Source organism: Arthrobacter sp. fls2-241-R2A-200 (genome assembly GCF_030209745.1).
GTDB lineage: Bacteria > Actinomycetota > Actinomycetes > Actinomycetales > Micrococcaceae > Arthrobacter.
On sequence record NZ_JARVRJ010000007.1, the window covers coordinates 56,413 to 111,581 of the forward strand.

Below are 55,169 nucleotides of genomic sequence, written 5' to 3' on the forward strand. Positions count from 1 at the left end.
GCTGTGGGGACCTTAGCTGCCGCGCTGTCCCTTGGCGGAGCACAAGCGGCAAACGCTGCCGACAACCCGCAGGGCAAACCCTTCACTTCACCAAATACGTACGATGTGACGGCGTGGAGCGTCAAGGGCCGTCCCGATGTGACCGCCCAGTCCGACATCGGCGCAGTCATCAACGACATCATTGCTGACATCAAAAGGCGCCAGGCCACTCCGGACGCCCGTCCCGGGGCGGCAATCATTATCCCTCCGGGCGACTACGATCTGGTGACCCAGGTGGTGGTAGACGTTAGTTATCTAACCATTGCGGGATTCGGGCATGGATTCTTTTCACGAAGCATCCTCGACAATTCGAACCCTACGGGATGGCAGAACCTTCAGCCCGGTGGCAGCCACATCCGGGTCCTTACTTCTCCGGGCGCCCCGCAAGCATTCCTCGTGAAGCGGGGAGGTGACCCGCGACTGTCCGGGATTGTGTTCCGGGACTTCTGCCTGGACGGCGTCGCGTTCACCCCCGACAAGAACAGCTATCGCAATAGCAAGACTGGAATCGAGGTTGCGTCCGACAACGATTCGTTCCACATCACGGGGATGGGCTTTGTGTACCTCGAACATGCCCTGATCGTGCGCGGCGCCGACGCGCTCCGCGTCAACGACAATATGATCGCCGAATGTGGAAATTGCGTTGAGCTCACGGGGGCGGGGCAGGCGACAATTGTCAGCGGAAACCACATGGGAGCAGGGCCCGACGGAGTCACGCTGCTGGCCGAAAATCACGAGGGTCTTCTCGTCACGGGAAATAACCTCTTCCCCCGCGGCCGCAGCCTCATCGAATTAACGGGATGCAACCGATGCTCCGTTGCATCGAACAGGCTCCAGGGCTTCTATCCCGGGATGCTCCGGATGCTCAACGGCTGCAAAGAGAACCTCATCACGGCCAACCATCTTCGCCGGACCGCGGAAGGCTACCCACCCTTCATCGGGCGGGGGAACGGATTGGATGATCTTTACGGCGTTATGCACGTGGTGGGAGACAACAACCTGGTCTCGGATAACCTGTTTGCCTACGATGTCCCGCCCGCCAAAATCCTTCCGATTGGTGCCCAGCCCACGCAGATACTCGTCGCCGGCGGGGACGGCAATGTGGTTGCACTGAACCATGTTGTCAGCGATGTGGCATCACAGCATGTTGTCCTTGACGGATCGACCACGCACTCCAAAGTGCTGGACAGCGGCGATGCTTCGCAGGTCACGTCGTACAGCAAGGACGCGGCAATCCGCCCGACTCCCTGACGCCACACTCCTTCCAGTTGCCTTAACCCGCGCACTCAGAACTCGCACCACTAAGGGCAGCGGAAAGCCCGGTCTGCCAGGGGCATGCCGGGCTTTCCGCGTGCTGCGGGTCAGTAATCGGGGAGGGGTGCGGCCTCCGCTGATGGATTGCGGGTGGGCTGGCCGGCAGTGGTGCTAAGCCCGCAAGCCGAGTTCCGAGGTGGGGATCTTTGCCGATTCGCGGGCCGTTAAGGCGGCGACCGCGGCGATGACGCAGACGATGCCCGAGAAGACCGAGACCGCAACCCAGCCCCCAGGTTTGGTGCCGCCGACGGCAGAGACGATAGTGGGCGCGAAGCCCGCGGCCAGGAAGCCCAGTTGAGTCCCGATGGCCAAGCCCGAGAAGCGGACTTTGGTGCTGAACATCTCCCCGTAGAAGGACGGCCAGACGGCGTTTGCAGCAGCGTAGCCGAAGGAGAAGTATGCAACGGCCGCGAGGAACATCAGCGGCGTGGATCCGGAGTCGAAGGACAGGAAGAAGAAGGGCGTCAGGATGGCGCTGGAAAGAGCGCCGTAAATAAACACCGGCTTCCTGCCGATTTTGTCGGCGAGCATACCGAACAGCGGCTGCGTTCCCAGTGCGACGACGTTGGCCACCACCACCAGCCACAGGGTAATAGTGCTGTTCACGTGGGAAACGTCCTGGGCATATTTAATGGCGAGCGTTCCAAAGACCGTACTGATGGCGGCGATGAAAGCACAGCAGACAACACGGAGGACATCCCGCCAGTGGTGCTTGAGCAGGTCGGCGATAGGCAGCTTGGAGATCTGGTTGTTCTTCCGTGCCTCGGCGAATGCCGGCGGCTCGTGCAGTGTCCGGCGAATGAAGTACGCGACCACCACTACTGCGGCACTGAGCCAGAATGGGATCCGCCAGCCGATTCCGTACTTGATGTCGTCAGGAAGTGCGACCACGGGGATGAACACCAAGGCTGCCAGGATCTGGCCCCCTTGAGTTCCGGTCAGTGTCCAGGAGGTGAAGAAGGAACGACGGTTGTCCGGGGCGTGCTCCAGGGTCATCGACGACGCGCCGGCTTGCTCTCCGGCCGCCGAGAAACCTTGGCAAAGGCGGGCCAGCACCAGCAGGATCGGGGCGCCCCAGCCGATGTTCTTGAAGTCCGGCAGGCAACCAATCACGAACGTTGAGGCGCCCATCAGGACCAGGGTGAACATGAGGACCTTTTGGCGCCCGATCCGATCCCCGAAGTGGCCCAGGAAAGCGGCGCCGATAGGCCGGGCAAGGTAGGCGAAGCCAAAGGTGGCGAAGGACATGACCGCGGCATTGGCGTCGGCGGACGGGAAAAACACGTGCGGGAAAATCAGTGCCGCGGCTGAGCCGAAGATGAAGAAGTCGTAATACTCGACGGCGCTGCCCAGGAAGCTGGCGAGGGCTGCTTTCTTGGGCGTTCCGGTGGTTTCTGTAATGCCTGGCGTCGCTGACGGCATTGTTTGGCGCATGGGAGGTTCCTTCTGTGACGACGATGTCGCTGATCTGTCTTCTGCGGAGTCTCACGCCGAGTGCGGCCTGTCGATCCCGGGCAAGTAACCGCATGGTGGAAGTTACTTGTGCAATACAGCAATAGTGACTGTGAGAGCGGTCACCTGTCAAGAGATGTCCCCACTATCTAGAAATAGCTCTCACTATGTGGGAGCATCGATACATGAGTGTGAAAGACGACACAAAAACAGACATGGTTGGAAAGGCGCTGAGCCTGCTCGTACTGCTGGGGGACGAGCCCCGGGGCGCCAGCGCCGCCGACTTGGCCAGGAGTGCGGGCCTTCCCTTCAGCACCACGTACCGCTTGCTGGGCTCCCTGACGCGCGACGGCTTTGTCGATTATGAACCCGATGGCCGCCGCTATCACTTGGGTTTGCGCGTGTTCCAACTGGGGCAGCGGGTGTCGAATCATCACGGCTTTGCCGCAACTGCATTGCCGGTCCTGCAGCGGGTCACGGAGCGCACCCAAGAGGCCACCATCCTCTCCGTGCGCGACGGGAACCATCACCTGACGGTCAACAAGGTGGACGGACCGAAGACGTTCCGGGTAACGAGCGATCCGGGGCACTTGGGCGCGCTGCATACGACGTCGGTGGGTAAGGCAATCGTGGCTTTCGAGGAAGAAATAGAACGGAAACGCTTGCTGGAGGAACTGCCCCTTGAGCCGTTAACGGAGCGCTCCATCACTGACAGGGATGCTTTCCGAGCGGAGATCGACCAGGTTCGGCGCCAAGGCTACGCGGTGATGGACGAGGAAAACGAGATCGGTATGCGGGCTGTCGCCGTCCCGGTGCTCAATGGCCAAGGCCATGCTTTCGCCTCGCTTGCCACCGCCGTCCCCGTCTTCCGCATGACCATGGAGGAGCTCCTTGCCTTCGTGCCCACCTTGCAGGAGGCTGCGGCTGAACTTTCGGCACGCCTGCCCCAGCGCTAACCCCTTGCGAGGCCCGCTCTGCTGGGTAATTGAACCCGGGAGCGTGTAGAGCGGGCCCCGCAACGCTACGTTTGTTCGCGATAAGAACATGCGTGCGGAATATGAACATTTGTAGTAATCTAAACAACACCGAAGGCGGGAGCGCCACTATCGCCTCCCATCGGCGGTGGTTAAGTTAAAGGAGCTTGAGGATGAGCAACCGAGCCGAGTCCGTGCTGGTGGGCCTGATTGGTGAAGGCGTCATGCCCTCGCTGACCCCTCCCATGCATGAACGCGAAGCCGACGTTCAGGGCCTTCGCTTGCTGTACCGCCCCATCGACCTGCTGGAACTCGCTTTGCCTGCTACCGCCGTCGGCGATCTCCTCACCGCAGCCCAGCGCATGGGCTACAACGGGTTGAACATCACCCACCCCTGCAAGCAGTTGGTGCTGGAGCACCTTGATGAAATTTCCGACGACGCCCGCCGCTTGGGTGCCGTCAATACGGTCCTGATTCAGGACGGCCGGCTCATCGGCCACAACACGGACTTCTCCGGCTTCGGCGCGGCGCTCGCCAATGGGCTCCCGCAAGCAAAGCTCCACCGCGTGGTCCAGCTCGGCGCGGGTGGCGCCGGATCCGCCGTCGCCTATGCGTTGCTCAAGGCCGGTGTCGCCACTTTGGATCTCGTCGACGTGGATCCGGCCCGCGCCGCAGAACGCGCTGAGGAACTAGGCGGCCTCTTTCCTGCCAGCACGGTCACGCCGCACATCCCCGGCGAATTGCCGGAGCTCATGCCGCTGGCTGATGGCCTGGTGCACTGTACCCCGATCGGCATGGCCGCACACCCGGGCCTGCCCCTGGACATGGCTCTCCTGGAGCCACGGCACTGGGTGGCGGACATCGTTTACCGCCCCATCGAAACTCAGTTGGTCCGCGAGGCTCGCGCCATGGGCTGCGACGTCCTCGACGGCGGCCGCATGGCAGTCGGGCAGGCGGCGGACGCCTTCCGACTCATCACAGGGCGCGAAGCCAACCCTGAACGGATGCGGGCGCACTTCTTGGAACTCATCGCTTTCGAGGATGCAGCGTCTGCTGCCGACCCAACCCTCGCAAAGGCAGGCCGCTGATGCGCACCGGAATCGCCACGGTCTGCCTGTCCGGCACGCTGAAAGAGAAAATGCAGGCCTGCGCCATCGCAGGGTTTGACGGCATTGAGATCTTCGAGCAGGACCTCGTCACCACGGCGCTCAGCCCGGAGGACGTCCGGAAGATGGCCGCGGACCTCGGCTTGGGCCTGGACCTTTACCAGCCGTTCCGCGATTTCGACGGCGTCACCCCGGACCTGTTGAAGGCCAACCTCAAGCGCGCGGAGGCCAAGTTCAACCTGATGGAACGCCTGGGGATGGACACCATCCTGGTCTGTTCGAACGTCGCCACAGCAACCATCGACGACGACGGGCTGCGGGCCGAACAGTTGGACGAACTTGCCCGGCTTGCCGGCGACCATGGGGTCAAGGTGGCCTATGAAGCCTTGGCGTGGGGCAAGTACGTCAACGATTACGAGCACGCCTACCGCCTTGTGGAGATGGTGGACCACCCCAACCTTGGGACCTGCCTGGACTCCTTCCACATCCTGTCCCGCGACTGGGATACTGCCCCGATCGAGGACATGAACGCGGAGAAGATTTTCTTCGTGCAGGTGGCCGACGCCCCCCAACTCACCATGGACGTGCTGTCCTGGAGCCGCCACTACCGGGTTTTCCCGGGAGAGGGCCAGTTCGAGCTCGCCAAGTTCATGGGTCACGTCGTCCGGGCAGGCTACACCGGGCCTGTTTCGCTTGAAGTCTTCAATGACGTTTTCCGGCAGTCCGATACCGAGCGGACCGCCGTCGACGCCATGCGTTCGCTCATTTGGCTGGAGGAACAGAGCGCCAAGTGGTTGTCCGGCAGCCCGGCGGAGACCGGGGCAGGAACCCAAGGGAACAACCGCCGTCGTTATCCCATGGAACTTGCCACGTTGCCCAAGGTGAACGAGCCGGCCGGCTTCAACTTTGCAGAGGTCAAGGCGGACGACACTGCGCAGCTTGAGAAGCTCCTGGGGCAGCTCGGCTTCGAATTCAACGGCCGCCACCGCACCAAGGACGTCCAGCTCTGGACCATGGGGCAGGCCCGCGTCATCATCAACGAGCAAGCCGCATCCCACGCCGAGCCTGCCATCGCCGCGTTGGGGTTCGACGTCGATTCACCGGTGATTGCCTCCGCTCGCGCCCAGCAACTCAAGGCACCTGTGGTGGCCCGCAGGGTCCAAGCCGACGAGGAAGTCTTCCAAGGAATCGCAGCCCCGGACTCCACCGAGATCTTCTTGTGCCAGGGCAGCCCGGACGGAACCGCTGCATGGACGCAGGAGTTTGGTGAAGGGGTAGGACATCCGGAGGCGGGCCGCGCAGCGGTGATCGACCACGTCAATCTGGCCCAGCCGTGGCAGCACTTCGACGAAGCCGTCCTCTTCTACACCAGCGCCCTCGCCTTGGAACCGCAGCCCTTTGCCGAGGTGCCCAGCCCCGGCGGGCTGGTGCGCTCGCAGGTGATGCAAACCGGCAACAAAGCCGTCAGGCTGGTGCTGAACCTCGCGCCGGCGCAGCAGGCCGAAAAAGCACGCAAAACGTATCAGGAACACATCGCTTTCGCAGTAGACGACCTCGTGGCAACAGCCCGGTCCGCACGCGATCGGGGGCTCGAGTTCCTGCAGATTCCCGCCAACTATTACGAGGACCTTGACGCAAGGTTCGATCTCGAACCTGGCTTCCTGGCCACCCTCAAGGAGCTCAACCTCCTGTATGACCGGGACGCCGACGGCGAATTCCTCCACTTCTACACGGCCACAGTTGGCAGCGTGTTCTTTGAAATGGCGGAGCGTCGAGGCAGCTATGACGGCTACGGGGCGCCCAACGCTCCGGTGCGTCACGCCGTGCAGTACGACTCGCTCCACCGGGTGTAAGCCCACCGCCCCTGACCGTCATAAGAAGCCATAGAAAGGAGCCAGCCGTGCCGCAAGACCACACAGCACAAGTTACTGCCACAGAAGCGCTCGAATCCGAGGAACTCGTGCCACCCGCAGAGCCACACGCGGCCCACGAGACCAAGGATGTGGAAACACAGGCGGATCTCAGTGCAGAGATCAAGGCCATCGGAGCCCGCTACGCCGAGGCACTCAAGAATGGCAAAGCACCGGAAACCATGCCGCGGCTGGACTACGCGCCGTACCGGAGCAGCATCCTCCGCCACCCCACCAAGAGCCTGCACCACGCGGACCCGGAAACCATTGAGCTCTACTCGCCGGCGTTCGGCCACCAGGACGTGCACGCCCTGGAATCCGACCTGACCATCCAGCACAACGGCGAACCGCAGGGCGAGCGAATCATCGTTTCGGGCCGGGTGCTCGACGGCGACGGCCGCCCGGTTGCCGGCCAGCTCGTGGAGATCTGGCAGGCCAACGCGTCCGGTCGCTACATCCACAAACGCGATCAGCACCCCGCACCGCTTGACCCGAACTTCACCGGCGTCGGACGCTGCATTACCGGCAGCGACGGCTCTTACAGCTTCACCACCATCAAGCCTGGCGCGTACCCGTGGAAGAACCACCTGAACGCGTGGCGTCCGGCCCACATCCATTTCTCCATGTTCGGCTCGGAATTCACGCAGCGCATCGTCACCCAGATGTACTTCCCCGGCGACCAGCTCTTCCCGTTGGACCCCATCTACCAGTCGATCGTAGACCAAGACGCCCGGGATCGCCTGGTGGCCCAGTACGATCACGAGCTGACCAGCCCCGAGTGGGCCCTCGGGTACAAGTGGGACATCATCCTGACCGGTTCCAAGCGGACCTGGACGGAAAACGAAGCATACGGCGACGCCGGGGACGAGGAGTAAGCGCATGAGCAAGCTGGCACCCACACCGGGTCAGACCGTTGGCCCCTTCTACGGCTACGCCCTTCCTTTTAACAAGGACAACGAACTCCTCGCTCCCGGCAGCCCCGGCAGCATCCGCCTCCAAGGCACTGTGTATGACGGCGCCGGCAACACCATCCCGGACGCCATCCTCGAAATCTGGCAGCCCGACTCCAACGGCAACATCGTCCAGCGCGCCGGCTCTTTGGTCCGCGACGGTTACACCTTCACGGGGTGGGGCCGGGCCGCCGTCGGAAATTCCGGCATGTACACCTTCACTACGGTCAATCCCGGCCCGGTGAAGCCCGGTGCTGCCGCGTTCATTTCCGTGGCTGTGTTCGCCCGCGGTCTCATGAACCGCCTCTTCACCCGGGTGTACCTGCCGGAAAATGAAGAAGCACTGGCCAATGATCCGCTGCTGAGCTCCTTGGACTCCGAGCGCCGCAAAACGCTCATCGCCCGCCGCGATCCCGACGGCGGCCTTACCTGGGACATCCGTTTGCAGGGCGGGGACGAGACCGTGTTCCTGGATTTCCAGCAGGACGGTTCGCTGGACTTGGTGACGGACCAATCATGACCGACGGCGACTTCGGCCTCCTGAGCCCCGTTTCGGCGTCGCCCACTGTGGCGGCGTTGACGGGCGACCGTGCAGTGGTGGCGGCAATCCTCGACGTCGAAGCCGCCTGGGCTGCCGTGCTCGAGGAAGCGGGCCTTGTGGCTGCCGGATCCGCCGCTGTGGTGGCCCAAGCCGCATCTCCCGAACACTACGACGTCGCCTCCGTTGCCGAACGTGCCCAAGGCGGCGGCAACCCGGTCATCCCACTGCTCGCGGACCTCCGCGCCCGTGTCAAGTCCCTGGACTCCGCGGGTATCGGCGCGGCGTCCGCCGTTCACTCCTCCCTCACCAGCCAAGACGTCCTCGACTCCGCGCTCATGCTGCTCGCCAGCCGCACCTTGTCGGCGTTGCTGGCTGAGGTAACGGGCACGACGACGGCGCTCGCCGGCTTGGCGGCCGAGCACACGGACACGCTGTGCGTGGGCAGAAGCCTGACGCAGCATGCACTTCCGTACACGTTCGGGCTCAGGGCTGCACAATGGTTTCACGGTGTGGCGGCTTCCTCCCAACGCTTGGCATCGCTGGAGTTGCCCGTGCAGTTCGGCGGGGCAGGCGGAACCCTGGCCTCCGGCGCACGGCTGACGGCGGGCTCTCCAGAGACTCCCTTCACGCTGGCGGATTCATTGGCAGGGAAGCTTGGGCTGGCACCCGCCCCGGCTCCCTGCCACACCAACCGACTCGCCGTCACTGCCCTCGGCGATGGGCTTGCCGCGCTCGTGGATTCCTTCGGCAAGATCGCTGCGGACGTGCTCTTCTTGAGCCGCCCGGAAGTCGGCGAGCTCGGCGAACCGTTGGCGGCCGGGCGTGGTGTTTCCTCGGCCATGCCGCAAAAGCAGAACCCCGTGCTGTCCGTGCTGATCCGCAGCGCAGCGTTGCAGGCTCCGGGCCTCGCATCGCAGCTGCACCTGGCCGCTGCAACTTTCAACGATGAGCGGCCCGATGGTGCTTGGCACACTGAATGGCCGGCGCTGCGTCAATTGCTGGCGCTGGTTTTGGGGGCCGCAGGACATCTCCGCGAACTGACCGAAGGCTTGCGGGTATTTCCTGAGGCCATGCGCAGGAACCTGGACATTTCGGGTCCGCTGCTCCTCAGCGAAGGGGTGATGGCCGCCGTCGCGCCCCTCCTCGGTGAGGACGGTAAGCAAAAGCTGCAGGGCGTCGTCGACGAAACGCTTGCAATGCCCGCGGGGGAGCAGGCAGCCACCTACCGGAAACTGCTGCGCGAAGCTGTCCCCGCGGAGAAGCTGTCCGATTCCGATCTTGAAGCATTGCTGGACCCGGCGAACTATCTGGGTGAGGCTGCGGAGATCAGCCAGCGGATCCTCGCCGCGTACCCCGACTTTGCCGGGTCCTCAACGAAGGGAGCCACCCGTGGCTAAGCCAAGTGTCAAGGCCGTGCTGCTTTCCCCGCAGCGCGAACTGGGAAACAAGCCACTCCTGGTGGTGGGCCCATCGCTGGGTACCTCCACCATTCTGTGGTCTGCCACCGCGGCCCTCCTTGGCGACGAGTACGACGTCATCGGCTGGGATCTCCCCGGCCACGGCATCTCGCCCGCCGCTACGGAAGGTTTCGACGTCGCGGAGTTGGCGGACGCCGTCGTCGATCTTGTTGACTCTGTGGTCCCGCCAGGGAAGACGGCGGCGCGGTTCCATTACGCGGGGGTCTCGTTGGGCGGCGCCACCGGCCTGCAACTCGGCATCAAGCACGCGGACCGGCTCCGCAGCCTGTCAGTCCAGTGCAGCGGGCCCAAGCTCGGCACTCCTGAAGGGTGGCTGGAACGGGCAGAAACCGTCCGCAAACTGGGCACAGCGGTGATGATCCAAGGTTCGGCGCAGCGCTGGTTCGGCGCCGGTTTCATGGATCGCCAGCCGGAGATCAGCAGCCGCCTCCTGCACGCGCTCCGGGACGCCGATCGCTTCAGCTACTCGTTCTGCTGCGAAGCCCTCGCCGCGTTCGATGTCCGCGAGCAACTCGGCAGCATCACCGTCCCCACGCAGGTAATTGCCGGCGTCGAGGATGAGGTGGCTCCGCCGTCGTTGGCCGAAGAGACTGTGGCGGCCATCCGGGCCGGGGGCGGTACGGCCGTTACCGAAACGCTCGACGGCGTCGGTCACCTGGCGCCGGCAGAAGCGCCTGCCATCGTGGCTGGACTGATGCGCAACTTCATGAAGGAGGACGGACTGTGAGTACTGTTTCTGACGGCGCCGAACGGAATGGTGCCGTCCAGCCTGAAGCCACCGCGCAGGACATTTACGACGCCGGCATGGCAGTCCGCCGCGAAGTCCTCGGCAGCGCGCACGTTGACCGGGCGAACGCCGGCAAGGATTCCTTTACCGAGGACTATCAGGACATGATCACGAGGATCGCCTGGGGTGGCATCTGGACGCGTCCAGGCCTCAGCCGTCAGATGCGTTCCGCCATCACCCTCACGGCGCTCGTGGCCCACGGCCACTGGGAGGAGCTCGCCATGCACGTCCGGGCGGCCCTCAACAACGGCCTGAGCAGGGACGACATCAAGGAAATCCTGCTGCAGTCCGCCATCTATTGCGGCGTTCCGTCCGCCAACTCGGCGTTCAAGACCGCCCAAAAAGTATTCGCAGACATCGACGCCTCCGAACCCAACTGACCCCTAGTTGGGGAGATTGAGAGAGAAACACATGAACCAGGCATTTGTGTACGACGCCGTGCGCACGCCCTTTGGAAAGTTCGGCTCCGGCCTTGCTGGTGTCCGTCCTGACGACCTTGCTGCCCACGTGGTCCGCGAATCCGTAAAGCGCGCACCGGGCCTGGATGTCGAGCGCATCGATGAGGTGATGTTCGGCAACGCCAACGGCGCCGGCGAGGAAAACCGTAACGTCGCCCGGATGGCGTCCTTGCTGGCCGGCTTGCCGACGTCGATCCCCGGCACCACGGTCAACCGGCTCTGTGGTTCGTCATTGGACGCAGCGATGATCGCGTCCCGCCAGATCAACGTCGGCGACGCCGATGTTGTGTTGGTGGGCGGGACCGAGTCGATGTCCCGCGCGCCGTGGGTGCTGCCGAAGACGTCCAAGCCCTACCCGTCCGGAGACATGACGTTGGCATCCACCACGTTGGGGTGGCGGTTGGTGAACCCTGCCATGAACAAGGACTGGACCATCTCCTTGGGCGAGGCTACCGAACGCCTGCGCGAAAAGTACGGGATCACCCGTGAGCGACAGGATCAGTTCGCTGCGGATTCACACAACCTGGCCGACGCTGCGTGGAACGAAGGGTTCTACGATTCGTTGGTCACACCGGTTCCGGGCACCGACCTGGTCCGGGACGAGGGCATCCGTGCCGGTTCGTCGGCTGAGAAGCTTGCCGGTTTGAAGACCGTCTTCCGCCCCGAGTCTGACGGGCCCGACGGCGGAACGGTCACCGCCGGGAATGCCTCGCCTTTGTCCGACGGCGCATCTGCGGCATGGATCGGTTCGGAGGCAGCTTCCTCGATCCTTGGCTTGGAACCCGTGGCCCGCATCGCTGGCCGGGGTGCGCATGGCAACGACCCCCAGTTCTTCGGTTTCGCCCCGGTGGAGGCCGCGAACAAGGCCCTGGCAAAGGCGGGCATCGGCTGGGAGCAAGTAGGCGCCGTCGAACTTAACGAGGCATTTGCCGCGCAGTCGTTGGCTTGCGTGGATGCATGGGGGATCGATCCGTCGATCGTGAACCAGCACGGTGGCGCGTTGGCGATGGGCCACCCGCTCGGGGCCTCTGGTACGCGCATCCTCGGTACACTGGCCCGTTCCTTGCAGCTCTCTGGTCAACGGTGGGGCGTCGCGGCGATCTGCATCGGGGTGGGGCAGGGGCTGGCCGTGGTGCTGGAAAACGTTAGTGCTTCAGTGAGAGGGGCGTAGGGAATTGCTGAATTTTATCGACACTGTTGGCGAGGCTGTAGCTGGCATCCAGGACGGTTCCACCGTGATGATTGGCGGGTTCGGTAACGCCGGGCAGCCGTTCGAGCTGATCGATGCGCTGATGGATTGTGGCGCGAAGGACCTCACCCTGGTCAACAACAACGCCGGGCAGGGCGATCAGGGCTTGGCGTTGCTGATCAAGGAAGGCCGGGTCCGGAAGATGATCTGTTCCTTCCCGCGGCAGTCGGATTCCTGGCATTTCGATGCCAAGTTCCGGGCTGGGGAAATTGAGCTGGAGCTGGTTCCGCAAGGGAACCTGGCCGAGCGCATCCGCGCCGCCGGTGCCGGAATCGGCGGGTTCTTCACACCCACCGGCTACGGCACCACGCTGGCTGAAGGCAAGGAAACACGGCTGCTGGATGGGAAGTGGCAGGTGTTCGAAACCCCTATTCACGCCGACGTCGCCCTCATTAAGGCATTGAAAGCGGACGGCAAGGGCAACCTCGTGTACCGCAAAACCGCGCGGAACTTCGGACCCATCATGGCCGCCGCCGCGAAGCACACCATCGTCCAGGTCTCGGAGATCGTACCCACGGGTGCCTTGGATCCGGAGAACGTGGTGACGCCCGGGATTTACGTCAACAGCGTGGTCCGGGTGGATCCTGCTGGTTCGAACTCGGCGGCCATCGACACAGAACAGGTGGCCTGATCATGAGCACCCAGACAAGTATCCAAACCTCCGAGAAGCCGTTGGGCCGCGATGAGCTTGCCCAGCTCGTGGCCCGGGACATCGTGCGGGGTTCGTTCGTGAACCTGGGCATCGGTCAACCGACACTGGTGTCGAACTACCTCACCGAGGAACAGAACATCACGCTCCACACCGAGAACGGGATGCTCGGCATGGGCCCTGCTGCGGTGGGGGACGACGTCGATGGTGACTTAATCAATGCCGGCAAGATCCCTGTCACTGAGCTACCGGGCGCGTCCTACTTCCACCACGCCGACTCCTTTGCGATCATGCGGGGCGGGCACCTGGACATCTGTGTCCTCGGCGCGTTCCAAGTATCCGCGAGCGGTGACCTCGCCAACTGGCACACCGGCGCGCCCGACGCGATTCCCGCCGTCGGAGGTGCCATGGACCTGGCAACAGGAGCCAAGGACGTGTTCGTGATGATGACGCTCCTGACCCGCGAAGGCGCGTCCAAGCTCGTGGAGCAGTGCACCTACCCGCTGACCGGCGTCGGCTGCGTCACCCGCGTGTACACGGACAAGGCTGTGTTCCTCATCGGCGCGGACGGCGTCACCGTCCGGGAGACGTTCGGTTGCACGTTCGAGGAGATCCAAATACTCGTCCCCTTGTCCCTGAAGCCTGCAGAGTAGGCCCTGCAACTTGGCCCCCGTGCGTTGTGGGGCCCGCTTTGCAGGGAAATTCGGGTGTGGAGCCTGCAGAGTAGGCCCCGCAAGTTCCGGTGGTGTGCAGAGTAGGCCCCGCAAGTCCCGTGCGTCAACGCACTTAGGATTGGTAACCATGAGCGATTCGGCAGTAACCCCACAGGCCAGCGACCAGTACGTCCAGTCGCTGGCCCGGGGGCTCGCCGTGATCCGGGCCTTCGATGCGAACAACCCGGTCATGACCCTCAGTGAAGTCGCGGCCCGAACCGAGCTGACGCGCGCCACCGCTCGGAGGTTCCTGCACACGCTGGTTGAACTCGGCTATGTCCGCACGGACGGCAAAACCTTTGCGTTGACGGCCAAGGTGCTCCAGTTGGGGTACTCGTACCTGTCGGCTTTGTCCCTGCCGCAGTTGGTCCAGCCGCACCTGGAACAGCTCAGCCATAAGTTGGGGGAGTCGACGTCGGCTGCTGTCCTGGACGGGCCGGACATCTTCTACGTTGCCCGCGTTGCCACACGCCGCATCATGAACGTGGGCATCACGGTGGGCACCCGTTTCCCCGCTTATGCCACTTCTATGGGTCGCGTCCTGCTCGCCGGATTGCCGCAGGCCAAGTTCGAGTCGTATCTTTCGACGGCGGAACTTACCCCGATCACGCCCCGGACCGTTGCCAGCGCACCCGACCTGAGGGCCGCCGTCGAACATGTCCGCGCACAAGGCTGGTGCTTGCTGGACCAGGAGCTGGAAATCGGACTCATGTCCATCGCAGCGCCGGTGTGGAACCACAATAACGGCGACAACGTTGCCGCCATCAATGTCTCTTTGCAGGCGCAGGCCGTCGCGGCGCAGCCTGACCCGGCAAAGTATCTCGAGTCGGTGCGGCTCGACGTCGTGGCCACCGCCAAAGCGATCTCCGAGGACGTCTCCGCGAAGCACTGAAGCTACTTCCGGATCGCCGCCAGCCGCGTTTCCAGGATCCGGCGGATCAGTGAGTCCGGCACCGGGTTGTCCACGGAAAACCGCAACGTCCCCGGGGACCAGGAATAGCCTCCGAGTTCCTCGGACATGGTGGGCAGGATCTGCCCACTGTAGGGGTATAACGCCAGATGCTTCTTGGTCTCGATCACACTGACGAAGCCCTTGCCGTCAATCAGCAATGCGGGCATTCCGTAGCTGGTGCCTTCGACGGCGTCGGGCGCGAGTTCACGAGCCAGGTCAACAATCCGTTCCAGCGGTCCGCGGTTCGCTGCGCTGACGCTCGACAGGTATTCGGTGACGGTTCCCATAGGGACATCCTCCGCCACAGCTCCGACGAGGACCAGCCTTACTTGCGTTCGGGGATCACCGCGATGCCCTGGATTTCGATCAGGGCCTCTTTCTGCCACAGGCGCGTGACGCCGATGCCGGCCATTGCGGGGTATTGGGAGCCAGCCATTTCGCGCCAGATGTGCCCGATTTCGCGGCCGTTGGCCATGTAATCGTCCACGTCTGTCAGGTAAATGGTCACGTTCACGAGGTCTTCGGGCCGTCCGCCGGCTTCACGCAAGGTAGTGAGCACGTTGGTGAACGCCTGGGTGAACTGCTCCACGATGCCACCGGGGACGATATTCATGTTCTTATCCAAGGCCGTCTGCCCGCCGAGAAAGACCGTGTTTCCGGCCAGGATGCCATGCGCGAAGCCAGAGGGCTTGGGCAGCGATTCCGGGTTGATCGTCTGGTGGCTCATGGTGTTCCTCCTGGATGTGGCAACTGCAAAACTTTGAAAAAGCCTCTGTGCAGATCATTTCCGCCGTGCTACCTTGAGCATATGTGACGATCGTAAAAAAGTCGACACATCATAAAAAAGCCTGAAGGAGCACCTGCATCATGAAACTTGCCACTCTGCGTACCGCCAGTGGAGGTACGACGGCGGCACTCGCCACGAGCGACGGCTCGTACCTGGCGCTCCCGGCTGCCGACGTGGGCGCACTCCTCGCCCGGCCCGACTGGCGGCGCATTGTGCAGGAAACCGGAGTGCAGGAAAACGCCGCGCAGGACGCACAGCCCGTGACTTTGATTGCGGAGGCCGACGCTGACTACGCGCCCCTGCTGCCGCGGGCTGGCAAGGTGATTTGCTGTGGACTGAACTATGGCGACCACATCCAAGAGATGGGCCGGGAGCTCCCCGAGTTCCCCACGCTGTTTGCCAAGTACGCCGACACCCTGCTCGGGGCCAACGACGCCATCGAGGTCCGCGGTAGCGTCCGCGTCGACTGGGAAGCCGAGCTCGCCGTCGTCGTCGGCTCTGAACTGTTCCACGCGGATGAGGACCAAGCACGTGCTGCGATAGCCGGGTACACGGTTGCCAACGATGTCTCCATGCGCGACTGGCAGAACCGGACGCTGCAGTGGTTCCAAGGTAAAGCATGGGACCGGACAACTCCCGTGGGCCCGGTGATGGTGACGGCCGACGACGGCGGCGACAGCTTCGACGTCCGCGGCTACGTCAACGGCGAGCTCGTCCAGCAGGGGAACACCAGCACCCTGGTGTTCAGTCCGGCCCGGCTCCTGTCCTACATCTCGCAGTTCACCGTCCTGCGTCCCGGCGACCTCGTCCTCACGGGAACGCCCGGGGGAGTGGGCATGGGAATGACCCCGCCGCGTTTCCTTAACGACGGCGACGTGCTCGCTACTGAAATCGACGGGATCGGCCGCCTGGAAAACCGGGTCCGGATCCACTCCACCGTCACTGCCTAACCCAGCCACAACAAAGGAGAACCTCCATGAGCCAGACCACCACGGATTACCGCCTCGAAGGCGACAACTCCATCTACGCGCAGGCAGACGGATCGGTGGTTCCCGTCGTCACCCGCGCCGGCGAGGAAGACACCAACACTGCCCAATCCGGCGACTGCATCCGTGTCTCCGGTGTCAGCATCCAGCACACGCCGGCAACCAAGATCTGGTTTGGCCAGGTCTCTAACACCCCCGGCTACCGGTCGCTGCCGCACCACCACGGCGAAGCCGAAACCGGCGGCTACGTGCTCCGTGGCCACGGCCGGATCTACTTCGGTGAAAACTACTCCGAGTTCCTCGACATGAAGACCGGCGACTGGGTATTCGTCCCGCCGTTCATGCCGCACGTCGAAGCCAACATGTCCGTCACCGAGGACCTCGTGTGGCTCACTGCGCGCACGCCCGAGAACCTCGTGGTCAACCTCGACGACGTCCCGGACGAGACCCTCGCCGACTACCGTCGGGCCTGAGCCATGATCACTGGAACCCTGACGTCGGAAACATTCCTCAAGGCGGTTGAACTTACCGCGACCGAGCCCCAGGTCTTCGATGAAGCATATGAGGCAACCACCCAGTACGTGCCGTGGCCAAAAGCCTACGGTGGGGACATGGTGGCCCAGGCTGCGGCCGCCATGATGCGGTCCGTGGAATCCGACCGGCAGCTCCACTCCATGCACAGCTATTTCATGCGCCCCGTGGATGTCGGTTCCAGTGTCCGTTACGAAGTGGAACGTCTCCGGGACGGCCGTGGCTATTCCACCCGCACGGTCCGCGGCTTCCAAAACGGAAAACCCGTATATGCCGCGATGGGGTCGTTCCAGGTTCCCGAAGACGGTCCGGACTTCCAGCCCGAGGCTCCTGCCGCCGTCGAGCCTGAATCATTGTCCACCGCAGCGGAAGCGCTGGCTGGGGTGGACGGCGATGCCGGAGAGTACTGGTCCTCGGGCCGAAGTTTCGACATGAGGCATATACCCGGACCGGTATACATCGAGCTGGAGGGCGGTTCGGTGCCGCAGCAGACCATCTGGGTCAAGGCCTTCGATGAGCTTCCCGACGACGCCGACCTCCACCGCGCGGCCCTCGCGTATGTCTGCGACTACACGATTCTGGAGCCTTTGCTTCGGGTGAACGGCCTGCACTGGTCAAGCCCGGGGCTCGCGACCGCGAGCCTCGACCACTCCATGTGGTTCCACCGGGACGGCCGCGCCGATGAGTGGGTGCTGTACGCGCAGGAAGCAATTTCCGGCCAAAGCAACAGGGGCCTTGCGATGGGGCGTTTCTTTGACCGGCAAGGAAGGCTCCTCGCCACGGTTGCCCAAGAGGGCATGATCCGGGCCGGAGCCTGAGCCTCCCGACCCCCAACCACCAGCTTCAACGATGCACCCCTGAAAGGACGGCCATGAGCATGATGCCATCGGCCCATGTGGACACGTTTACCCGCGACCACTTGCCACCCGCCGATACCTGGCCGGCGCTTGAATTCACCCTCCCTGAACTCCAGTATCCGGAACGGCTCAATGCTGCGGCCGTGCTGATCGACGACGCTGTCGAACAGTACGGCGCAGACCGGCCGGCCCTATGGACGCCGGACGGTGCGGTCTGGACCTATGGTCAGCTCCAGACGCGTTCCAACCAGGTGGCCCAGGTTCTCACAGAGGATCTGGGTGTTGTTCCGGGTAACCGGGTCCTTCTCCGCGGCCCCAACAATCCGTGGATCGTGGCTGCTTGGCTTGGCGTGTTGAAGGCAGGCGCCGTGGTGGTCACCACCATGCCCATGCTGCGCTCCGCCGAGGTGTCCACGCTGATCCAGCTCACCAAACCCCTGGTTGCGATCTCGGATCACCGTTTCCGGGACGAGCTCGCGGTAGCTGCCGGGGATGATGTCACCGTCCTGACGTACGGAGCCGGCAAAGGATTCGACGACGACGGCGACCTCGTCTCGCGCTGTGGCCACAAGAGCGGCAAGTTCACGGCAGTGGACACCTCCGCCGACGACGTTGCCCTGCTGGGTCCGACGTCGGGCACCACCGGAGTGCCCAAGGTAACCATGCATTTCCACCGGGACATCCTGGCCAACGCCGATACGTTTGCCCGCTACATCCTGCAGCCCACCGCTGACGATGTCTTTGCCGGCTCACCTCCGCTTGCCTTCACGTTCGGGCTGGGCGGCTTGGTGGTGTTCCCGCTGAGGTTTGGGGCGTCGTCTTTGTTGACCGAGAAGGCCGGACCGGTTGAATTGGCCGAGCACGCCTCCAAGGCCGGGGCAACCATCCTTTTCACGGCACCCACGGCATACCGCGCGATCCTCAAGGAGAAGCGCGGGGACCTTCTGCGGGGACTTCGCATCGCCGTCTCTGCGGGAGAACACCTCTCCAAGGAAACGTGGGAAGCCGTGCACGAGGCCACCGGCCTGCGGTTGGTCAACGGGATCGGTGCCACGGAGATGTTGCACGTCTTCATCTCCGCTGCCGGGGACGATATTCGACCGGGAACCACAGGACGGGTGGTTCCGGGCTTCCGGGCCACCATATTGGATAACGACGGCAACGAACTCGGCCCCGGCGCCATGGGCCGGTTGGCCGTTATCGGCCCCACCGGCTGCCGCTACCTGGATGACCCCCGTCAGGCGAACTACGTTGTCCGCGGTTGGAACGTCACGGGCGATACGTTCTCCATGGACGCAGACGGGTACTTCACGTACCAGGCGCGCTCGGACAACATGATCGTCTCTTCCGGGTACAACATCGGCGCGCCCGAGGTCGAGGCCGCTATCGACCAGCACCCCGACGTGATGGAAAACGCGGTCATTGGAATCCCTGATGAGGAACGCGGCAGCATCGTGTGCGCCTTCGTCGTCCTGCGCGAAGGCGTCACTGGCGATGCCGCAAAGCGCAAGGAAATCCAGGACTTCGTGAAGCAGACCATCGCCCCGTACAAGTACCCCCGCGACGTCCGCTTCGTGGCCGAGCTGCCGCGGAACCCCAGCGGCAAACTCCAGCACTTCAAGCTCCGCGACAGACTGCTCACAGAAGACGCAGCAGGGAACGCGAGCGGGACCGAACAACTTACCCACGCCGGCCAGAGCCAGGCCTGAGAAGGAGCAGCACCATGAAAATTGCAATCGTTGGAGGTGGGCCGGGCGGCCTGTACTTCGCAGCTTTGATGAAGCAACTGGATGCCTCGCACGACATCACCTTGTGGGAACGGAACGCTGCCAGCGACACTTTTGGCTTCGGCGTCGTATTTTCCGATGAGACGCTGGGAGGCATCGGTAACGCCGATCCCGTGGTGGCTGAGTACATGAGCCGTCGCTTTGCCCGCTGGTCCGACATCGACATCCACTTCCGGGACGAGACGATCACCGTTGGCGGCCAAGGTTTTGCGGCGATGAGCCGGAAGGAACTGCTGGAGTTGCTGCAGCACCGGTGCATCGAACTGGGTGTCGACGTGCGATTCAGCACTCTGGCACCAGCGATCGAAGAGCTCGAAGCGAACTATGATCTGGTGCTCGCCGCCGACGGGATCAACTCGCAGATCCGTGCCAAGTATGCGGACGCTTTCCGCCCCACCTTGGACCCGCGTAGCAACAAGTTCATGTGGCTCGGTACAAATCAGGTCTTCGAGGCATTCAAGTTCTTCGTGAAGGAAACCCAGTGGGGCGTCATGCAGATCCACGGTTACCCCTATTCGGACGAGGGCTCCACGTTCATCGTGGAAATGCACCAGGACGTGTGGCATGCTGCGGGCTTCGACGAGACGGCCAACGAAATGTTCCCTCCGGGAGTCTCGGACGAGAAATCGATCGCCAAGATCCGCGAGATCTTCGCTGAAGAACTGGACGGCTACGAAGTCCTGACCAACAACTCCAAGTGGATCAACTTCACCACGGTTCGCAACGAGAGCTGGCGCAAGGGCAACGTTGTGCTGTTGGGCGACGCTGCCCACACCGCACACTTCTCCATCGGCTCGGGCACCAAGCTCGCCATGGAGGACTCGTTGGCTTTGGCTGCCTGCCTGCACGAGCACCCCACAGTGCAGGCCGCGCTGGAAGCGTACGAAGCCGAGCGAAGGCCCGTGGTTGCTTCCACCCAGCGCGCTGCTCAGGCCTCGCTTGAGTGGTTCGAGCGCATCGGCCAGTACAAGGACCAGGATCCCACGCAGTTCGCGTTCAACCTGCTTACCCGCAGCCGCCGCATCACGCAGGAAAACCTGCGCCTCCGCGACCCCGAGTTCGCGGAGGCTGTGGATCGCGATTTCGCAGAGTCCCAAGGCCTGTCCGACGTCGCGCCGGCCATGTTCCAGCCGTTCCGCATCGGCGAACTGGAGCTGAAGAACCGTATTGTGGTCTCTCCGATGGACATGTACTCCGCTGTTGACGGAATTCCGGGCGACTTCCACAAGGTCCACCTGGGTTCCAAGGCCTTGGGCGGCGCGGGCTTGGTCATGACCGAGATGGTCTGTGTTTCCGAAGCCGGGCGCATCACCCCGGGTTGCAGCGGGCTGTACACGGATGCCCAGCGCGATAGCTGGAAGGAGATCGTGGACTTCGTCCACAGCCGTTCCACCGCAAAGATCGGGGCGCAGCTGGGCCACTCCGGCCGCAAGGGCTCCACCAAGCTCATGTGGGAAGGCATCGACCAGCCCCTCGAGTCCGGCAACTGGACCGCCGTCGGACCCTCTGCCCTGCCGTACGGCCCCGAAAACCAGACACCGGTGGAGCTGGACCGTGCAGGTATGGACGCCATCAGGGCCGAGTTCGTCGCCTCAACCGTTCGCGCCGCGCAGGCGGGATTCGACCTCCTCGAAATTCACGCCGCCCACGGCTACTTGCTGTCCTCATTCCTTTCGCCGGTGTCCAACAAGCGGACCGATGAATACGGTGGCAGCCTGAAGAACCGGCTGCGGTTCCCGCTGGAAGTGTTCGACGCCGTTCGGTCGGCTTGGCCCGCGAGCAAGCCTCTGACGGTGCGCATCTCCGCGACGGACTGGATCGAGGGCGGCAACACCTCCGGTGATTCGGTCGCCATCGCGAAGGCTTTTGTAGAACACGGCGCTGCCGGGCTGGATGTTTCCACCGGCCAAGTCGCCAAGGAAGAGAAACCGGCTTACGGACGCAGCTACCAGACGCCGTTCGCCGACCGCATCCGGCAGGAAGTTGCCGCCCCCGCGGGCGTGGCCGTGATCGCCGTCGGTGCCATCTCCAGTTACGACGACGTGAACTCCATCCTCCTCGCCGGCCGTGCTGACTTGATCGCCTTGGGCCGTACGCACCTCTACGATCCTCAGTGGACCTTGCACGCTGCTGCTGAGCAGGAGTACCACGGCCCCGGGGCCCAGTGGATTCCGCAGTTCCGCGCCGGCCGGCGGAAGCCGCCCAGCTCCCGCACCGATGCCGTGCGGCCTCGTTTGTCACTGCTCAAGGAAGCCGACGTCGAAGAGGCCACGGCACATCTTCGCTGGACGCCCGAGCGGGCGACGACGTCGGTCCTGGTCAAGTAGCGCGGGTGAAGTAGCGCGGGCACGGCGGAGGCTCCGCACAGCCCTGGCAGGACCAATTTGCCGGGGCTGTGCGTGTCAACCGCCAGACCCCGGAAGTGCTTGCAGTTTGCCGCGCGCGTGCGTTACCGTCGGCGCAGCGAATGCATGCTGCAAACGGTTCAGGCTGAGCGTGTTTCGCCCGTCATTTTTCGTTTCACCCGTCAAAGTTCACTGCACCATCAAGGAGCCCGATGTCGCTGGTTCGCGTTCACAACTTCTCTGTTTCGCTCGACGGATTCGGCACTGGAGAGGGGCAGGAGTTAGAGACCCCGTTCGGGCATGCCGGGCAGCGCTTGGTTCAGTGGGCCTTTCCGACGCGCACCTTTACGCAAATGGGTCTCAATGGTGGGGTTGGCGGCACCAACGGGGTCGATGAGACCTTTGCCAGCCGCTGGGCTGCCGGAATCGGCGTCGAAATCATGGGCCGCAACAAGTTCGGGCCCCAGCGCGGCCCGTGGACCGACGAGGAATGGCAGGGGTGGTGGGGCGAGAACCCGCCGTTCCACACGCCGGTGATCGTCCTAACGCATCACCCGCGTCCGGCGCTGACCATGGAAGGCGGAACCACCTTCCATTTCGTTGATGCCAAGCCCGCCGAAGCACTTGAACAAGCACGCGCCCTGGCTGGTGGCCTCGATGTGCGGATCGGCGGCGGCGTCGCCACGGTGCGCGAGTTCCTGCAGGCCGACCTCATCGATCAGATGCACATCGCCGTGGTTCCCATCCTCTTGGGCCGGGGTGAGCGGTTGTGGGACAACCTCGAAGGACTTGAGAAACGCTTCGACATCGAAGCCGCGCCGTCACCGAGCGGCGTGGTGCACCTGACGTTCGCGCGCCGCCAGAACGGTTCTTAACGCGCCGTTAGCGCAGGCCCTTGACGATGTTCTTGGGTCGCTGCATCTCGCCGTGCTTGGCGCCGAGAATGATCACCCAGGCCGCGAAGGCAGGAATGGCCCACTGCAACGCTTTCAGCTGCGTTTGGGCTGACTTGAGCTCGTCCGACGCGCCCGCCCGAGGCTCGGTGGCACCCTCCGCTCCTTGGTCAGCGAGGGCGTCCACTTTCTTTCCCACGATCCCTGCGTAGAGGGTGACGGCAGCACCAGCCAAGGTCACCGCCGTCTTGTAAACCGTGTTGGCCGCCACGTTGTCCTGCTTGGCGATCCTGCCCTTGTTTTCCCATGCGATGGCGAGATCTGCCACCAGGTGCCCGGCAAAAGCGGCCGTTTGGATTGGCGCCCATTTGCCCCAGCCCTTGCTGGACAGGCGGGTCCGCTCGGCAGGGTCCTTGGCTTCCGCCGCTGCACCGTTCAAACCAATGGCGCCCATCAAGGAGCCACCGAACCACGCTGCCGCAGTGAGGTCGTGAACGGAGCGAGCTACGAGATTTCCTGCCATGATGTGCTTCCTATCGTCGATACGGTGAGGACTTTTCGGCCTTATCGGCCTCAAAGCAGTGTCTATCTATAGTAAGCATGCTTATCAACGTACGGCTAGGCTTCGCCCGGGCGACGGCGGTCCGCAGCCCTATGATGAACTGGACTGGCGCCTGAACTGGAGGCGCGGAAAAGAGGACCTTTCAATGTTCCCCGTCCCGGCACCCCCGGTTCGCCACCAGCAGTTGCTCGTCACCATTTTCGGTCTTTATGGCAGGAATGCGGGCGATGCGTTGCCGGTCTCGGCGTTGATCGCGATGCTGGGCTCACTGGGTTATGACGCGCCAGGAGTGAGGTCCTCGGTGTCCCGGTTGAAGTCCAAGGGCGTCTTGAAGAGCGTGCGCGAGGACGGGATCGCCAAGTACAAGATCGCGGAGTCCGTGAGCGATGTATTCCGTGAAGGGGACCGGAGGATTTTCGCACCAGAGCCACCAGCCCCTGTGGACACATGGGTCCTGGCCGTTTTTTCGGTGCCGGAATCGATGCGTAACCGTAGGCATCAGTTGCGTTCAGCTTTGGCCGGACTCGGATTCGGCTCCGTCGCCAACGGTGTATGGATCGCGCCGGCGCACAAGCTGGAGCAGGCCCGGGAACGGCTGATGGCCAACGGGCTCATCGAGTTCGTGGACCTGTTCCGCAGTGATTACGTCTTTGACGGGCCCATGCGGCCCAAAATTTCAGAGTGGTGGGATCTTAAGGAACTCGATGAGCAGTTCACCGAGTTCCTCGCGCTGTACGAGGGCGCGGAGCAACAGTGGGTTGAACGGGTAGGCGAGGATCCGGAGGCTGCCTTGGCGGCCTCCACAGAGGAGCTGCGAAGGGACGCGTTCCGCTACTACATCCCTATGTTGACCATGTGGCGCCGGTTCCCGTATCGCGACCCAAACCTGCCCACCGACTACCTTCCGCCGGACTGGCACGGCCCGGCAGTCCGCAGGATCTTCCTGGGAGTGCATCGCCTGGCAGCTCCCTTGGCCGCCGCCCACGCCCATAACGTCATCACCGAAGCTCTTGATCCGGTGGTTGCCTGAAAAACCGGCTGCTGTGTGGAGCGTCGGTAACACCGAATACTTCGCCCTGGGGAGCTTGGACTATCGCCGTACGTCCGAGCGGCCCCTCCGTGAGGGGTTCCAGCAGCTTGGAACCACGTTCCGTAGCCATGCGGACCGTGGCCTCAACGTCGTCGCTGGCGAACCAAGTAAGCCAGTGCCATGGGCTGGGTCCACGGGCGACACGCACTGCAAGCCAGCTACCTCCCTGCCGTCATGGGGCCTGCGGATGGCGGCATAGGGGCGGTCCTCCGCAGGGATTTCCTGGTAGCTATGGCCGAACACCTCTGCGTAAAAGGAGCGCGCTGCGGGATAGCTCAGCGTTCGGAGTTCGTTCCAGCACAGCGAACCGTGCTCGTTGACGCGTTCTGCCCCGATGTGCGTTCCTGCTTGCCAAACTCCGAACGCCGCCCCGGCGGTGTCTTCGGCCAGAGCCGTCCGGACCGAAGTGGTGACGTCGCATGGGTGTGCCGTTACCCGTCCGCCAGCGGCCTCGATCTTCCTCGCCGTGACACCGGCATCGTCAGTGGCGAGGAATGTTGTCCAGCCCGCTCGGTCCTGCCGGAGGCCGATCCCCGCCACTGCGCGGCCGCCGAGATGTGCCAGGAGATAATCCTCGACCGCAGTGCCGCCCCCGAACTCCCGGAATTGACCGCCGGGCAGGAACTGCCATCCGAAGAGGTCTGCGTAGAAGCCCTTTGCCGCTTCGAGGTCCTGAACTCCCAGATCCACCCACATAGGAGTCCCCGCGGGCCAGTTCGAGATCTTGGTGGACACGGGACTCCTCGAATAGGGCGCTGGTCGAATAGGGCGCTGGTCGAATAGGGCACTGCTCGAATAGGGCACTTGCCGAATCCGGCGCTTGCCGAATCCGGCGCTTGCCGAATCCGGCGCTTGCCGAACTGGCAGGGGGCGACTGCTTCCCGGGGGGCCCGATGCGCCGAACGCCCAAGGAAGCAGTCACCAATAAAGTGCACAAACGGCCCTATTTATGACACGGTTTTGTCCCGAAATTTAGACGGTTCGCGTCGCCTTGGCGAGGTTCTCACGCAGCTCGTCGGCATTTTGGCGGATCACGTAGGCGGGGCGGTCGCGCTCAACCCGCCAGCTGTCCTCGAGGGGGCCGATGTTGACTGTGTCGAAGCCGAATTCGTCATAAAGCTTGGTGACCAGTTCCGCGGCCTCCGGGAAGTCGCTGGCCGTAGCCAAGGCACGACGATTCGGGGTTCCGGCCGGCGCGCCGTCGGTGGTGATGTCCTTGGCATAGATGTGGTTAAAACCCTTGGCCACCTTGGATGCCGGAAGGTGCTTCTGGAGCAGTCCCGAGGTAGTTGCTTCGCCGTTGTCCAACTCCGGGATACGGCCATCGCGCTCCCAGTAGTAGTTGTTGGTATCCACCACGATCTTGCCCTCAAGGGGCCCCACCGGAATGCTTCCATAGTTCTTCAGTGGAACGGTCACGACGGCGAAATCACCGGCCGCTGCGGCCTCCGCGGCCGTTACGGCTCGGGCGCGAGGCCCTAGTTCTGCCACCAGGTCACTGAGGGTTTCCGGTCCCCGTGAGTTGCTGATGACGACGTCGTAGCCGAGTTCCACGGCCTTGCGTGCCAGCTGGCTGCCAATGTGTCCTGCTCCGATAATTCCAATTGTTGTCATGATCCTGCCAACACCGTCCGTCGCGCAGGTATTTCCCGCGGTCTCCCGGAGCCCAACGCAGGCGGTAGGCCGCCGTCGTTCGGGTTATACTAAGTAGTCTTACTATGCAGATTGTCATCAAAGGCGAGGAGGTTTGGGTGGCTGGACATTTGGAATTGGTCGATACCCCTGACGGGGGTTACAGGATTCTCATGGTGGATGCTGAGGACACCTTGATGGGGCTTTCGAAGCGTTATGCGTCAGTGGATGAGGCCGCCAGGGGAGTCGAAGCCATCCGGGAGGTGGCCGGGACGGGACTGCTCAGCAGAGCGTCATCGGAACGGTATGCGGTACTCATGTTGGAGGAGCCTGAGATTGACTCGGCTCTGGCGGGGCAGGCCCCGCGCGCACGCGTGGAGGTGGGCTAGGAATGGCAGAGTCAAAGTCCGGCAAAGCTACCCCAACCGCAGGAAAACGGCGCGGCGTCCTCTTCGATGTGGATGGAACGCTGATCGACTCCAGCTACTTCCACGCAATGGCTTGGTGGCAAGCCTTCCGCCGGGAGGGCCTGGACGTCCAGATGTCCGCCATCCATCGCTGCGTGGGAATGGGCGGGGACAAGTTGATCCAAGCCCTGGTTCCGGGTTGCTCAGAGGACATGCAGGAAGACTTGAAGTCCGCCCATGGCGCTGTGTTCTCGACCTTTTGGCCCGCGCTGCGGACCTTCGATGCTGCCCGGGAGCTGTTGTCCGCGATCTCGGAGTCCGGCTTGGCTGTGGGTCTGGCGTCCTCTGCCCAGGAACGCGACCTTGAGGTGAGCAGGCAGCTTCTCGACGGCGGATCCTCCAGCGGCGAATCCTCCGACGGCGGCGGAGCTGCCATCGATGCTTGGACCAGCTCCAACGATGCCAAGGAAAGCAAACCTGAGCCGGACATCCTCCTGGCGTGCCTGGAAAAGCTGGAGCTCAGCCCCGAAGATGTCGTTTTCGTTGGGGACGCGGTGTGGGACGTGAAGGCCGGCGCCGCAATCGGGGTGCCCGTGATCGGCTTGCTGTGCGGTGGAATCAGCGAGGCGGAGCTGCGCGAAGCAGGTGCCGCAGAGGTCTATGACAACCCGCGGCACCTGCTCGAGCAGTTGGAATCCAGCATCATTGGGCGGCTGACCGAGGGGCAGCCCGGCGCTTAGCGGCGGCGATCCGTCAGTCCTTTATCCTTGGGACGCCGGTTCCGCACCGTCCAAATGATGATGCCGATAATGATGATGGCTGCCGCGATAGCCAAAATCCACGGCACCACGTCTGTCCGTTGTTGTTGCTGCTGGCCGGTCTCTCCCGTGCCCGGGTTGTTGGGTCCGGTGCTTCCGCCGGTGGACGGGCTGGGCGCGTCTGAGTCGGATGCGCTGGTCGTCGCTGTAGGGGAGCTGCTGGGTGTTGCGCTGGCGGCGGTGACATGGCCCTGAGTCGAGACGGCGGCGTCGGCCGCAACAGCCGTAGCGGCCATCGACCCGGAGAACAGGGCCAATGCCAGGGTGGTCATGGCTAGTCTACGAAGCATCGTTTCTCCTTGGTGAGGGTGTGTCCGAGCATCACTTATATTAGTAAGCATACTGACTAAACCATGAATTGCGGAGAAAACTAACGGTTCAGCTTGTCACTGTCCGGTTCCGGGTCACCGATATGGCCCGGAGCGTTGGCCGCGAGGACCCGCTGCACGAAAGCGCTGTATTCCTCCATGAAGTGGCGCAGCAGACCTGCGGTGGCCTCGTCCTTTACTGAACCGTCGTCGTCGTAGGCATCCGCGACAAAGCGGATGTAGGCCTCGGGGGCATTCAGCTGCGGTGCGTCAAGGAAGCTTAAAACGCTTCGCATGGACGACTGCATGACCGCCGTGCCAATACCGCCAGGCGATGCGCCGATGATCCCGGTAGGTTTGCGTGCGAACGAATTGGTGCCCCAGGGGCGGGAGCCCCAATCGATGGCATTCTTCAGCGCGCCCGGGATGGAACGGTTGTATTCGGGCGAGATGAACAAGATACCGTCGGACGCTGCGATGGCATCCTTCAGGTCCTTCCCCACTTGGGGAAAGTCGCCGTCGTAGTCGGAGCTGTAAAGAGGGAGATCCTTGATGGCGATCTCGTGGAATTCCAACTCGGGCGGGGACACGCTGATGAGGGCCCGCGACAGGACGCGGTTGATGGATGTGCTGGACAAACTTCCGACGAAATAGCCGATCTTGAACGTTTCCACGGGGGCGTTCCTTCCCGACGGCACGGCCGGAACCGGCTCGTCGACGGTGTGGCGGCTGGTTGCCTCCAGCTTCAACTGACCCTAGTTGACTTGTGCACATAGCGCAGCCCCCTACTCCCGTCCCGCTCCGCGCAGTCATAGACTCATGCCAACTGGTTCGGGTTGCGGAAGAGGGGTGGCGGGTGAAGGCAGGCGTAGCACGTGAAGCGCTCGACGGCGAGCGTCGCGTCGCGGCGACGCCCGAGACGGTCAAGCAACTGACGGGGTTGGGATTGGCAGTTGAAATCGAGTCCGGCGCAGGCCTCGCCGCGGGCCACAGCGACAGCGATTACCGGCACGCCGGCGCTTCGGTGGTGCAAGGCTTGGACCTCGGGACGCTCGACCTCTATTGCCACGTACGTCCCATGGAACCTTCGACGGCGGCGGCTCTTCACAGGGGCGCCGTCACCGTGGGCCTGGGATCGCCGTCGTCGGAATTGCCCACTGTCCGCGCCCTCGCCCGCGGCGGGGTGACCGCGTTTGCTCTGGAACTGGTTCCGCGCATCTCGCGTGCGCAGTCAATGGATGCCCTGACCTCCCAAGCCTTGGTTGCGGGCTATCGCTGTGTCCTGGAGGCCGCAACACGCTTACCGAGGTTCTTTCCGCTGTACATGACAGCTGCCGGCACCATTCCACCGGCCCGGGTGCTGGTTTTGGGCGTGGGGGTTGCCGGTCTGCAGGCGATTGGCACGGCCAAGAGGCTCGGGGCCAGGGTATCGGCGAATGACATCCGGCCTTCATCTGCGGACGAGGTAGCTTCCATGGGGGGAACCTTCATCAAGCTGGACCTGGAGACAGCGGAGGCTTCGGGCGGATACGCGCGTGAACTGAGCGCAGATCGTGGAGCCCTCCAGCGGGCACTCTTGGCTCCGCATGTGGCCCAGTCGGACGTCCTGATCACCACCGCCGCGGTCCCGGGAAGGCGGGCCCCGCTCCTGGTGAGCCGCGAGATGGTGCAGGGCATGCGTCCGGGATCAGTGGTGGTGGACCTCGCGGCAGAATCCGGAGGGAACGTTGAAGGGAGCATCCCGGGGGAGGATATTTCCATTACTACCGCGGATGGCTGTGGCGCGGTCACGCTGGTGGGGATGAGGGACGCTGCGTCGGCCATGCCCGCAGACGCGTCGCGGCTCTACGCCAAGAACGTTGCCAACCTGGTCGCGTTGATCACCAAGGATGGAGTTGTCGCGCCGGACTTCGGTGACGAAGTGGTGGCGGGTACCTGCCTAACCTACGACGGCGAGGTGCGGCACGAACCCACCCGGGCGGCGTTGCTTACCCTCGGCGACCCCGAGACCAGGGTGGGCTGATGGACGGCATGAGCTTGTTGACCATCACCGTGCTCGCGGTGTTCGTCGGCTTCGAGGTAGTTTCCAAAGTGTCCAGCACACTGCACACCCCCTTGATGTCCGGCGCCAACGCCATCCACGGCATCATCCTGGTGGGCGCCATCATCGTGGCCGGCCAAGCCATAGAGCCCCCTGTGCTGGTGGTGGCTTTGGTGGCTGTGGTGCTGGCAACGGCAAACCTGGTGGGTGGCTTCGTGGTGACCGACCGCATGCTCGAGATGTTCCGCGGAAGGGGCCGGCCGCCGTCGTCTGCCGGATCAAGCGCCGAAACCCGGGGTAAGGAGCCGCGCCCGTGACGCTACTCAGCCCCACCTGGACGGCGCTTCTATACCTTGTCGCTGCGGCTTGCTTCATCGTCGCCCTGAAGGGACTGAACTCGCCCCGAACGGCCCGTCGCGGCAACCTCATCGGCGCCTTGGGTGCGTTCCTGGCCGTGGTGACGGTGTTCGTTTCAGCGAGGGTGGAGAACATCCCGTGGATCATTGCCGCAATGGCCGTGGGAGCCGGTGTTGCGGCCCCGGTGGCCAGGCGGGTTCAGATGACCCAAATGCCGCAGCTCGTCGCCTTGTTCAACGGGGTGGGCGGTGGGGCTGCAGCCCTTGTGGCTTTGCTGGAACTTCCCCATCATGACGATCCTTGGATTCGGCTGGCGGTGGTGTTTACCTTGCTCGTGGGCGCCGTGTCCTTCGCAGGTTCCGGCGTGACCTTTGCCAAACTCCAAGGTTTGATGACTACGCGCCCAGTCACGTTTCCGGGCCTTCCCGTTCTGATGGGCGCGGTATTGCTCGCCGCCGTGGCTGCGGGTGCCTCTGTCGTGTTCAGCGGCTCATCGCTGCTGGCCTTTGCCGTTCTGCTTCTCGGACTGGGGACTGGCGTCCTCCTTGTCCTCCCGGTGGGCGGCGCCGATGTCCCGATCGTCATTTCTTTGCTGAACGCATTTACCGGACTGGCCGTTGCGGCGTCGGGACTGGTGCTGGGAAATGTCCTCCTTGTGGTCGCGGGGACACTGGTCGGAGCATCAGGAACCATCCTTACCCGCGCCATGGCTGCGGCGATGGGCCGCAGCGTGGCGGGAATCCTGTTCGGGGCATTCAAGGGCGGTTCCACGGCAGGTTCCACTGCGTTGAGTGATCGCCCGGTCCGTTCCTCCAGCGCAGAAGACGTTGCTGTACTGCTGGGATATGCGCAACGGGTCATCATTGTTCCGGGGTACGGTCTGGCCGTGGCCCAAGGGCAGCACACGGCGGCAGAGTTGGCGCTTGCATTGGAAAGCCGGGGGATTGAGGTGGACTTTGCTATCCACCCAGTGGCGGGGCGGATGCCTGGCCACATGAATGTCCTGCTGGCTGAAGCCAATGTTCCGTATGAATCGCTCAAGGAAATGGGTGACATCAACCCGGAGTTTAAGACCGCGGACGTCGCCCTGGTCGTCGGGGCCAACGACGTCGTCAACCCGGCGGCAAAAACCGTCTCCGGATCGCCGATCTACGGCATGCCAATCCTTGAGGTCGCCGACGCCCGCCAAGTGGTATTCCTCAAACGGTCCATGCGCCCCGGCTTTGCCGGCATCGAAAACGAATTGCTGTATGAGCCCCAGACCACGTTGCTGTTCGGGGACGCAAAGGAATCGCTCACCAAGGTCCTCGGAGCGGTCAAAGCCCTCTAAGGAAGCAACCCGCCGTAGCCCGCCCGGAGTTCGGGCGGCAAACCGCGTCATGTACGGAACATCCACGGCACTCGTTCCTTGCAGGGGGCGGCCGTTGGAGCCGCGTGCTGTGATCCGCCGCCGGGCCTTCCAGTCTGACTTTGGTTGCGGACAAGACGGATGCCTAGGAGTCGATTTTGTATCACGGGATGAAGGATTTCACGCGGGGTCCTGGCGAAAGTATGCCGGGAAAGATCGTGTCCGATTGGCGGCAACTCCCGGGCCGGGTGGTTCAGGTTTGGCATTACGATCAGCTCGTGGACGAAGGATCGGTTGAGACCGTGACCGTAGACGGCGGCATCCTTTGGTTAGAGCAAACAGGGCCAATAGAACGGCGCATGGTGGTTAAAGAGCTCGGCATAGGCCAACAGGTTCGCGTCATAGGCTGAATCACCCTGCCTGGGGAGGGTCTTCCCGGGCTGTCCGCGCAAACCTAAGCTTGGGACGGTACGGCGCTCACGCGTCGAATACCAACGTCCAAGCGAGGGTGTGCCATGACAGTGAAACTCAACAAGAAGGCCTTCGAACACGCCAAACAGCTGATCGACGACGGCAAGGTCGTCAAAGATGCCCGTGACGACTGGAGCGAGCACGCCCCGTCCACCAAGGATGAGAATTCGTTCTTGGACAAGCACGGGCATGCCGAATACTCCAAGTGGCACCTGGGAGTGGACGACGACCACCCGGACGATCAAAAAGGGCACTACAAGTTCCCCATCGGGGACTTCAAGAAGATCCACCGCTGCGCAGTGATCTCCGCGGAGAGCCGCGCCGGCCAAAATGATTACGACGATATTCGCGCAGCCCTCGGGAAGCTGCTGGAAACGATCGACGCGGACTGAAGCCACATGGGAAGACTCATCTACTCGGCCATCATGTCCATTGACGGTTACGTCGCGGACCGGGACGGCAAATTCGACTGGAGCGTGCCGGACGAGGAAGTGCACCGTTTCATCAATGAACGCCAACGCCATATCCGGCACCACTTGCTCGGACGCCGCCTCTACGACGTCATGAGTGTCTGGGACACGTGGGATACCTCGTCCGAACCGCCTTTCATCGATGACTTTGCGCACCTTTGGCGCCGGGCGGAGAAGGTGGTCTTCTCGCGAACCCTGCAGGATCCGTCCACTCGCAACACCAAGATTGAGCGGGAGTACAGGGCTGACGATGTCCGGAAACTCAAGGCGTCAGTTGCAACAGACATCTCCATCGGGGGCCCGGAACTCGCAGCCCAAGCGTTCCGTGATGGACTGATCGATGAATGCCAGTTGGTTATGGTGCCGGCCATCGTAGGTGGCGGGAAGAAGGGCTTGCCCGCAGACTTTGGTACCCGGCTGGAACTCGTTCAAGAGCGCACGTTCGGCAACGGAGCAATTTTCCTCAGGTACCGGGTGCTTAGCTGACGGTGGATCCTGCCAGTCCTGCCCATCCGGTTGCCGCGGGCCCGCCTAGTGGATGTGGTCGGAGCTTGGGCCTTGGCCGGAAGTGGCAGCGTGGCTGGCTTTACGGGGTTCGGCTGCGTCCTTCAACAGGTCGCGGATCTCGGCCAACAAGGCTGTGTCCGCGGGAAGGGGCTTTTCCTCCGGCTCTGCCGCGCCGAGGCGGCTTTTGACCATGGAGTTGACTTTGTTCATCGGGGCAACGAAGACGAAGTAGACCACCGCAGCGGTAATCAGGAAGGTCACGACGGCGGTGAGGACGGCGCCGATGTTGACGAACGTGGCAGGGTTGTCCTGCCAGATCTTGAAGCCAAGGCCATCAGCCTTCATTCCGCCGGCAGCGGCTATGACGGGGTTGATGATGTTCGTTGTAAACGCGCCAACCAATGCGGTGAATGCACCACCAATGACCACTGCAATCGCAAGTTCGATGACATTGCCGCGAAGTATGAACTCTTTGAAACCCTTAAACATGGAGTGTCCTCAGATCGGGTACAGGTGTCTGGCTCAGCAGAGATCAAACTACCATTCCGGGATGTCAAAGAAGTGCGAAGCAGGGGGCGATGTGGATAAGTAAATCTGGGAGGTGTCCGCGGGTTTTGAGGGAAGAACCGTCTGCGCACCCATGCATGTATGGTTGCGCTTCTTTAAACGAACCCGCTATGGTGTGAAGCGTGTCACTCAGGTGGCGCAACGCTTTTGATCTGCGGCGGGAGAGTCCTGCCGGTACATCCAGTCAGGCGCCGTAGGAGCAAATCCTCCCCGGGAATCTCTCAGGCCCATGTACCGCCGCGGCGAGGCAACTCTGGAAAGTAGCACGGATAACCGGGCTCACCGACGGTGCAAGCAGGCATAACGTGGAAACACAGTCTGCGGAATCTCTCAGGTCCAAGACAGAGCGGGGAGGAACTTTTATTCATTGTGGCGCTCACTGGGCCGTGAATTATGGAGTTCCTCTTGACCGTTCAATCAACCCCTACCGCCTTCGCGGACCGGCATATCGGCGCACGACGCCTGGCCGACGTCGACACTATGCTCAAGGCCATAGGGTACGACTCCGTCGACGTGGATGCTGACCGCCCTGTGAGGCCCGCTCTGCATGAAATGACCCTACCCAAGGGTGCAAATCAGGCCACACAACGCCCGAAACAACTACGCCCGCCAGTACGCCAGCGAACCAGGACCTGATCCATGCTCCCCACCCGCGTTGAAATCATTCCCACCGACGGCGTTGTTGCCCGGGTCGCTGAAGCCCTGCCCAAGAGCACCACCATCAGTGTCACGTGCCTGCCGCACCATGGAATTGGCCCCACTATGGGGACGGCCATCCAGCTCAGTGAACTGGGCTACGCAGCGGTGCCACACTTAGCTGCGAAGTGCCTCGATAGCCGAGCCCAGCTGCAGGGGATTCTTGGCGACTGCGCCAGTGCAGGCATCTCTGAGGTGTTTGCGATTGGCGGTGACGCGCCCCATCCGGCGGGACCGTATTCCACCGGCGTTGAACTTGTGCGGGATATTGCAGACATCACAGGCGGGAAGATGGCGGTGGGGGTGGCAGGATACCCAGAAGGCCACCCAAACATCAACGGACTGCAGTTAGTGGAAGCCTTGGCTGCCAAACAGGAATACGCCACAAGGGTGGTGACCCAGATGTGCTTCTCGGCCAATGCGATCCACAATTATGCGGCGTTGCTCCGGCGGGAGGGAGTGCACCTTCCGGTCTGGGCCGGTGTTGCCGGGGCCGTACCTAAGACAAAGCTCATCTCGCTGGCCAGCAAGATCGGTGTGGGTTCCTCCCTGAAATTCCTCAGCAAGAAGGGACCGCTCGCCAAGAGACTCCTGATGGGTGAGCGGTATTCACCGGATGCGCTGATACATGACTTAGCTGCGCAGCCCGGAATCGAGGGAATCCAGCTTTACAGCTTCAACTCCTTAGGCGCGGTCATTTCGGCCTAGCAGCTACTCCTTCCGCGCTCCTCCCGGACTCTCCGCGCAGCAAGGCCGGGCCTGGGGCGGTCATCCGAGCACTCGAATATACGCGCAGTTTTTGCTCAAGATCGCCACAATCTTGGCACAAGGCCTGTTCCGACCCCTGATTGGGAGGGCGATGCGTTTGTCCATTCCTTGGATTCCGTCCGTGTGGAGTTGGGGGGTATTACCCAACGGTAGCCCGGAATTGGCGGCGCTGGTCCAAGTAGTCAGTTACATAGGACTGAGTAGTTGCATGCCGCGTATGGGTATTTTCCTGCTCTGTTCGGACGAAAAAATGGCGTACACGGAACGCTAGCCACTCGGTGCGCGCTCACTGAACCATGGGGACATCGCTTCATCCGCCACCCTCGGCCGGATGGTTGGGAGTTGCCTGGCGGCTCCCTGGGACCGATCAACCAAGGAGTTACATCATGCGCAAACTTTCCAAGAAGAGCCGGGTCACCGCCGCAGTCGCAGGCGTCGCTTTGGTAGCGGTGGGTGGCGGAGCCGCTTACGCGTACTGGACCACCACGGGCTCCGGAACTGGAGCCGCAACCAACTCGGCCGGTGGCGGCACTGTCACCCTTCATGCGACGTTTGCGGGCGGTCTCGCACCGGGCAATCAGGTCAATGTTGCGTACACGGCGGACAACTCCACCACCTCAAGCACCGTGGTCGGTGCTCTCTCCGCTCACGTGACCACCGACGTCGCCGGTTGCCTTCCTGCCTGGTTCGATGTCACCGCCGTGACAAGCAACAGCCCGGTGGCTGCGAACTCCACCGGAACCTCTGTGGGCTCCGGTGTGCTGAAGTTTATCGACAGCACCACCGTCAACCAGGACGCCTGCAAGTCCGCCGTCGTGACAGTCAACGTCGGTAGTCTCTAGACTCCACCGGCCGGGGACCACCCTACGAGTGGAGGTCCCCGGCACACGCATTTCCCACATGTCCCGAATGCACAAGCTATCGTCCGAAAAGAGCCTTCATGGACCGCCGGCCAGAGCGAACAGCACCCTTTCACCGAGTTGGTATCCCCCTCCGTGCGCTGCTGCTTGCACTCCTGGTCGCCGTTGTGCCGGTGGCCGCCCTCGCCGCTAGCAACGCACAGGGCAACAGCGCACAGGGCAGCACTGCGAAGGTAACCAAAGGGATCACGGTGGCCCTGACTCCTTCCAGCCGAACCGTCGACCAAGGGCAGTCGGCCAGTTTCACGGTGTCAGCGACGTCGACGGGTGGCTTCACCGGTCCTGTGACCTTCGCAGTCAGCGGACTGCCGGAAGGTGCGACAGCGAGCGCGGCGCCGGCGTCGTTGGTGCTTGCCTCCGGCAGCACCGCGCAGGCGACGCTGACTGTTTCCACAGCAACCACGACGCCGGCGACTAAGACAGACTTCACGGTGACTGGTACCAGCGGATCCACCCTGTCCAATGCGGCGCCCGGGCAGTTGCAGGTCCTGGAAGTCAAACGCACGTTCGGCCTTTCCGGCTCGGTGACCGGCCTGCTCGCGCCGGGTGTCTCGAGGTCGCTGAACCTCCAGATTTCCAATCCGCAGAACAAGAGCATCGCTGTGACAAACCTTTCCGTGGCCATCAGCCAAGTGGTCCGGACCCCCGCAGCAGTTGCGGCCAAATTAGCCTGCTCTGCTGCCGATTACAGGATCACCCAATACTCGGGGGCGTATCCGTTGACCGTGGAACCAGGCACTCGCTCACTTTCCGCCTTGGGGGTACACGAGGGGAACTGGCCGCAGATCAAAATGCTTGACACGCCCCAACTTCAGGACGGCTGCAAGGGCGCCACGGTCCAGTTCACTTTCACGGGCACCGGAGAGGCCAACTAAGATGACGACCCTTCGACTTCCGCGCATCCTGAGCCCAGGAAGGCTTGCACGAACGGCAGCCGCGACCGTGGTTCTTTGCATCCTCGGCGGCGCAGGATCCGCCTACGCCTACTGGGCTTCAACCGGCATCGGCGCCGGCTCGGCAGCGAACGGCACCATGCAGACCGTTACGGTGGACGCACTCGTCCCGGGCGATACCCTGCAGACCAGCCTGGTCCCTGGCGGAACCGCCGACGTCATTGTTCGGGCTACCAACCCGAACCCACAGGCGGTGACAATCTACGGCATTACATCCAGCGGGGCCGCGACCGCCGATGGCGCACACTCCGGCTGTACAACAACGGGAGTGACATTCACGCCTCCACCTGCACCCATGGCGTCCCTGACAATTCAGGCCAACAGCTCCATCCTCGTGACGCTGCAGGGTGCCGCCAGCATGGGCACCGGTTCAATGTCCGCATGCCAAGGTGCGCAGTTCAGCATCCCCGTCACGTTGGAGGTACGCAAGTGACTCGCCGCCATCACCACGATTCCGTCGGCTTTGGCAGGTGGAACCGCGTTGCCCTGATCTTGGTGGGCATCCTTTTCGTCTCATGGGCCGGACCAGCCGCCAGCGCGTTCTGGAGTTCCGTCGGCTCCGGCTCCGGGGCCGCGAAGGCCGACGCCGTAAGCCAGGGGGCCAAACCGGCCACGGCCGTTTCAGGCACCAGCGTCACGGTTAGTTGGGCAGCCAGTGCGACGGCGGCTCAGCGGCCAGTGAGCGGGTACAGCATCGCCCGCTATGGTTCCGCGACCGGCGGGACACGCGTTACGGCGACCGGCGCCTGCGGGACAACCGTCGTTGGCCTGAGTTGCGTGGAGAACAACGTCCCGGCCGGGACCTGGTACTACACCGTGACCCCATTGCTCTCCCTGTGGCAGGGCGCCGAAAGCTTGCGCAGTGCTGCAACGACTCCTATCACGGATACCACGCCTCCCCTTGCTCCCGTGGTGTCAGCGCCGACTTATGTGCACCAAGGCAACGTATCCGGCGTCCCGATCAGCGGCACCGCGGAGGCCAACTCGACGGTCGTCCTGACGGTCACGGGTGGTGGGGCTCCTGCCGTGACACAAAATATCACCACCAATCCTTCGGGCGGTTGGACTGCCGTGCCGGTGGATATGACTGCTTACAGCCCGGGGACGATCTCTTACTCCGCTACGGCTACTGACGCCGCTGGCAATACAGGACCTGCAGGTACGGCGACATCCACCAAGGACGTTTCGTCCCCGACTGTCACTGGAGTCCAGTTGAGCAACGGGGGCACCCCCAACGTCGTGGACAAGGGTGACAAGGTTGTTTTGAAGTTCTCCGAGTCACTGAGCGCTAATAGCATCTGCAGTGCCTGGACCGACAACACGACCACCCAGACGCAAAGGGGCAACAATGCTGACCAAGTGGTGGTCACGATCAGCGCCACGGCCAGTGACAACACCTTGACCGTGTCCGGTTCTGCCTGCCCGAGCTTGAGGGTTGGAAGCGTGTCATTGGGCGCGGTCTACACCGCGACGGCATTGAGCTTTATGGGTAACGGCACGAACGCGTCCTCCCTCGTGTGGGACCCCTCGGCCAACACTCTCACCATTACCTTGGGCGCTGGTACCAGCGGCAGCAAGACTGTCACATCAGCCAACGTCTTCCCCACCTACACTCCCGCCTCCGGACTTACCGACATCGCCAGCAATCCACTGGCCACGAAGCCTGTGGCCGGAGCACCGTCGCGGTTCTAGCGACGACGCCATCCACCACGCACTGCTTCACATTTGGTGCCCCTCAGGTGATGAGGGGCACCAAATGTGCCCGATCCCCGGGTAGTGCAGGAGTCGAAGCGTAACCTTGAAAGCGGACGTCAGCGCCGCCGTCGTATGTTTGATCTTGCGACGAAAGGCGAGCCTGGTTTTGAAGGCTGTAGCGGAAATGTTCACCATGGGCCCGGCCAACAAGGACCACCACCCGGCTCTCCGCTGTGCAGTTGGTGTGTTTGTGCCGTTGATTGCGTTGACCGTGATGGGGCGACTCGACTTGGCTGTGTTCGCCTCCTTTGGAGCGTTTACCGGTATTTATGGGCGCAACGAGCCGCATAGCGTGCGGTTCCGCAGTCAGCTCCGCGCGGGCGGCTTCATGCTTTTGATCATGTTGTGCGCCACCCTGATGGCCCGCTTCGCGCACGAGGTGGGAGTTAGTGGCACCGCGTACACGTGGGTTTTGACAGCAGCAACCACGGCAGTTGCGGGTGTTTGTTCCGTGGTGGTCGCTGCATGGCGTCTTCGGCCCGGGGGCTCCCTCTTTCACATTTTCGCGTTCGCGGCGATCGCTTCCATTCCGGCGCAGCCGCCGCTTTGGGAAGCGATGCTCGTGGCAGTCTCGACCACACTTTTCTGCCTCCTGGTTGGCATGTCCGCCCGGGTTCGCCGAAGCCACCGGAGCCCCTGGAAGCGGCCACCGCGAATCCGCCAAACGTCTCCCGAACGGCGTGCGATGTGGTTGGAGGGTGCCGGCTATCTTGTGGCAGCGGGGCTGGCCGGAACCATAGCGACGATAGTTGGCGAGCGGCTTGGTTTTGGGCATACATATTGGGCGATGGTGGCGGCCGTGGTGCCGCTGGTGGGCCACTCGACGCGGCACCGTGTTCGTCGGGGCGTTCAAAGAATTGCCGGGACGGTGATGGGATTGGTGATTCTTGCCGGCATCCTATGGCTGAATCCTGCACCGTGGGCGATGGTCTTGGTGATCGCCGCCTGTCAGTTCGGGGCAGAGATGTTCATAGCCCGCCAATACTTGGTCGCCCAGCTTTTCGTTACGCCCCTGGCGTTGATCGCAACGCTGTTGGCTGCTCGCGTGGACCCGGCACTGCTGCTGCGCGACCGTATCATCGAGACCGTCATCGGCGCCGCCGTCGGCGTAGCTGTGGTGGTGGCGCCCGCGGCGTGGCGCCGTGTTCGGGCCAGTCGGCCGACGCGCTCGACGTCGGCAGCTGCGTAGGCGAGCCCCGAACAGGGATGAAACTGGACAGAATTGATCAGTACACATATAACTAGATAGCCAAACTACTTATCCGGTTACTGTGTGGGAGAAGACGATGACGGTCGCGCTGCGTGAACCAGGCCCCACACCGGTGGCTGAAGACCCCCTGCCAACTGTGAATTCCGATGCCAGGGAGAACTTCGGACCCGTCCATTGCGGGTCCCGGATGCGGATCACCGCGGGCGCCCTGCGGTCGACCACTCTGATCCCGCTCGAGTCGATTGGGACTATGGATTCACTGGAAGCAGCCACGGCGGTCTGGCCGGAATGGGCCTGCGCTTGTGGTTTCCGGATGGACGTAGACGTGAGCCACCCGATGAGTGGCCTCTGGTTGGCCGCCCTCCGCTGCGAACGCCTCCAGCACGAACTGGCCCTTGCGAAGGACATGTTTGAGTTGGTCTACAATCGGGCGCTCGCCGCCGGCGTCGAACCTTTTGCGCCATCCCAAACCGCGGCAGTTCCGGTGGGCAAAATCGAAAGCCTCGTCCCTAACGCTGGTTGAGGCCGCTGCCGTTCGGTTCGGCGTCCGGTGAAGATCGGGCCGGTTGGCGCGACCTCCTCAGCTGGCGACAATCAGGGCTTGGGGTGCGGCCTGTTTCATTCGGGTCTGCAACCAGCGACGTTGAACCTTGGTCTCCTTTTGGCAGTGCTCGACGACGGCGAGCAGGTTCCGATCGCGAAGGGCCTGGCCTGCCTGCTCCAACATCGTCCATGTGACGTCGACGAGGCTGGCCAAGAGGTACAAATCCTGCAGGTCTCGGAGCAAACCCACGGGGCCGCTGCGGGTCTTGGATAAACCCTCGGCGTGAAGACGTTCAGGCTCGTCGGCCGATGAGTCCTGCCCATACTGCTGCACTATGGGCAGCAGCAGCTTCTCGTGGTGGTCGCATTGCTGAGCGAGGCTTTGACAGAGGAAATGCACGTCGGGCTCAGATCCATGGCCCTCTGAAACTTGGCGGAATGACTTAGCTAGCGTTTGTTCGCCCTGGTGAAGCAGGCCGAGGTAGATGTGGAGATTCATGACTGGGGTCCTGCCGGCCGGGAAGCAGTAGTGGTGGGGGCCGGCGCTGGTCCGTTTCCGCTGCCTATCTTTTCCACGCGTACCGCTGCGTTCTTGAAAATGGGTTGCTTGGAGACTGGATCCCATTCGGTAATCGTCAGCTCGTTTGCCGCCGTCGTGTGCTGTTGGCCATCGCTGTTGGTGCGGTCACCCTCCATGCCAACTCCGGCGTTCCCCCGCCGCTGGCGTCCCAATATCCGTAATGGAACGGGGCGAAGATGGTGCCCGGACGCACTCCGCTCACCCGTGCCGGCGCTTCGATAACTCCGCGCCGTGATGAGACGCGGACGATGTCCCCCTCCGAAATCCCCAGATCCTGGGCGTCTTCCACGGAGATCTCCACCCACATCCTGGGAGCGGCATCGTTCAGCGTCCGGGAGCGGGCAGTTTTTGTCCGGGTGTGGAAGTGGAAGGCGGTCCGTCCGGTGGTGTACCGGAACGGGTAGTCGTCGTCGGGTTCTTCGTGGGGCGGGTGGTACGGGGCAGTCTTAAGCCAGGCTCGGCCGTCCGGCTTCTGGGCGCGGTACGATTCCGGCTCCACTGCTGCCCCCGTCAAGAGGTCGTGCCCATAGCTCTCGCAGTAATCGGGCGCGCTTGGAAAGTTGCCATCCGTGTACAGTCGGGTGACGCCGTCGGGGTTCTCCTCATTGCATGGCCAAGGAATTCCGCTGCCGCCCCGCAACTTGGCATAGCTCAAGCCGGTGTAGTCGCAGGGCCGCCCACGCGAGCAATCCTTCCATGCTTCGAATGCCGACTCGGGACCGTCCCACGTGAGTAATGGACGCCCGTCCAAAGTGCTGAATTCCATGCGGCGCGAGTAATCGAGGAAGATGTCCAGGTCGGCGCGGGCATCACCAGGAGGTTCCACGGTTTTGTCAGAAAGATGGACTACGCGCGAGGCGTTGGTGAACGTGCCCGTCTTTTCTCCCCAAGCCGCGGCCGGCAGCACAACGTCCGCCAGTTGCGCCGTCTCGGTCAGATACAAATCCTGCACCACGAGAAAGAGGTCCGGCTTGGACAGGATCTTCCGGATCCTCGGCAGCTCCGGCATGGACACTGCCGGATTAGTGGCGGAGACCCAGAGAAAGTCGATGGATCCTTGTTCGGCATACCGGAAGATTTGCATCGCGTGCGTCGGCGGGGCCCAGTGGGGAATGACTCCTGGATCCACGTTCCATAGGCTGGCGAGTTCCTCGATGTGCCCTTGATTCCCCCAGTTGCGGAAGCCGGGGAGGTCGCCGTCGGCCCCGCATTCCCTGTTGTTCTGGGCAGTTGGCTGGCCGTTCATCTGCAACAGCCCTGCGCCGGGACGGCCTAGCATGCCCCTGAGCAAGTGCAAGTTGTTGACTTGGCAGGAGGATGCCGTGGCTTGGGAGGACTGATAGAAGCCCTGCAGGACTGTGGACAAAACGGTGCTGGAGGTGCCGAATATCCACGCCGCCTCCCTGATGTCATCGGCCTTGACGCCGCAGATCTCCGCGGCGGCTTCTGGAGTCCACTCCTGCACGGCCTCCTGCAACTCATCGAAGCCGATGGCATGTTCCGTGACGTACTGGGGGTCGTGCCAGCCGTTCTTGAGGACCTCGCGGATCAGGGCATGCATAAGGGCCAGGTTGGTCCCCGGACGGACTGCCAGATGAACGGTAGCGTAGCGGGCCGCCTCCGTGTTTCGGGGGTCCACGCAGACCAACTTAGGTGGCGTCGGGCCTGCTAACCGGTCAAGGATGCGGGACCAAAGGACGGTTTGTGTTTCCGGCATGTTGTGGCCGTACAGGAAAATTGCATCGCAAGCGTCGATGTCTTCATAAGCGCCTGGCTGCCCATCAGCTCCGAACGTCTCTTTGAGGGCAGATGCTGCCGTAGCGGTGCAGAGCCGGGTATTGCCGTCCATGTGAGGTGTCCCAATCCCGGCCTTGCCAATGACAGCCAGTGCATAATATTCCTCCAGGAAAAGCTGCCCGCTGGTGTAGAAGCCGTGGCTCAACGGCCCTTTCGACGCCAAAAGTTCCTTGCTGCGCGCAACGACCCTGCTCATGGCCGTATCCCAGTCCGTCTCCACCAGATGGCCACCCTCGCGGATCAAGGGACGGGTGAGGCGATCCTTATGGGCGACGCCCTGCCAACTGGCGAACAGGCCCTTGGGTCCTAAGCGACCCTTGTTGATCCGGTCTGCGGAGCGTCCCCGGATGCCCACCATCAGGCCGTCCTTGACGGCGATATCGCACCCACAGCCGTTGCTGCACAACACACAGGCAGACTGGACCCAATGGTCGATGTCGTCCTCCGTAAGTCTTGCTTCCAAGGCGAAATCGACGCGGGTGGGCCATTCGTCTCCTCCCGCGAACGGCGTCCTGGTGCCCCAGATATCGGTAATTCGATCCGCCATCGCCCACCTCAGCTGTTGAACCAGTCCGGTTCTCAACGAATATCAGGATGCTTACAGTTAGTCCATAGGCCCGGATCAGCCGGGTGGGTTGCCTGGTTAGTGGGTTTCTTGAGCTTTTCCTGATCATGTCCTGATCGAACACCTGAGTGGTTCTTGATGGTGGCCCGGCACAGTAGTTCTTGTCAGCCAGAGAGGCTGGAAAAGATCAACTGGCCGGCCCGAAAGCGGTGGCCTCCCGAAAGGACACTGATTCCCATGGCCATCAGCCTCAAAACCACCTCCGGGAAAATCCTCGCCTCCGTCGCACTGGTCGGCACCGCAGCCGCCGTCGCCGGCATGGGAACCTACGGCGCGTTCACCTCTTCGACCTCGGCAAGCCAAGCCGTCACCGCCGGAACAATCACCATCGCCCTGGGCGCCCCCGGAGTGAACAACACCCTGAACGTCCCCGTCGCAGGACTGCTCCCCGGAGACAAAGTCGAAAAACTCGTCACCCTCTCCAACACCGGCAACTCAGACCTGAACACCGTGTCCCTGACCACCACCGCCGGAGCCACCGCCTCCCTGCTGACCACCGACACCGTCAACGGCCTGCAACTGACCATCGAAAACTGCTCCACCGCCTGGACCGGCGCCGCAGCCCCCTACACCTGCACCGGCACCAAAACCACCGTCCTGGCCTCCGCACCGGTCATCACCGCCAACCAGACCCTGACCAACCTCACCTCCCTCACCGCAACCAAAACCGACAACCTCAAAGTCACCACCGCATTCCCCACCACCGCCAACGACACCTTCCAAGGCGCCACCAGCACCATCTCCTTCGCCTTCAACGCCACCCAACGCACCGCCACCACCAAATAACCAGCTACCGCCGAGCCTGATCGGGCGCCCCCCTGCCCGATCAGGCTCGAGCGGTTACTAGCAATTACCAAACTGGTGGCACAACCGCGGAAGGAATGCCATGACGAGCATGCCGGAGATGACTGAGGAAACTGTGGTGTCGGAAACTGCGGCGTCGCCAATAGTCCTCTGGGAACTGGACGCGCTAAGGAGCCTTGGGGACGAGTTGGGCGATTCCCGTCCCGTCGCACGCTTCCTTTCGACCTACCTGAGTATGCTTCCGGGCAGGGTCCTCAGGATTTCCAAGGGTTTGTGTCAACACGACACCAACGCCACCCTGGATGCGGTGCTCAGCCTGAAGATCTCCTCGGCCATGGTTGGGGCTATGGAGGCGGAATCGCAATGCCGCGCAATGGAATCGATGATCAGGAACCACTGCTTGGCTTCTGCCGCCGAGGTCCTACCGGCACTTCGGAGTGCTGCCGAACGCTGTCTGGCGGCCGCCCCGCAGGTGCTCGGCAATGCCGCGGCGGGCGCCCCTCACCATCTCCGCAGCTCATAACCTCCGCAGCTCATAACCGAGCCGACTAGCGGCTGGTTGGTACACCCGGGTAGCCGGGGGCCGTCGCGCCCCTGCTGCTAACGGCCCACTGGCCCTACCATTGAATGGAAGGCGCCGCCTCCGGGCGCCTCTGGTGGAGGAGCACACCGTGGCAAATTCAGATTCGGGCGACTCCATTGTCGACCGGGTTGTCAGGGTCTTTGAAGCATTCCCTGAAGGTGTTGCATCACTCCAGCTGACTGAGCTCGCTGAGCGCGCTGGCCTGCCGCTCTCCTCGGCTCATCGGCTGGTCCGACAGCTCTCCGCCCACGGGCTACTGGAGCACGACGCCGGCGGCACCGTTCGCTTGGGCATGCGGTTGTGGGAACTCGTGAACCGCAATTCGCCCACCCTGGCCTTGCGACAGGCGGCGATGCCGTTCATGGAGGACATCCAACAAGTACTCAACCAGAACGTTAATCTAGCTGTGCTCGATGGATGGGAAGCTCTGTTTGTGGAGCGTCTCTCGCGCAGGGGGTCAATAGTCAACCGTGCTCGGGTAGCCGGGCGGATGCCCGTGCATATCTCGTCGGCGGGTTTGGTGTTGATGGCCCATCAACCGGCCCAAGTCCAAGCCGAGTACCTCAAGCAGTTCGAGGACCCTTCAGGAAAGATGACTGCCGACGTCGTACGCCGTTTGCTCGCCGAGGGCGCGCAGCAAGGGTATGTGCAGCTCGCTGGCGTCGTGGACCCGGACGCCTGGGGAATTGCGGTGCCGGTGATTGATGGAAAACGGCGGGCGCTGGCGGCATTGGGCGTGGTGGTGCCCGTTGTTGAGATGCGCCTTCAAGCCCTGGTCCCCGCTCTTCAAACCGCAGCCCGCGGCATTGGACGCCGTCTTGAAGCGTAATTAGCCTTCCGTTCAACGGAATGCACGACCCGTCGAGCAGCCCCGGCGCGCCAGACTGATTGCAGATCCATCCCCTCAGATCTTGGACGGGGACCGCAACGAAGCGAGGAATACCATGGCACGCACGACTATCACTACCCAAGTCGCCATCATGGGGGCCGGTCCGGCAGGGCTGATGCTCTCCCATCTCTTGGCCAAGCAGGGAATCGAATCCGTAGTGGTGGAGATCCGGAGCCGACAACAGATCCACGAGACAGTACGCGCCGGCATTCTGGAACACGGCACCGTGAACTTGCTGGTGGACTCGGGAGTGTCGGACCGGGTTCTGCGCGAAGGGGACAGGCACGACGGCATTGAGCTCCGCTTTAACGGCGAGAGCCATCGCATCAATTTCAAGGAACTCGTGGGCGAGTCTGTGTGGCTCTATCCCCAGACGGATGTCTTCGCGGACCTTGCCGCCCGCCGCGAGGCCGACGGCGGCGACGTGCGCTACAGCGTCACCGACACGACAGTGCACGATCTCGAAGGCAAACCCAAGGTTTGGTTTTCCGATGCGGAAGGCCATGACGTGGAGGTTGAGGCGGACTTCATCGTAGGCGCTGACGGCTCACGTAGCCGCTGCCGCTTCCAGGTACCTGAAGCCAACCGCAAATGGTATTTCCACGAGTACCCCTTTGCCTGGTTCGGCATCCTCGCCGAAGCGCCGCGAAGTGCCGATGAGCTCATCTACGCTAACTCCGACAACGGCTTTGCCCTGATCAGCCAGCGTACAGAAACCGTTCAGCGGATGTACTTCCAGTGCGATCCACACGAAAACGTTGCCGAATGGGACGACGAGCGCATTTGGTCAGAGTTCCGCCGGCGGGTCAACGGCAACGGGTTCGAACTAAAGGAAGGGCCGGTGCTTGAAAAGATGGTTCTTCCTTTCCGGAGCTTCGTGCACACGCCGATGCGCCATGGCAACCTTTTCCTGGCCGGGGATGCGGCGCACACCGTTCCGCCTACCGGAGCCAAGGGCTTGAACCTGGCCATCCATGACGTCAAGGTACTTTTTGAGGGTTTGGACTCTTTCTATTCGAGCGGCTCCACGGCCACGTTGGATTCTTATAGCGACCGGGCCCTTGACCGGGTCTGGAAGGCGCAGCATTTCTCATACTGGATGACTTCCATGCTGCACACCGTGCCGGGTGCGGACGATTTTGACAGGGCGCGGCAACTCGGCGAACTGCACTCTGTTGTTGGATCCGAGCACGGGAAAGCGTACCTGGCGGAGTCCTATACGGGTTGGCCGACGTCGCGCTGAAGCCATGATGAGCATTACGTTGCCTCCGATCGACGGCGAACGGGTGGGTGGATGAGGGCCGACAGAACCTAGGGTGCTCCCTCCTACGTTCTGAGGGGTTTGTGGTGGTGGTTCCGCTGCGGCGTTTGACCGGGGTCAACGTGGAGTGGCGGGACGAACCACGGGACACCTCGAATGACGGTGATTTTCCATTGTTCTTTGTGCACGAGGTGATGGTGGTGGCTGCAGAGCAGGGTGCCGTTCTCGGTACTTGTGGTCCCGCCTTGTGACCAGTAGGTGACGTGATGGGCTTCGCACCAAGGGGCGGGCATGGTGCAGTCAGGGAAGGCGCAACCTCCGTCCCGGGCGGTGATGGCTTTCCTGACGTGGGGCGGGAACAGCCGAGTGGTGCGGCCGATGTCCAACACCCGGGACTCGCTGCCGAGCAGGACGGGAATAATGTCGGCGTCGCAGGCGATTTTGCGGATGGTGTTGGGGTGGATTGGGCCGCTGAATGTGGCCCTGCCGCTGGACGGGCCCCGGTACCTGCGTTGGACTTGTTGGAGGAGGTCGCGGTGGTCGATCGTGACGGTGACTTGGGGCCGCAGTCCTCCGTTGGAGGGCAGTTGGCCGGTGGCCAGTGCCACGTTGCAGGCACCGACCAGTCCGTCCAGGAGCCTCTGCGCCCTGGATCGTCGGTCTAGAACTGGGCGGGCGGGTTCCTCTTTTGTCGCCGTGCCTGCAGCGGAAGCTTCGACTGTGCCTGTGTCTTCATTGCTGGCCGTGCTGTCTGGAGTGCCGGCGCCGGTAGTGCGAAGACGTGGGTTGGTCGCGGTGTTCATGACGGTGGTGAGGGTCTCGAACTGTTCAGTGGTGGCGAAGATCTCAACGTGGTGGAGCCCGTGGCGGGGCTTGCGAATGAAGGCGCCTTGAAGTTGGCGAAGGGCTTCTTCGGTGGGTTCGGGCCCGTCTTGGTCGATGGCGTCAGTCCATCGCCTGGCAATCGTGGCGACGAAGTCGGGGTCGGACTGGATTGCCGTCTGGGTCAGGGCACGCTCCATGGCCGCGATCGTGTCGGTGCTGGCGAAGTGCGTGACCTTGTCCAAGGCCATCGTGATGATCGTCGCGGACCGCGAAGGCACAAGCGCGGAGGCGATGGCGTCGGCGAGCTCTTCCCGCTTGGGCGTCACCGATTGACCGGCGATGCCGGCGTGGGGGAGGAGTTCGGAGGCCAGTGCAAGCCTGCGCCGGGCTTCACTGATACCGATCCGCAAGCGGGCGCGCAAGAACTCCGCTGCGTTCCGGTACCCGTCGTCCAGGAGGCTCGCAGGTTTCCCGCCGTACTCTTGCGCTTTGGCGGCTTGTGACCCTGGCCCCGCCGCTCGTGATGGTTTCATCTGTTCAGCCTCGTGCCGGGTCCGGGCTACCGCGTGGGCTGCGACTACCTGCAGGTACTCCAGGGACCGGGAGATCTCCTCAACCGTGCCGGCAAAAGCGGCGGCCTCGGTGAAGTCCATCAGGCGCCCTTCGACGGCAGCAGTTGAACGTGCCGTGTCGAGGCCCGAAATGCAGTTCTCCAGGATCCGCCCGATCCCGGTTAAGTCGGCAGAAGAACCCGGCGAGGGCTCGCGTCCCTGAGGAGGCGAAAGCGGCGGCATGGCAGTGTTCCGGGCCCCCGCTGTGCCGCCCCTGCGTCGCGAGATGCGGGGCTGGGCGCCACTCTGCTGCTTCCGCTGTATTACCCCCTGCCCGCGTACCTGCCCGCTGTCTCCCATGCAGAAACCCTGTCACGGGAGCCAACCAAGCATCAGGTGCAACCCACGCTATGTGGAAAACCTCCCCAACCGACGCACCTGAACCTGAGCGGTCGGCGAAACGGAAACGGCGGCCATGGAGGTACTTACGAGCCTGGAGCTATCTAGTACTCGCCTTTGATCACGAAGTAGGAGCCCCTGATGACACCGGCAAGTTTCGATTTCTGGCGGGCGAACTTGAAGCGTGATTCGAGTTCCTCGGGAATCTCCATTCCCTCTGAGAGTTTGAATCCCACAGCCCTCTTGCCGCCCTCCTCGATGCTGTACATGACGTTGATGGACAGGCCGGACTCGTAGAAAACGTAATCCATGCGTAGCCCGTCAACTTCGAAAGAAGTCGCTTCCAGCGGACGGGACCCGATGACAATATCCCGTTCTTCTTTCAGGATGCGGCTAACGCGCTCGATCACCTCGGGGACTTCGTCCGCGGGGCTGACGGTGAAGGCATGGTTGTACTTGTTCATGTAGTAGCGAGACTCATTGGCGCGCAGGCCGGCGAGCGCATCGACCACAGGAGACGACTCCACGCCTTCTGTAGAAACGTTTTTGAAGTCAACAATGTGCTGCAATGCGATCTCCTCACTAGGTGTGTAGGGACCACGATAACCCGACGACCGAGCTGCCGCCCGAAGCAGGTCAGGGTTTTTGCGACTCCGCGGCGTGGGGTTCAAGGTCGGCCAGGGTGAGCTGGTGGGCCGGGGCATCCGGGAAGGGGAAGGTGCTCCGGGCTGCCAGATCCGGGCCAACATGGATCAGCTCACCGGATCTGAGCGGACGCCATCCGGGGTCGTGGTCCATGCGTTCGGTAGCGAAGAGTACATGTTTGGAACGGGTGAGCTCAGTGCTTCGGGAGTGTATCCGCTTGCTCCGTGCATCCAAGGGCGCAGCAGGGCCCGGAACCGCGGCAGGTTCCCGCTCCAAGATGTATAGCTCGTGCGTTGCCGGGTACCTGAGGCTCCAAATGTCAGTGGCCGTTGTCAGGATGAAGTTCAGACTGAAGACCGGCAATTCCGCGGCAATCCAGCTGACGGCGCGCCCGATTCCAATTCCCACATCTCCGCCTGCCTTCCGGGTTTCCGCGGTGATGAGGGCGAACAGGCGTTCACTGTCCGTCTGTCCTTTTACGAGTTCCAGAACGCCCAGGCTCTCCAGGTGAGCGTCGAGCTTTTGCAGTCCTTCGAAGGAGCCGTTGTGGGCGAACAGCCGGCCATCCTGCTCGAATGGGTGCGTGTTCACCAAGGTTAAGGCGCCGGTGCTCGCATAGCGTACGTGGGCCAAGAACGTGGTGCTTTTGAGGTCGCGGGCTTCGCGGGCGAAAGCATGGTCTTCCCAAGCGGCCAGTGGCTGTTTGGCCACTCGCGGCTTCCCGGCGGCGTCGTAGGTTCCGATGCCCGCGCCGTCGGGTTCCCGACGACTCTGGACGGAGAGGCTATCCGGGGCGTCCAGGAGCCAAAAGGTGGCCCGGACCGGGTGCGCGCCGGCATGAAGCCCGAAGAGTCGGCACATGTCATTGCTCCTTCACGACGAGGACAGCACAGCCGGGGCGGTCAGCTGACACAGGACACGGTACAGCCCGCTAGTGGTGGAAGGCAGGTGTTTGTCCGACGGTGGGCATCGGCGCGTCGAGGGAATCGAGGTATTGAACTTCCCTCTTCAGGTCGGTGAGGAAGCTCGATGCCAGGTCCCGCGTAAAGCCGTTCCGGACCACGATTCGTTGGACGGTAATTTCGTTGAGTCCATCAGGCAAGGGGTAAGAGGGAACCAGCCAGCCGTTCAGGCGGAGGCGCTCTGAAAGATGGTGGAGGTTCCATGTGTCGGTATAGCCGTCTGCGAGCTGCCAAGCAAAGACCGGGATGTCGGATCCGTCGCTCCACAGCTTGAACGCGTCCATGGCTCCGATCTCGCTCGAGAGGTAGTGGGCGACGTCGCGCGAGGTGGCTTGGACGGACTTGTATCCGGCAAAGCCCAAGCGAAGGAAAAGGTAGTACTGCAGTAGCACCTGGGCCCCTGGCCGGGAAAAGTTGAGCGCGAACGTGGGCATGTCCCCGCCCAAGTAGCTGACGTGGAATATCAGGTCGTCAGGCAGAGCTTCTTCGTTCCGCCATACAACCCAGCCCAATCCGGGGTAGACCAGTCCGTATTTGTGGCCCGAGGTGTTAATGGAGGCTACCCGGGGCAACCTGAAATCCCACACAATTTCCGGCTGCAGGAACGGAGCCACCATAGCCCCGGACGCTCCGTCCACGTGGATGGGGATGTCGAGGCCTCGGCGCTCCTGAATGTCGTCCAGCGCGGCGGAGATGGCCTGGACCGGTTCGTACTTGCCGGTGTACGTAACGCCCATGATGGCGACGACGCCGATGGTGTTCTCGTCCACGTACTGATCGAGGCCTTCGCCGTCGAGGACCGGGTGTTCCGCTGATACCGGAACGTAGCGCGCCTCGACGTCCCAGTAGTTGCAGAATTTTTCCCAGCATACTTGGACTGCGGAGCTGAGGATGAGGTTAGGCTTGTCCGTCGGCAGGCCGTCTGCCCGCCGTTTGTGTTGCCAACGGCGCTTGAAGGCCAAGCCGCCGAGCATGCAGGCTTCCGAGGATCCGATGGTGGACGTTCCCACGCTCTTGGCAGCGTCCGGTGCGTTCCAGAGGTCGGCGAGCATCCGCCAGCAGCGCGTTTCAATCAGCGCAGTTTGCGGGTATTCGTCCTTGTCGATCATGTTCTTGTCGAAGGCCTGGGCATAAAGTTCCGATGCTTCGGGCTCCATCCAGGTCCCGACGAACGTTGCGAGGTTCAGTCTGGAGTTGCCATCCAACATCGCTTCGTCGTGCACGATCTGGTAAGCGGTGGCGGGCAGTGACTCGCCCTCCGGCATGGTAAAGCGCGGGAAGATCGTGGCCTCACCGGCCCTGCTGAACAAGGGGTTGAGTTCGACGGCGGTGTCCGGCTCATGTTTGGACGTCCGGTGTGATCTGCTCATGGCTGCTCCTTGGGATTCTGTCCTACACAACGCTAAAGCGTCCGACGGCGGGAGGCCGCGTCGGACGCTTGGTGCCATTGCGTGGATGGTAGTTTACGCGGGTTGGCTAGTCGACGACGTCGGTGCGACGCTCGACGGCGGCCCGGTCGACTTTGCGGTGGAAGTGCATTCCCGCTTTGCCGCCCAAGATGGCCCCGAGGAGGGGAACGATCAGGGCAATGACGAGGCCGATGATGCCGCTGACAGTCAGGAGGCTGCCGTCGACGGGGATCTGCGGTGCTCCGTTGAGGTTGCCGAGGATGTTGAACTGGCTGCCGGCTACCGTGGCGAGGATGGCCACGATCACGGCGACGATGATGCCCCAGAGCCAAACGGCGAGTCCTTGCCGGGCTCCGTCAAAGCGGGCCATCCTGCCCGCCACGTATCCGCCGCAGTAGTACGCAAGAAACAGTATGACGGCGAGAATTATGCCGCTGGCAACCCCCAGTGTTTGGGCGTTCTTGCTGGCCTGTTCTGCGGCTTGGTTAACGTTGGTGGAATTTGCGGCGCCGACGCCGACGCCGATGGCGGTAGCCAGGGCGCTCAGCAGGACGGTCATCCCGATGGCGGTGAGCCAGCCGAAGAATGCTGAGCCCCATTTGATGCCGCCGAACCGTTCTTTTTCAGTGGCGACGATGTCATTGGTACGCCCTTGGGGAGTGCTTGCTCCCCTGGAATCTCTTTGTGCCATGTCATGTCCTTGTGGAGTGGGGTGATCATGCGCCGGGGCCTCGGCTCGACCCTGGTACCTCAATCGAAACACCACAGGACACTAGAAAGCAAGGGTACTTACCATTGAAATGTCGACGTGCTTGTCCGGCCTAATCCGGAATCTCCATCTGGAAGCCGCACTCGTCGCAATGGAGTACGCGGGTGGTCAGATAGGCCTCAAGGTCCGGATCCATCCTGCGGTTGTTGAGGCCGGTCGTGAGCATGCTTCGCTTCCCGGTCCCCGTATGCATGGCTACCCCGCAATGGAAGTAATGCTTGCTGAGGCGCGGAATGCTTTGGTTTTTTGTGGAGCTTCGGAAGCGGGTGTCCTCGTCGTCGACCCGGACTGCGGTCATCGCAGGGGCCGGAGCGGAGGAGGGAAAATGATGCGCTGGCTGAGCAGGCATTGTTTGGTCCTGAAAGTAAATGGAGAGTGGACGCCTATGGCATAAGCGTTGTTCTCCTCTCTTGAGGGTAAGCGCGGCAGGCCCGGCATCGCAAGCTTCATGAATCTTTGCCGGGGGGTTGCCAGGGCAACACTAAGCATGCTTATGGTATTGGTGTTCCTCGCTGACGGGTCGACATTTATTCTCAGGAATTCCCCGTTACAGCGTCTCGAACGGCCCGGTGAAGCAGCTCGCCAGGCATTCTCAGCACCAGAACCGCATTCCAAGGAGACATCATGCTCGCTAGGGAAAACATTGACCGTTTGATGGGCCTCAACGGAAACGTCCGTACGGCAGACGGTGACAAAGTTGGTTCCATTGGCACCTTCTACACCGATGACGACACGGGAGAGCCCACGTGGGTCACAGTGAAGACCGGGCTGTTCGGCAGCTCCGAGTCTTTCATTCCGCTTGAAGGAGCATCCGTGGACGGCGACGACGTCGTTGTCCCCTACGGCAAGGACCACATCAAGGACGCACCCCGCGTAGCCGACGACGGACACTTGGATCCGGGCGAGGAGGACCGCCTGTACAACCACTACGCAATCCAGGGGCGGGACAACGGAAACGGCCAGGCCGTAGGCACGTATGGGACCGCTGACACGTACCAAGACACGGCTAGCACCGGCACGTCCGGCACGAACGCGACCGGCACCACTGACATGAACGCCTCGGGCGGCGGCGATTCCATGACCCGTTCAGAGGAGCGGCTGAACGTGGGAACGGAAAAGCAGGCTACAGGCCGTGCCCGCCTCCGCAAGTACATCACCACGGAAAACGTCACCACCACGGTGCCCGTCCAGCGCGAGGAAGTTCGCTTGGAGCGGGAGCCCATCACGGACGCCAACGCGAGCGATGCCATGTCCGGGCCGGACCTCACCGAAAGCGAACACGAGGTAACCCTTCATGAGGAGCGCCCCGTGGTCGAGAAGGAAACCGTCCCGGTGGAGCGGGTTCGCCTCGAAAAGGACACCGTCACGGACAACGTCCAGGTCGACGAGGAAGTCCGCAAGGAAAACATCGAGACTGACGGCACGGGCGAGACCCGCTAGCCCGACTTAAGGCGCAAGCCGGCTTAATGCAACGCGTCCGACGGCGGGAGGCCGCCGTCGGACGCGTTGTTGCGTCTTGCAGCTACCGCTCCGGCACCGGGAATGGGACGATGGATGGATGGGCGAACATGAGCAAGGCCAGCCCGCCGTGCCGACGGGCGCAGCGTCAGAAGACCGGGGAGACCCGACCACCCAGCAAATTCGGACCATAGGCCAGCGCCGAAGGGAAGCCGAACGAAAACTGGACCAGCACCTGGAAGAAGCCAGCCACAAGGGCGAACCGCGGGCTAACGAAGACGAGGATCATTCCGAAGGGTAGCCGCACCCTCCTGTTGCGTTCTCTTATGCCGGTGCATAGGAGTGTCGCTGTGGTGTGCCTCGCCATGATGAAGTTGCAGGGCGCTGTGGATCAGCGGGAAGTGGCTGAACGCTTGCGGGGTGTTCCCGAGTTGCCGCTGGGACCGGGGATCCCACTCCTCGCTCAGCAGGCCCACATCGTTGCGCAGGGTGAGCAGCCGCTCAAAAAGCGACGTGGCCTCGGCTGTGCGGCCAACACCAAGAAGTGCATCAACCATCCAGAAAGAACACGCAAGGAACACACCTTCGTCGCCAGGGAGCCCGTCGTGCCCGGAGGCAGTGTTATAGCGGAGTACTAAACCGTCGTCGGTCAGGCCCTTTTGGATGGCATCAACGGTCCCCACCACGTGGGGGTCGCGGTGCGGCAGGAAGCCCACCCGCGGAATGAGCAGCAGGCTGGCGTCCAGCTCTGTGCTCCCGTAGGACTGTACAAAGGAATTGAGCTTCTGGTTAAAGCCCTTTGACATCACGTCCGCATGGATCTCGCCACGAAGTGCTGCCCAACGTTGCACGGGTCCCGGCAGGCCGGAAGTCTTGACACCCTTGACCATGCGGTCGGCGGCCACCCACGCCATGACCTTGGAGTGGGTGAAGTGGCGCCTCGGGCCCCGAACCTCCCAGAGTCCGTTGTCCGGCTGGTCCCACGCGCCTTCCAGGTACTCCATGAGGGCCACTTGGATATCCCACGAGTTATCTACTGTGCCCGGCGGTGAGTATGCCCGGGTCAGCGAAAGCCCGTCCAGGACTTCGCCCCACACGTCGAGTTGGAGTTGGGGGGCCGCAGCGTTTCCCAGCCGGACCGGCGTGGAACCTTCGTAACCGGAGAGCCAGGGGATCTCTGCCTCTGGAAGTCGGCGTGCGCCGTCGAGCCCGTACACGATTTGCAGCTTGGCCGGGTCTCCCGCGATTGCCCGCAGGAGCCATTCACGCCATGCCGCGGCTTCTTCGGTGTAGCCGGCAGCAAGCAGGGACTGCAGCGTCAGCGTTGCGTCCCTGAGCCAGCAGTACCGGTAATCCCAGTTCCGCGGGCCGCCTATTTGTTCTGGCAGGGACGTGGTGGCGGCTGCCACAATTCCACCAGTGGGTGCGTAG

59 protein-coding genes and 1 riboswitch (2 of these 60 only partly in view) are annotated in these 55,169 nt (G+C 62.7%); of the genes, 41 read left to right on the forward strand and 18 right to left on the reverse strand.

The window, feature by feature from the left end:
- A protein-coding gene (locus QRN42_RS07875) for a NosD domain-containing protein (protein WP_284978695.1) crosses the window boundary here: on the forward strand, nt 1–1,290 show its 3' portion. It extends 63 nt beyond the left edge of the window; 1,290 of the gene's 1,353 nt are visible here — the last part of the coding sequence; its start codon lies off the left edge, out of view; its stop codon occupies nt 1,288–1,290.
- 174 nt (nt 1,291–1,464) lie between these two features.
- On the opposite strand, the gene QRN42_RS07880 is transcribed toward QRN42_RS07875, so the two are convergent.
- Nucleotides 1,465–2,787, reverse strand: a complete 1,323-nt coding sequence (locus QRN42_RS07880) for an MFS transporter (protein ID WP_284978696.1) — start codon at nt 2,785–2,787, stop codon at nt 1,465–1,467.
- 203 nt (nt 2,788–2,990) lie between these two features.
- Here QRN42_RS07880 and QRN42_RS07885 point away from each other — a divergent pair, with 203 nt between their 5' ends.
- The 12 genes from QRN42_RS07885 to QRN42_RS07940 all read left to right on the forward strand — a co-directional run bounded on the left by QRN42_RS07885 (nt 2,991) and on the right by QRN42_RS07940 (nt 14,512).
- Nucleotides 2,991–3,761 (forward strand): IclR family transcriptional regulator, encoded by a 771-nt coding sequence (locus QRN42_RS07885; protein ID WP_284978697.1) that lies wholly within the window; start codon nt 2,991–2,993, stop codon nt 3,759–3,761.
- Nucleotides 3,762–3,952: 191 nt separating this feature from the next.
- A complete protein-coding gene (locus QRN42_RS07890; protein ID WP_284978698.1) occupies nt 3,953–4,867 on the forward strand; it encodes a shikimate dehydrogenase in 915 nt (304 codons plus the stop codon).
- The gene (locus tag QRN42_RS07895) at nt 4,867–6,738 is read left to right on the forward strand and encodes a bifunctional sugar phosphate isomerase/epimerase/4-hydroxyphenylpyruvate dioxygenase family protein (protein ID WP_284978699.1); all 1,872 of its coding nucleotides are present in this window, start codon (nt 4,867–4,869) and stop codon (nt 6,736–6,738) included. Before QRN42_RS07890 ends, QRN42_RS07895 begins: the two co-directional genes overlap by 1 nt.
- Before the next feature lie 47 nt (nt 6,739–6,785).
- Nucleotides 6,786–7,670 (forward strand): protocatechuate 3,4-dioxygenase subunit beta, encoded by an 885-nt coding sequence (pcaH, locus tag QRN42_RS07900; RefSeq protein WP_284978700.1) that lies wholly within the window; start codon nt 6,786–6,788, stop codon nt 7,668–7,670.
- 4 nt (nt 7,671–7,674) lie between these two features.
- Entirely contained in the window at nt 7,675–8,265 is a 591-nt protein-coding gene (gene pcaG, locus QRN42_RS07905; RefSeq protein ID WP_284978701.1) for a protocatechuate 3,4-dioxygenase subunit alpha, read from the forward strand.
- Complete coding sequence (locus QRN42_RS07910; protein ID WP_284978702.1) at nt 8,262–9,683, forward strand: lyase family protein; 1,422 nt, start codon at nt 8,262–8,264, stop codon at nt 9,681–9,683. Before pcaG ends, QRN42_RS07910 begins: the two co-directional genes overlap by 4 nt.
- Nucleotides 9,676–10,491: an alpha/beta fold hydrolase gene (locus tag QRN42_RS07915; RefSeq protein ID WP_284978703.1), complete on the forward strand. Its 816-nt coding sequence runs from the start codon at nt 9,676–9,678 to the stop codon at nt 10,489–10,491. Before QRN42_RS07910 ends, QRN42_RS07915 begins: the two co-directional genes overlap by 8 nt.
- Complete coding sequence (pcaC, locus tag QRN42_RS07920; RefSeq protein ID WP_284978704.1) at nt 10,488–10,931, forward strand: 4-carboxymuconolactone decarboxylase; 444 nt, start codon at nt 10,488–10,490, stop codon at nt 10,929–10,931. The genes QRN42_RS07915 and pcaC overlap by 4 nt, the downstream gene beginning before the upstream one ends.
- A 31-nt stretch (nt 10,932–10,962) precedes the next feature.
- Entirely contained in the window at nt 10,963–12,180 is a 1,218-nt protein-coding gene (locus QRN42_RS07925) for a thiolase family protein (protein ID WP_284978705.1), read from the forward strand.
- Nucleotides 12,181–12,184: 4 nt separating this feature from the next.
- Nucleotides 12,185–12,889: a 3-oxoacid CoA-transferase subunit A gene (locus QRN42_RS07930; protein ID WP_284978706.1), complete on the forward strand. Its 705-nt coding sequence runs from the start codon at nt 12,185–12,187 to the stop codon at nt 12,887–12,889.
- A gap of 2 nt (nt 12,890–12,891) precedes the next feature.
- Nucleotides 12,892–13,560, forward strand: coding sequence for a 3-oxoacid CoA-transferase subunit B (locus tag QRN42_RS07935; protein WP_284978707.1), 669 nt, complete (start codon nt 12,892–12,894; stop codon nt 13,558–13,560).
- 148 nt (nt 13,561–13,708) lie between these two features.
- Nucleotides 13,709–14,512 carry an IclR family transcriptional regulator domain-containing protein gene (locus QRN42_RS07940; RefSeq protein ID WP_284978708.1) on the forward strand — a complete coding sequence of 268 codons (804 nt, stop codon included), beginning with the start codon at nt 13,709–13,711 and terminating at the stop codon, nt 14,510–14,512.
- A gap of 2 nt (nt 14,513–14,514) precedes the next feature.
- On the opposite strand, the gene QRN42_RS07945 is transcribed toward QRN42_RS07940, so the two are convergent.
- Together QRN42_RS07945 and QRN42_RS07950 are read right to left on the reverse strand one after the other, a co-directional pair.
- Nucleotides 14,515–14,859 (reverse strand): iron chaperone, encoded by a 345-nt coding sequence (locus QRN42_RS07945; protein ID WP_284976262.1) that lies wholly within the window; start codon nt 14,857–14,859, stop codon nt 14,515–14,517.
- A 38-nt stretch (nt 14,860–14,897) separates the two neighbouring features.
- Nucleotides 14,898–15,299, reverse strand: coding sequence for a RidA family protein (locus tag QRN42_RS07950; protein ID WP_284978709.1), 402 nt, complete (start codon nt 15,297–15,299; stop codon nt 14,898–14,900).
- Nucleotides 15,300–15,439: 140 nt separating this feature from the next.
- Between QRN42_RS07950 and QRN42_RS07955 the strand changes: the two genes are divergently transcribed.
- The 6 genes from QRN42_RS07955 to QRN42_RS07980 all read left to right on the forward strand — a co-directional run bounded on the left by QRN42_RS07955 (nt 15,440) and on the right by QRN42_RS07980 (nt 22,740).
- The gene (locus QRN42_RS07955) at nt 15,440–16,309 is read left to right on the forward strand and encodes a fumarylacetoacetate hydrolase family protein (protein ID WP_284978711.1); all 870 of its coding nucleotides are present in this window, start codon (nt 15,440–15,442) and stop codon (nt 16,307–16,309) included.
- Between the two features lie 26 nt (nt 16,310–16,335).
- Nucleotides 16,336–16,818, forward strand: coding sequence for a cupin domain-containing protein (locus tag QRN42_RS07960; protein WP_284978712.1), 483 nt, complete (start codon nt 16,336–16,338; stop codon nt 16,816–16,818).
- Between the two features lie 3 nt (nt 16,819–16,821).
- Entirely contained in the window at nt 16,822–17,694 is an 873-nt protein-coding gene (locus QRN42_RS07965; RefSeq protein WP_284978713.1) for an acyl-CoA thioesterase, read from the forward strand.
- 53 nt (nt 17,695–17,747) lie between these two features.
- Nucleotides 17,748–19,442 (forward strand): AMP-binding protein, encoded by a 1,695-nt coding sequence (locus tag QRN42_RS07970; RefSeq protein ID WP_284978714.1) that lies wholly within the window; start codon nt 17,748–17,750, stop codon nt 19,440–19,442.
- Between the two features lie 14 nt (nt 19,443–19,456).
- Nucleotides 19,457–21,847 carry a bifunctional salicylyl-CoA 5-hydroxylase/oxidoreductase gene (locus QRN42_RS07975; protein WP_284978715.1) on the forward strand — a complete coding sequence of 797 codons (2,391 nt, stop codon included), beginning with the start codon at nt 19,457–19,459 and terminating at the stop codon, nt 21,845–21,847.
- Nucleotides 21,848–22,077: 230 nt separating this feature from the next.
- Nucleotides 22,078–22,740, forward strand: a complete 663-nt coding sequence (locus tag QRN42_RS07980) for a dihydrofolate reductase family protein (RefSeq protein ID WP_284978716.1) — start codon at nt 22,078–22,080, stop codon at nt 22,738–22,740.
- Between the two features lie 7 nt (nt 22,741–22,747).
- Here QRN42_RS07980 and QRN42_RS07985 read toward each other — a convergent pair whose 3' ends face one another.
- Nucleotides 22,748–23,281 carry an ABC transporter permease family protein gene (locus QRN42_RS07985; RefSeq protein WP_284978717.1) on the reverse strand — a complete coding sequence of 178 codons (534 nt, stop codon included), beginning with the start codon at nt 23,279–23,281 and terminating at the stop codon, nt 22,748–22,750.
- A 184-nt stretch (nt 23,282–23,465) separates the two neighbouring features.
- Between QRN42_RS07985 and QRN42_RS07990 the strand changes: the two genes are divergently transcribed.
- Nucleotides 23,466–24,350 carry a PaaX family transcriptional regulator gene (locus QRN42_RS07990; RefSeq protein ID WP_284978718.1) on the forward strand — a complete coding sequence of 295 codons (885 nt, stop codon included), beginning with the start codon at nt 23,466–23,468 and terminating at the stop codon, nt 24,348–24,350.
- A gap of 60 nt (nt 24,351–24,410) precedes the next feature.
- Here the strand turns inward: QRN42_RS07990 and QRN42_RS07995 are convergent, their stop codons facing one another.
- Entirely contained in the window at nt 24,411–25,145 is a 735-nt protein-coding gene (locus QRN42_RS07995; protein WP_284978719.1) for a VOC family protein, read from the reverse strand.
- Nucleotides 25,146–25,382: 237 nt separating this feature from the next.
- Nucleotides 25,383–26,024, reverse strand: a complete 642-nt coding sequence (locus QRN42_RS08000) for an NADPH-dependent F420 reductase (RefSeq protein WP_284978721.1) — start codon at nt 26,022–26,024, stop codon at nt 25,383–25,385.
- A 104-nt stretch (nt 26,025–26,128) separates the two neighbouring features.
- Between QRN42_RS08000 and QRN42_RS08005 the strand changes: the two genes are divergently transcribed.
- Together QRN42_RS08005 and QRN42_RS08010 are read left to right on the forward strand one after the other, a co-directional pair.
- Complete coding sequence (locus QRN42_RS08005) at nt 26,129–26,431, forward strand: hypothetical protein (RefSeq protein ID WP_284976250.1); 303 nt, start codon at nt 26,129–26,131, stop codon at nt 26,429–26,431.
- A gap of 2 nt (nt 26,432–26,433) precedes the next feature.
- Nucleotides 26,434–27,189 (forward strand): HAD family hydrolase, encoded by a 756-nt coding sequence (locus QRN42_RS08010; RefSeq protein ID WP_284978722.1) that lies wholly within the window; start codon nt 26,434–26,436, stop codon nt 27,187–27,189.
- On the opposite strand, the gene QRN42_RS08015 is transcribed toward QRN42_RS08010, so the two are convergent.
- On the reverse strand, nt 27,186–27,557 hold the full coding sequence (locus QRN42_RS08015) for a hypothetical protein (protein WP_284978723.1): 372 nt from the start codon (nt 27,555–27,557) through the stop codon (nt 27,186–27,188). The genes QRN42_RS08010 and QRN42_RS08015 overlap by 4 nt on opposite strands.
- A gap of 80 nt (nt 27,558–27,637) precedes the next feature.
- On the reverse strand, nt 27,638–28,249 hold the full coding sequence (locus QRN42_RS08020) for an NADPH-dependent FMN reductase (protein WP_284978724.1): 612 nt from the start codon (nt 28,247–28,249) through the stop codon (nt 27,638–27,640).
- Nucleotides 28,250–28,431: 182 nt separating this feature from the next.
- Between QRN42_RS08020 and QRN42_RS08025 the strand changes: the two genes are divergently transcribed.
- From QRN42_RS08025 to QRN42_RS08050, 6 genes are all read left to right on the forward strand, one after another.
- Nucleotides 28,432–29,598, forward strand: coding sequence for a Re/Si-specific NAD(P)(+) transhydrogenase subunit alpha (locus QRN42_RS08025; protein ID WP_284978725.1), 1,167 nt, complete (start codon nt 28,432–28,434; stop codon nt 29,596–29,598).
- Entirely contained in the window at nt 29,598–29,933 is a 336-nt protein-coding gene (locus QRN42_RS08030) for an NAD(P) transhydrogenase subunit alpha part 2 (protein WP_284978726.1), read from the forward strand. Before QRN42_RS08025 ends, QRN42_RS08030 begins: the two co-directional genes overlap by 1 nt.
- The gene (locus QRN42_RS08035; RefSeq protein WP_284978727.1) at nt 29,930–31,303 is read left to right on the forward strand and encodes an NAD(P)(+) transhydrogenase (Re/Si-specific) subunit beta; all 1,374 of its coding nucleotides are present in this window, start codon (nt 29,930–29,932) and stop codon (nt 31,301–31,303) included. Before QRN42_RS08030 ends, QRN42_RS08035 begins: the two co-directional genes overlap by 4 nt.
- Nucleotides 31,304–31,491: 188 nt before the next feature.
- Entirely contained in the window at nt 31,492–31,731 is a 240-nt protein-coding gene (locus QRN42_RS08040) for a hypothetical protein (protein ID WP_284978728.1), read from the forward strand.
- A 105-nt stretch (nt 31,732–31,836) separates the two neighbouring features.
- Nucleotides 31,837–32,184, forward strand: coding sequence for a hypothetical protein (locus QRN42_RS08045; protein ID WP_284976242.1), 348 nt, complete (start codon nt 31,837–31,839; stop codon nt 32,182–32,184).
- 6 nt (nt 32,185–32,190) lie between these two features.
- Nucleotides 32,191–32,748: a dihydrofolate reductase family protein gene (locus tag QRN42_RS08050; protein ID WP_284978729.1), complete on the forward strand. Its 558-nt coding sequence runs from the start codon at nt 32,191–32,193 to the stop codon at nt 32,746–32,748.
- A 45-nt stretch (nt 32,749–32,793) separates the two neighbouring features.
- On the opposite strand, the gene mscL is transcribed toward QRN42_RS08050, so the two are convergent.
- A complete protein-coding gene (mscL, locus tag QRN42_RS08055; RefSeq protein WP_284978730.1) occupies nt 32,794–33,258 on the reverse strand; it encodes a large conductance mechanosensitive channel protein MscL in 465 nt (154 codons plus the stop codon).
- A gap of 226 nt (nt 33,259–33,484) precedes the next feature.
- Nucleotides 33,485–33,583, forward strand: a riboswitch (glycine riboswitch).
- Between the two features lie 392 nt (nt 33,584–33,975).
- On the opposite strand from mscL, the gene QRN42_RS08060 reads away from it, so the two are divergent.
- The 7 genes from QRN42_RS08060 to QRN42_RS08090 all read left to right on the forward strand — a co-directional run bounded on the left by QRN42_RS08060 (nt 33,976) and on the right by QRN42_RS08090 (nt 40,161).
- Entirely contained in the window at nt 33,976–34,740 is a 765-nt protein-coding gene (locus QRN42_RS08060; RefSeq protein ID WP_284978731.1) for a methylenetetrahydrofolate reductase, read from the forward strand.
- A gap of 446 nt (nt 34,741–35,186) precedes the next feature.
- Complete coding sequence (locus QRN42_RS08065; RefSeq protein WP_284976236.1) at nt 35,187–35,642, forward strand: hypothetical protein; 456 nt, start codon at nt 35,187–35,189, stop codon at nt 35,640–35,642.
- A 98-nt stretch (nt 35,643–35,740) separates the two neighbouring features.
- On the forward strand, nt 35,741–36,595 hold the full coding sequence (locus QRN42_RS08070; protein WP_284978732.1) for a hypothetical protein: 855 nt from the start codon (nt 35,741–35,743) through the stop codon (nt 36,593–36,595).
- 1 nt (nt 36,596) lies between these two features.
- Nucleotides 36,597–37,106 carry a hypothetical protein gene (locus QRN42_RS08075; RefSeq protein WP_284978733.1) on the forward strand — a complete coding sequence of 170 codons (510 nt, stop codon included), beginning with the start codon at nt 36,597–36,599 and terminating at the stop codon, nt 37,104–37,106.
- Nucleotides 37,103–38,365, forward strand: coding sequence for an Ig-like domain-containing protein (locus QRN42_RS08080; RefSeq protein ID WP_284978734.1), 1,263 nt, complete (start codon nt 37,103–37,105; stop codon nt 38,363–38,365). Before QRN42_RS08075 ends, QRN42_RS08080 begins: the two co-directional genes overlap by 4 nt.
- 169 nt (nt 38,366–38,534) lie before the next feature.
- A complete protein-coding gene (locus tag QRN42_RS08085; protein ID WP_284978735.1) occupies nt 38,535–39,617 on the forward strand; it encodes an FUSC family protein in 1,083 nt (360 codons plus the stop codon).
- A 97-nt stretch (nt 39,618–39,714) separates the two neighbouring features.
- Nucleotides 39,715–40,161 (forward strand): hypothetical protein, encoded by a 447-nt coding sequence (locus tag QRN42_RS08090; RefSeq protein ID WP_284978736.1) that lies wholly within the window; start codon nt 39,715–39,717, stop codon nt 40,159–40,161.
- Between the two features lie 57 nt (nt 40,162–40,218).
- On the opposite strand, the gene QRN42_RS08095 is transcribed toward QRN42_RS08090, so the two are convergent.
- Together QRN42_RS08095 and QRN42_RS08100 are read right to left on the reverse strand one after the other, a co-directional pair.
- Nucleotides 40,219–40,680 (reverse strand): hypothetical protein, encoded by a 462-nt coding sequence (locus tag QRN42_RS08095; RefSeq protein WP_284978737.1) that lies wholly within the window; start codon nt 40,678–40,680, stop codon nt 40,219–40,221.
- 136 nt (nt 40,681–40,816) lie between these two features.
- Complete coding sequence (locus tag QRN42_RS08100) at nt 40,817–43,105, reverse strand: molybdopterin oxidoreductase family protein (protein ID WP_350224867.1); 2,289 nt, start codon at nt 43,103–43,105, stop codon at nt 40,817–40,819.
- A gap of 255 nt (nt 43,106–43,360) precedes the next feature.
- On the opposite strand from QRN42_RS08100, the gene QRN42_RS08105 reads away from it, so the two are divergent.
- The 4 genes from QRN42_RS08105 (at nt 43,361) to QRN42_RS08120 (ending at nt 46,702) form a co-directional block, all read left to right on the forward strand.
- On the forward strand, nt 43,361–43,969 hold the full coding sequence (locus tag QRN42_RS08105) for a TasA family protein (protein ID WP_284978738.1): 609 nt from the start codon (nt 43,361–43,363) through the stop codon (nt 43,967–43,969).
- A 118-nt stretch (nt 43,970–44,087) separates the two neighbouring features.
- Nucleotides 44,088–44,510, forward strand: a complete 423-nt coding sequence (locus tag QRN42_RS08110) for an Hpt domain-containing protein (RefSeq protein ID WP_284978739.1) — start codon at nt 44,088–44,090, stop codon at nt 44,508–44,510.
- Nucleotides 44,511–44,658: 148 nt separating this feature from the next.
- Complete coding sequence (locus tag QRN42_RS08115; RefSeq protein WP_284978740.1) at nt 44,659–45,399, forward strand: IclR family transcriptional regulator; 741 nt, start codon at nt 44,659–44,661, stop codon at nt 45,397–45,399.
- Nucleotides 45,400–45,514: 115 nt separating this feature from the next.
- Nucleotides 45,515–46,702: a 4-hydroxybenzoate 3-monooxygenase gene (locus tag QRN42_RS08120; RefSeq protein ID WP_284978741.1), complete on the forward strand. Its 1,188-nt coding sequence runs from the start codon at nt 45,515–45,517 to the stop codon at nt 46,700–46,702.
- 83 nt (nt 46,703–46,785) lie between these two features.
- Here the strand turns inward: QRN42_RS08120 and QRN42_RS08125 are convergent, their stop codons facing one another.
- From QRN42_RS08125 to QRN42_RS08150, 6 genes are all read right to left on the reverse strand, one after another.
- Nucleotides 46,786–48,339 carry an HNH endonuclease signature motif containing protein gene (locus tag QRN42_RS08125; RefSeq protein ID WP_284978867.1) on the reverse strand — a complete coding sequence of 518 codons (1,554 nt, stop codon included), beginning with the start codon at nt 48,337–48,339 and terminating at the stop codon, nt 46,786–46,788.
- 260 nt (nt 48,340–48,599) lie between these two features.
- Nucleotides 48,600–49,064 carry a DUF8821 family protein gene (locus QRN42_RS08130; RefSeq protein WP_284974934.1) on the reverse strand — a complete coding sequence of 155 codons (465 nt, stop codon included), beginning with the start codon at nt 49,062–49,064 and terminating at the stop codon, nt 48,600–48,602.
- A 67-nt stretch (nt 49,065–49,131) separates the two neighbouring features.
- Nucleotides 49,132–50,001 (reverse strand): class II glutamine amidotransferase, encoded by an 870-nt coding sequence (locus tag QRN42_RS08135; protein ID WP_284978742.1) that lies wholly within the window; start codon nt 49,999–50,001, stop codon nt 49,132–49,134.
- Between the two features lie 70 nt (nt 50,002–50,071).
- Nucleotides 50,072–51,472 (reverse strand): glutamate decarboxylase, encoded by a 1,401-nt coding sequence (gad, locus tag QRN42_RS08140; RefSeq protein WP_284978744.1) that lies wholly within the window; start codon nt 51,470–51,472, stop codon nt 50,072–50,074.
- 106 nt (nt 51,473–51,578) lie between these two features.
- Nucleotides 51,579–52,202 carry a hypothetical protein gene (locus QRN42_RS08145; protein WP_284978745.1) on the reverse strand — a complete coding sequence of 208 codons (624 nt, stop codon included), beginning with the start codon at nt 52,200–52,202 and terminating at the stop codon, nt 51,579–51,581.
- Nucleotides 52,203–52,332: 130 nt separating this feature from the next.
- A complete protein-coding gene (locus tag QRN42_RS08150) occupies nt 52,333–52,629 on the reverse strand; it encodes a hypothetical protein (RefSeq protein WP_284978746.1) in 297 nt (98 codons plus the stop codon).
- Nucleotides 52,630–52,904: 275 nt separating this feature from the next.
- Here QRN42_RS08150 and QRN42_RS08155 point away from each other — a divergent pair, with 275 nt between their 5' ends.
- Together QRN42_RS08155 and QRN42_RS08160 are read left to right on the forward strand one after the other, a co-directional pair.
- Nucleotides 52,905–53,720, forward strand: coding sequence for a DUF2382 domain-containing protein (locus QRN42_RS08155; protein WP_284978747.1), 816 nt, complete (start codon nt 52,905–52,907; stop codon nt 53,718–53,720).
- Between the two features lie 118 nt (nt 53,721–53,838).
- Entirely contained in the window at nt 53,839–54,039 is a 201-nt protein-coding gene (locus tag QRN42_RS08160; RefSeq protein ID WP_284978748.1) for a hypothetical protein, read from the forward strand.
- On the opposite strand, the gene QRN42_RS08165 is transcribed toward QRN42_RS08160, so the two are convergent.
- On the reverse strand, nt 54,008–55,169 hold the 3' portion of the coding sequence (locus tag QRN42_RS08165; RefSeq protein WP_284978749.1) for a glycoside hydrolase family 15 protein. Its footprint extends 692 nt past the window's final position; 1,162 of the gene's 1,854 nt are visible here — the last part of the coding sequence; its start codon lies beyond the right edge, outside the window — the gene reads right to left on this strand; it ends in the stop codon at nt 54,008–54,010. The genes QRN42_RS08160 and QRN42_RS08165 overlap by 32 nt on opposite strands.

Excerpts from the sequence above, each read along its gene's own strand:
- QRN42_RS07975 (WP_284978715.1), top strand. The coding sequence starts at position 19,457 with ATGAAAATTGCAATCGTTGGAGGTGGGCCGGGCGGCCTGTACTTCGCA.
- QRN42_RS08010 (WP_284978722.1), top strand. The coding sequence starts at position 26,434 with ATGGCAGAGTCAAAGTCCGGCAAAGCTACCCCAACCGCAGGAAAACGG.
- QRN42_RS08125 (WP_284978867.1), bottom strand. The coding sequence starts at position 48,339 with ATGCCGCCGCTTTCGCCTCCTCAGGGACGCGAGCCCTCGCCGGGTTCT.
- QRN42_RS07970 (WP_284978714.1), top strand. The coding sequence starts at position 17,748 with ATGAGCATGATGCCATCGGCCCATGTGGACACGTTTACCCGCGACCAC.
- QRN42_RS07990 (WP_284978718.1), top strand. The coding sequence starts at position 23,466 with ATGTTCCCCGTCCCGGCACCCCCGGTTCGCCACCAGCAGTTGCTCGTC.
- QRN42_RS08050 (WP_284978729.1), top strand. The coding sequence starts at position 32,191 with ATGGGAAGACTCATCTACTCGGCCATCATGTCCATTGACGGTTACGTC.
- QRN42_RS08160 (WP_284978748.1), top strand. The coding sequence starts at position 53,839 with ATGGGCGAACATGAGCAAGGCCAGCCCGCCGTGCCGACGGGCGCAGCG.
- QRN42_RS08015 (WP_284978723.1), bottom strand. The coding sequence starts at position 27,557 with ATGCTTCGTAGACTAGCCATGACCACCCTGGCATTGGCCCTGTTCTCC.
- QRN42_RS08070 (WP_284978732.1), top strand. The coding sequence starts at position 35,741 with ATGGACCGCCGGCCAGAGCGAACAGCACCCTTTCACCGAGTTGGTATC.
- QRN42_RS08120 (WP_284978741.1), top strand. The coding sequence starts at position 45,515 with ATGGCACGCACGACTATCACTACCCAAGTCGCCATCATGGGGGCCGGT.
- QRN42_RS08145 (WP_284978745.1), bottom strand. The coding sequence starts at position 52,202 with ATGGCACAAAGAGATTCCAGGGGAGCAAGCACTCCCCAAGGGCGTACC.
- pcaG (WP_284978701.1), top strand. The coding sequence starts at position 7,675 with ATGAGCAAGCTGGCACCCACACCGGGTCAGACCGTTGGCCCCTTCTAC.
- QRN42_RS07925 (WP_284978705.1), top strand. The coding sequence starts at position 10,963 with ATGAACCAGGCATTTGTGTACGACGCCGTGCGCACGCCCTTTGGAAAG.
- QRN42_RS07910 (WP_284978702.1), top strand. The coding sequence starts at position 8,262 with ATGACCGACGGCGACTTCGGCCTCCTGAGCCCCGTTTCGGCGTCGCCC.
- QRN42_RS07965 (WP_284978713.1), top strand. The coding sequence starts at position 16,822 with ATGATCACTGGAACCCTGACGTCGGAAACATTCCTCAAGGCGGTTGAA.
- QRN42_RS08030 (WP_284978726.1), top strand. The coding sequence starts at position 29,598 with ATGGACGGCATGAGCTTGTTGACCATCACCGTGCTCGCGGTGTTCGTC.
- QRN42_RS07880 (WP_284978696.1), bottom strand. The coding sequence starts at position 2,787 with ATGCGCCAAACAATGCCGTCAGCGACGCCAGGCATTACAGAAACCACC.
- QRN42_RS08110 (WP_284978739.1), top strand. The coding sequence starts at position 44,088 with ATGACTGAGGAAACTGTGGTGTCGGAAACTGCGGCGTCGCCAATAGTC.
- QRN42_RS07955 (WP_284978711.1), top strand. The coding sequence starts at position 15,440 with ATGAAACTTGCCACTCTGCGTACCGCCAGTGGAGGTACGACGGCGGCA.
- QRN42_RS08000 (WP_284978721.1), bottom strand. The coding sequence starts at position 26,024 with ATGACAACAATTGGAATTATCGGAGCAGGACACATTGGCAGCCAGCTG.
- QRN42_RS08150 (WP_284978746.1), bottom strand. The coding sequence starts at position 52,629 with ATGCCTGCTCAGCCAGCGCATCATTTTCCCTCCTCCGCTCCGGCCCCT.
- QRN42_RS07940 (WP_284978708.1), top strand. The coding sequence starts at position 13,709 with ATGAGCGATTCGGCAGTAACCCCACAGGCCAGCGACCAGTACGTCCAG.
- QRN42_RS08075 (WP_284978733.1), top strand. The coding sequence starts at position 36,597 with ATGACGACCCTTCGACTTCCGCGCATCCTGAGCCCAGGAAGGCTTGCA.
- QRN42_RS08005 (WP_284976250.1), top strand. The coding sequence starts at position 26,129 with ATGCAGATTGTCATCAAAGGCGAGGAGGTTTGGGTGGCTGGACATTTG.
- QRN42_RS08065 (WP_284976236.1), top strand. The coding sequence starts at position 35,187 with ATGCGCAAACTTTCCAAGAAGAGCCGGGTCACCGCCGCAGTCGCAGGC.
- QRN42_RS07945 (WP_284976262.1), bottom strand. The coding sequence starts at position 14,859 with ATGGGAACCGTCACCGAATACCTGTCGAGCGTCAGCGCAGCGAACCGC.
- QRN42_RS08135 (WP_284978742.1), bottom strand. The coding sequence starts at position 50,001 with ATGTGCCGACTCTTCGGGCTTCATGCCGGCGCGCACCCGGTCCGGGCC.
- QRN42_RS08040 (WP_284978728.1), top strand. The coding sequence starts at position 31,492 with ATGAAGGATTTCACGCGGGGTCCTGGCGAAAGTATGCCGGGAAAGATC.
- QRN42_RS08100 (WP_350224867.1), bottom strand. The coding sequence starts at position 43,105 with ATGGCGGATCGAATTACCGATATCTGGGGCACCAGGACGCCGTTCGCG.
- QRN42_RS07980 (WP_284978716.1), top strand. The coding sequence starts at position 22,078 with ATGTCGCTGGTTCGCGTTCACAACTTCTCTGTTTCGCTCGACGGATTC.
- QRN42_RS08045 (WP_284976242.1), top strand. The coding sequence starts at position 31,837 with ATGACAGTGAAACTCAACAAGAAGGCCTTCGAACACGCCAAACAGCTG.
- QRN42_RS08090 (WP_284978736.1), top strand. The coding sequence starts at position 39,715 with ATGACGGTCGCGCTGCGTGAACCAGGCCCCACACCGGTGGCTGAAGAC.
- QRN42_RS07960 (WP_284978712.1), top strand. The coding sequence starts at position 16,336 with ATGAGCCAGACCACCACGGATTACCGCCTCGAAGGCGACAACTCCATC.
- gad (WP_284978744.1), bottom strand. The coding sequence starts at position 51,472 with ATGAGCAGATCACACCGGACGTCCAAACATGAGCCGGACACCGCCGTC.
- QRN42_RS07985 (WP_284978717.1), bottom strand. The coding sequence starts at position 23,281 with ATGGCAGGAAATCTCGTAGCTCGCTCCGTTCACGACCTCACTGCGGCA.
- QRN42_RS08060 (WP_284978731.1), top strand. The coding sequence starts at position 33,976 with ATGCTCCCCACCCGCGTTGAAATCATTCCCACCGACGGCGTTGTTGCC.
- QRN42_RS08105 (WP_284978738.1), top strand. The coding sequence starts at position 43,361 with ATGGCCATCAGCCTCAAAACCACCTCCGGGAAAATCCTCGCCTCCGTC.
- QRN42_RS07950 (WP_284978709.1), bottom strand. The coding sequence starts at position 15,299 with ATGAGCCACCAGACGATCAACCCGGAATCGCTGCCCAAGCCCTCTGGC.
- QRN42_RS07885 (WP_284978697.1), top strand. The coding sequence starts at position 2,991 with ATGAGTGTGAAAGACGACACAAAAACAGACATGGTTGGAAAGGCGCTG.
- QRN42_RS07895 (WP_284978699.1), top strand. The coding sequence starts at position 4,867 with ATGCGCACCGGAATCGCCACGGTCTGCCTGTCCGGCACGCTGAAAGAG.
- QRN42_RS08095 (WP_284978737.1), bottom strand. The coding sequence starts at position 40,680 with ATGAATCTCCACATCTACCTCGGCCTGCTTCACCAGGGCGAACAAACG.
- QRN42_RS08155 (WP_284978747.1), top strand. The coding sequence starts at position 52,905 with ATGCTCGCTAGGGAAAACATTGACCGTTTGATGGGCCTCAACGGAAAC.
- mscL (WP_284978730.1), bottom strand. The coding sequence starts at position 33,258 with ATGTTTAAGGGTTTCAAAGAGTTCATACTTCGCGGCAATGTCATCGAA.
- QRN42_RS07890 (WP_284978698.1), top strand. The coding sequence starts at position 3,953 with ATGAGCAACCGAGCCGAGTCCGTGCTGGTGGGCCTGATTGGTGAAGGC.
- QRN42_RS07935 (WP_284978707.1), top strand. The coding sequence starts at position 12,892 with ATGAGCACCCAGACAAGTATCCAAACCTCCGAGAAGCCGTTGGGCCGC.